Source organism: Flavobacterium sp. ov086 (assembly GCF_900187965.1).
In the GTDB taxonomy this organism is placed as follows: domain Bacteria; phylum Bacteroidota; class Bacteroidia; order Flavobacteriales; family Flavobacteriaceae; genus Flavobacterium.
The window spans coordinates 57,672-115,342 of sequence record NZ_FZNL01000018.1; the positions used below are offsets into that span (position 1 = coordinate 57,672).

Here is a 57,671-nt window from a genome sequence, read left to right on the forward strand (position 1 = left end):
CTTGTCAAAATTGATGTAACACAAAACTGGCTAATAATTTGCAACTTTACAAAACTATTAATTGCAAAAGAAAAGATCGTGAATGCGACCGAAATAAAAGGAAACTGGAATGAGTTAAAAGGAAAGTTGAAACAAAAATACGCAACTCTGACAGATGATGATTTGATGTTTGCTGAAGGAAAAGAGAACGAAATGTACGGAAGACTTCAGCAAAAGTTGGGAAAAACAAAAGAAGAATTTCATCAAATCCTATCAGATTTGTAAATCCTTATGACTTAATCCGGAATACCGTCTAATAAAACATATTAGACGGTATTTTTTTGAGAATTTTTTTTAATGTTTTTAATGTTTCTGCAACTCTGACAGGCATTAAAAGTCGTAACCAAAAATAATTTAATTATCTTTAACCAAATTTCTTTAAAATGAAACTATTTATAAAGTTCGACATAAATACCATTTGCTCTCTTTATTTAAAACAAAACCTGGAACAACAAAATATAAATTTTACGAGTTTAGGATTTGGTGAGATCGAGATTGCCGACAATCTTGATGCAGATGCGCTTGAAACTTTAAAAAATAATTTAAGTCCGTGTGGTTTTGAGATTGTTGAGAATCAAAAAAGTGTTTTGGTTCAGAAAATAAAAGACGCTATAATCGAGTTAGTTTTTATGGATGACAGCAACAATTACAAAAGTTCTGTTTTTCTGGCCGAGAAACTAAACCATAGTTATGGTTATTTATCAAATGTTTTTTCGGAGGTAACCTACTCTTCTATTGAAAATTTTATCATTTTACAGAAAATTGAAAGAGCGAAACAATTAATTATTATTAATGAAATGAGTTTGACCGAAATTGCTTTTCTACTGAACTATTCGAGTGTTGCACATTTGAGTACACAGTTTAAAAATACAACCGGAATAACGCCATCAGCTTTTCAGAGAATAATTAAGAAACGCAGAGAAAATTTAAAATAAAACCCAAATACCATACTAAAATGCAAAAAAACGCATTATACATTTTATTGGCTGATGATGATGAGGATGATCGTCTTTTTTTTAAGGATGCTTTTGAAGAAATCAAGATACAAACTAATGTAGATTTTGTACATGACGGGATGCAGTTAATGGATCATTTAATGGATCCTGATAATGAGTTGCCCGATATTTTGTTTCTGGATTTGAATATGCCTAAAAAAACAGGTAAAGAATGTTTAATTGAAATAAAAAAAACAGAACGCCTTAAAAATATTATCATTGCAATTTATTCGACTTCCTCATCTGAAGAAGATATTGAAGACACATTTATTCAGGGAGCCAATATTTATATCAAAAAGCCAAGCGATTTTAATACGCTTAAAAAAATAATTAATGAAGTCGTGACCGTAAACTGGCACTATCATACCTCTGGGTTAAATCGTGATAATTTCCTGCTCCGACTAAAATAATAGAATACCAATGAAATGGATACCAAATTTTAATTCTTCAAACTCATTGAGAGTTATTTTTGTAATCGCAGTTTTCATTTTGTTATTTCTATCTTCTATTGCTTACAAACACAACCAGGATTTAAACGAATCCAGTAAGTTAGTAATGCATACATATGAAATAAACATACAACTGGAACGATTAATGTCGGCGATTAAGGATGCCGAAACGGGTCAGCGTGGATATATAATTACACGTAATGCCCGCTTTTTAACGCCTTATATTTATTCGCGAGACAAGGTAAACACTTCATTTATTAACCTGAAAAAATTAACTGCTGATAATCCCGTTCAGCGTCAAAATCTTCAAAATTTATTCAAGCTGATTATTCAGCGTTTTGTTTCTTTTGAAAATTGCCTAAAATACAGCGATCCCAAAACATATGATAAACGAAAACTAGACAATCATATGTTTGGCGGCCGAATCCTGATGGAAAATATTCGTTTTAAAGTAGACGAAATGAACGACATCGAAAAAAGCTATCTGTCTAAAAGATTAAAAATCTACGATGCCGAAATTTCTTTAAGCCCGCTTTTCTCAATCTCCTTATTTCTGGTTGCATTATGTTTCATTTTACTCGCTTACAGACAAATTAGCCGTGATTTTGAACGCCTTAAAGTCTTCAATAAAAAGCTTCTTATCTCAAGCGGACTTATTGCTGAGTCTGAAGCAATTGGTAAATTCAGCACCTGGCAATGGGATTTAGACAGTAATAAAATAGACTACTCAGACAATCAATACCGTTTATTGGGCTTTGAGCCAAATACTTTTGTTCCGGAAAAAGAAACTTTTCTGGATTTTGTGCATCCTGATGATAAAGAAACCGTTTCGAACTCTATGCAAGGAATTTTAAACAATAAACAATTGCCTTTTGTTTATTATAAAATTATACTTCCAAGTCATGAAATAAGATATTTTAAAACTACCGGAAAATTAGTAACCGATCAACAGGGAAGTAAAATTCTCCTCGGAATTAATTTTGATATTACCGATGAACATTTGCTGAATATCGAACTTCAGGAACGAAACAGAGAGCTTGAAAAAAGCAATAAAGAATTAGCTTCGTTTAACCATGTTGCGAGCCACGATTTACAGGAACCCCTTAGAAAAATCCAGACTTTTATCTCAAGAGTTTCAGATGCTGATAAAGCGGTTATGTCGCAAAGTGCACGAGATTATATTGCAAAAATTGAAGTTTCGGCCAAAAGAATGCGTGTTTTAATTGATGATTTACTTTTGTTTTCGAGAACTAATACAACCAAAAAAGAGTTTATAAAATCAAACTTAAATGAATTACTAGAAAATGCTGAAGCCGAATTAACAGAAGTAATTGAAGAAAAAAAAGCCGTTATTACAGCATCAAAATTACCAAAACTGAATGTTATTCCGTATCAGATCGAGCAGCTTTTCATCAACTTGATTGGAAATTCTTTAAAATACAGTAATCCCAATATTGCTCCCGAAATTCGAATTGAAAGCGAAAAAGTACTTTCGGCCGATTATCCGGATTTATTGGAACAAGATGTGAAGAAATTCCATAAAATAACTTTTACAGACAACGGAATGGGTTTTGACCCTCAGTTTAAAGAAACCATCTTTGTATTATTCCAACGTTTACATTCAAAAACAGATTATCCCGGAACCGGAATTGGTCTTGCGATTTGTAAGAAAATCGTAGACAACCACAAAGGTCATATTATTGCTGACAGTACTCTTAATGAAGGTTCGGTTTTTACTGTTTTTCTACCAGATTAAACTCCTTTAAGGGTTACATTATAAGCGTTATATAAATCCATTATGGGAATTATATAACGTTTCTTTTTTATGCTGTAAAGTAAAATCATGGTTTCATTGCCATCTTTGTAATGTAATACTTTATGAAGTAATAATGAAAGCAATTCCTCCCTTAAAAGCAGCATTTTTCAGAGCCGTTTTTTTATTGATAGTTACAGTTTGTATAACGTCATGCAAAAAAAGCAATCCAATAGAAAACAATCTTAAAAATGAAACTTTTACAAAAAATGAAAAAGAAGAAATTGAAGCCTTTTTTTTTATTGCAACAGCAAATGTGAGTAAAACTATTATTTCGAAAAGTCAAATTGCACAGCAAAAAAGTTCAGAAATTAAAATACAGGAATTAAGCAAAAAGATTGAATTAAATCAAAGCGATTTATTAGAGGAAGTAAACAAAATAGCCAATAAAAAACTAATTATTATTACCGAAATAAATGCAACTCACAAAAGAGATTTATATGATTTGATAGATGTTACAGAAGTCGGTTTCAAAAAAGCATACTTAAACTCCATGTCTCAATCTTTAAACGAACAAATAAATTTGTTTGAATCGATATCTAAGGAAACAAATGATAAAACAATTCTAAAGTTAGTATTACAGTATTTACCCGGACAATATGAACTCTTGCGAGAAACAGAGCGCATCAACAAAGAATATATATAAACGCCTATACACTAATTATTAACTAAATTATTTAACTATGAAAATTCACTCCAATTTTTTATGCGCCTTAACCCTTTTTTTAACAGCTTCGTTTGGAATGCTGCACGCTCAGGACAATAATGTAAACACCGAATTTGGTGTAAAAGGGGGATTCAATATGTCTAACCTATATCAAAGTAAAGCTGATGACAATAATGTATTATACGGATTCAATGCCGGAGTTTATGCCACCTTGCCAATTTCAGATTTTATAGCCATTCAGCCAGAGATTTTGTTTACCACAAAAGGTGCCGAACTGGATTATAACAATGGTATTGCAAGCGGAAACACTAAATTCAGATTAAACTATATTGAGGTTCCTTTATTAGTAAGAGTAAATATTACTAAAAACTTCAACATTCATGCCGGTGGTTACGCTTCTTACTTAGTAAGCTCCAAAGTTACAGGTGATGGAGATATCATCTTCGATCAGAAAATTGATACTGACAATCTAAACAAATTTGATGCTGGTTTATCAGCCGGTGTCGGAGTAGATTTTAACCCAATAAGTATTGGTTTACGTTACAATCACGGATTAACAACCGTTGGAAAAGAAAGAACAACTCTTGCCGGAACAACCTATACTTTTCCGGATGCAAAAAACAATAATTTGACTTTATACCTTTCGTATAAATTAAATTAAGAAATAAGAATTAATTAATAACCATAACCTATATATGCCATGTCAAATTTATTATATACAATCGCCGTCATACTTGTTATACTTTGGGCTTTGGGATTCTTTGTTTACAGCCTTGGCAGTATCATTCACATTCTGTTAGTCATTGCTATAATTGCAATATTGCTTCGACTTATTAAAGGTCGCGAAATTTAAAAATCAACAAACTATTAATTTATATTAATCTATTAAAATCAAATATTATGAAAACGAGCAACACAATTTTAGGAATTTTAGGAGCTGCAGCAGCAGGAGCATTTTTAGGAGTATTATTTGCACCGGATAAAGGTTCGAATACCAGAAAAAAAATCTCAGATAAATCAAAAGATTATGGAGATAAAGTAAAAACCAAATTTGACGGAATTGTAAGCACGATTTCTTCAAACGGTAAAGATATTCTTGAAGAAGGCAAAGCAAAATTTAATCAGGCAAAAGAGGACTTCAATACTATTAAAGATGAAGCAAAGACTGTAAAAACGAACTATTAAAAGTGGACTTTTTAAACCATAAATACCCTCTACCATGGAATCAAATGCAACAACAAACGAGAACTTAAATCTTTATGAGAAAGCAGAGAATTATACCAAAACAAGTTTAGAATTAATTAAACTTAAAACGGTATCAACATCAGCCGATGTTTTATCGACATTGACATCAAAGATCGCAGTTGGCGCTGTTGTTGCATTTTTTACCCTGTTCCTGAATATTGGTATTAGTTTATGGCTTGGAAAAGTACTTGGAGAGTATTATTACGGTTTTTTTATCATGGCATTATTTTACTTAATTGTTGCCATTGTGATGCACAAAACGCAGCACAAACTGATTAAAACCCCTATTGGAAATATGATTATTACCAGTATTTTAAAGGAAACTAAAAAAGATGTCCAAAACTGATTTCAATAAATTAATAACTAAAAAAGACTGTTATGGAAACTATTTACACTATTGATTCATTAAATCAGATGATTGAACAACTGGAAATTCGACAGGACGCCGAATGGTGCGCTATTAAAGACGAAATCGATGAAATCAAAGAGAATTTGAAACCTCTTAACCTCATCAGAAATACGGTCGAAGAAATCAACGAAACTGTAGGTTTTAAAAGCAATCTGGCTCAATCTGCCATTAGCATCGGAATTGGTTATCTCGCAAAAAGATTTGTGGTTGGAAAGAGCAATTCGACTTTCAAGAATATCTTCGGATCACTTTTGCAGCTTGTCGTAACCAACTTAGTTTCAAAACCGCATGAATCCTCAAAAGAGGCATCATAACAACAAGAACTATCAAAAGAGTAATTGTCTAACTAAAATTTATGTATTATGGAAAAGTTAAGCGAAATAGTATTAAAAAATGGTGTGTACATGTACTCTAATCTATATAAATGTTTTGAATTTACAAGAGTATTTCTAGGTATCTAACTTGCTTTATACGTTTTTTTGTAGACAAACGGTTAAACAGTTAATATCCTTCAATATATTTTTTAAAGGTCCTGAGTTACTAAGTCTCTGAGTTGCTTAGGTTTCTTTGCAAGCTTATTATAAGACTTAATTCCGAACCCAAAAAGAGACTGTTTCATATATGAAACAGTCTCTTTTTCTTTTTATAACACTGTGCTAATAAGAAAAAAAGAGCTCTTTATATATTATTTTAACATAGCCCAAGGTTTCAACCTTGGGCTATATAAATACAATAAAATTCCAGAGGTATAAGGATGATTTAATAAAAAAAGGCTGTTTCACTTTGTGAAACAGCCTTTTTTCTTTAATCTTAAAACCTCTCATTAAGATACACAGCTGTGCATCTCTACAGAAATCCTTTGAACCTTTGTCCCTCTAAGCCTTTGAACCTTTAAGAAACCTATTCTTCGTCGTATTCACGAATCAAAACGTCCGGATTTGATACATCAATTTTGTGCAAGACTTTAATAAGTAACCCATCAGCAGAATATTCATAAGAATTTTCAGGAAAACCAGAAACCGTTCCGTCTTCATGAGTAATACTTGTTGTAGTAATATCTAAGTAATAAAACGGGTCCAAAATCTCATCTTGTGATATTAAATAAGGCTTACGATCGCTGTTATAAACAGATATTTCGGTATCATAAAATGACTCTTTATCATCTGTATAAATTGTCGTCATTTTGTTTTTCTCATAAATATGGTGTCGGATCATATCAAAAATTGTCCCGGAACTATCTCCATAATGTATAGTAATGACCCTGCCTTGTGTATCATATTCATAGGTATCAATCGCTGTTACATTTCCAGCAGCATTTGTAGTTGTAGCCTTTGTAATTAAGTTGTTTGTATATTCATACGCAACCTTTTTTAGTATCGAACCTTCTCCGTTGCTAATTGTTTTGCTGGCTATTTTCCCTGCATTATACACATAATCAGAAACCTGAACCGCAGCAACTCCTGTTTTTGAATCGAAATAATTACGTACCGATTTTACCAAAAGTGTATCAGCATATGTGTATTGTATCGTAAAATTTCTCTTGCTGTTTGCTGCCGAAGTATTGGTTTGTTTTGACAACAATTTTGCAATTTTCATTTTCTCAGAATTCGTCACATCAAATTGGTACGATCCACCGGCAAAATATACCGTAACAGTAGCTGGCGAAATAAACGTTTTCTCTGTGATTTTGCAGGTATATACAGTTTCACCTATTTTAAAACTATAAATAACCGATATACCTTTATTTACAACAATTCCCGTTACCTTATACTCTACCCTGGTATTTTCAAATATATTAGAAAATGAAATGGTTTGAGTAAGCGGATAATAAATCACCGAAACAGGTTTAACAATATCCGGAATAGGTTGTGGAGTTGGATCTGCATTGTTAGGACGCCCTGTACTTTTAATCTTTACAATTCTTTCACCATAAAAAGCTTTGTATTTTGCTTGTGTTGGTTTTACATCTGCATAGACAATTTCAGGTTTAGTATTTCCGTCTTGTGAATCATTCGTACATGACGCCATTCCTAAAATTAGTAATAACAATAACATTCCTTTTTTGAACTCCATAAATATATTTTCTTTAAGCCGACCCGTTTATCATGTCAGGTCATTACATGTTAATACAAACGCAATAATTTTCTCATTAAAAAAGCCGAAATTACACTTTTATCTTAATATTTTAAAAAAAATATAACAGAAATCTAAATTTAACACAAACCACGTATATCCAACAATTCACACCAACAAAAAAGCCGAACTACAAGTAGTTCGGCCCTATTATAATAACATCCAAGATAAAACCTGAATCCCTAAGTACCTCAGAACCTCAGAACCTCTTTTAGAATACCTCAGAAGCTTCTTTTAATTTCTCCATATTGTTAACCAATTGTAACTCGGCAACAATTTTTTGGATATCACCATTCATGATATTTCCTAAATCGTAAAGTGTCAAACCAACTCTGTGATCTGTTACACGACCTTGTGCGTAGTTGTAAGTACGAATCTTAGCAGATCTGTCACCGGAACTCACCTGAGAAGTACGTTTTGTAGCATCTTCAGCTTCTTTCTTAGCCAATTCTTGTTCGTACAAACGAGAACGTAAAACGTTCAACGCTTTATCTTTATTTTTATGCTGTGATTTCTGATCCTGACATTGCGCCACTAATCCCGTTGGAATGTGCGTTAAACGTACAGCAGATTTCGTCGTATTTACAGATTGTCCTCCAGGTCCAGAAGAACAGAAGAAATCAACACGAACATCGTTCATATCAATTTGTACATCAAACTCCTCAGCTTCCGGTAAAACCATAACTGTAGCAGCCGATGTATGCACACGACCTTGAGTTTCAGTCTGAGGAACACGTTGTACACGGTGAACACCAGCTTCAAACTTCAAAGTTCCGTAAACATCTTCTCCCGAAACCTCAAAAATAACCTCTTTGAAACCTCCTGAAGTTCCTTCGTTCATATCTACAACCGAAGTTCTCCAACCTTGGTTCTCACAATATTTAGTATACATTCTAAACAAATCTCCTGCAAAAATACTCGCTTCATCTCCACCCGTTCCGGCACGAATCTCGACCATCACGTTTTTAGCATCTTCAGGATCTTTAGGGATCAACATAAACTTGATTTCTTCCTCAAGTTCCGGCAATCTTTCTTTTGCTTCATCAAGTTGCATTTTGGCCATTTCGGTCATATCTGCATCACTTCCGTCAGCAATAATTTCGTTTGCCTCATCTATATTAGCCATCAAAAGCACATATTCATCACGCTTTTCAGCCAATGCTTTCAAGTTTTTGTACTCTTGATTCAATTGCACATAACGTTTCTGATCAGAAATAACATCCGGCTGGATAATCAAATCCGAAATCTCGTCAAAACGTTGTTTTACTATTTGAAGTCTATCTAACATTTTCTAATTCCTTTTATTGGAGTGCAAATTTACGAAATTTTTGTTTAAAATTCTATCATTAACTTTTTGTGTTTTTTAGGTAGAAATTTTAGTGGAAATATGATGGTTTTTTGGAGCTGTTTCCTGCTATTCGCTATATCTTTTTAGGCAGAAGATTTATCGTAAAACAAGAAAAATTCGTTTGCCTAAAAAGGATGCCGCTTCTATCAGGGCTATGGGTTTCAGTTTTAATTATATCTTTTTTCTCAAATTTACACCAAAGTCAGATCACTTAATTCGTCGGCTAATTTGTGTAATCCTTTAGAGATCTGCAACATCTTGTCACTTGACAAAGTTGCTAAACCTTTCGTGTATTGCCGGAATAAGCTTTGATTTATTCCTGCATAATGCTCTGCAAAAGCCGATTTATTGATTACACTAAAATAATCAAATACCTGCTCTAAATCAATCTGATAACTAATATCGAAATCAGTTATTGTAACCTTTTCTCCTTTTTCCTGTAGATATTCTACATGATATTGAAGAACCTCATTAAAATTTGCTTTTATTTCGGATATATTATTACCAACTGTAGCCAATCCATCAATTTCTTTTGCATAAGCTGAAAAACCTGTAGCAGTTTTTTCAATAACAACCGAGATTATCCTTTTTTGTGTATTCATATTCGTCTGAATTTTACATTTAAAATAAGCTGTAGAACTATTTAAGTCCTGCTGCTTTCAAAATACTATTTAAAGTGCCATTTGCTATTTCTTTACTACCATGTCTGGGAATAGTAAGTTGATTCTGTTTTGTTGCGTGCCGATACAAATCATGGTTCGCACCATTTTTATAAAGAAACCAACCATCCTCTTTGAGAAGTTTCAACAACTCATTTACTGAAGCCATCTGCTTTAATTTAAATTACCACAATTGTATTTTTTTCATATTTGTGGTATTTAAATATTATTAGATTTCTTGCTTTTAGAGCATGTAAATATATAACATTTTTGCTATATAACAAAAATGTTATACATTGAATTAATTGAGGTATTTATGGATTTCCGTAAAATCATTCAATTAAAGATATTTACTTTTAGCAAAAACTATTTTAATTAAAAATCAGGTGTTTTTACTTGGTGGTAAATTTGAAATAAAAACGATGTTTGTTTTTTTTATTTAAATGCGGTTTTACATAAAAGGATGTTACCGCTATCACGTCTAATAATTTAGATTAAGAGTTTACGGATTTCCATAAAATTCGTGAATTAAAAGGAGCTATGTTTATGAAAAATATTTTCAATCAATTCTTTTGGTATTAGATCTTAAAAAACAAAACTCGGTATAAGACCAATTTTAAAATAGATTTGTGAAACTTTGTTCGTATATAATAAATATACAGGCTATTTATAATACATATTTAAGCATAAGAAAATAAATTAAATTGAAATAAATCTTTAAAATTATTTGAATGAATAAATACATTAAAAAAGGAACAATAATTGTTGTTCCGCTTGTCGTAGGATACATTTTTGGACAGATTTTTCCAATTGATATCTTAAAACCAAATTTTCCAGAAAACGAAGTTTTAAATAAATCTGAATATTATAAATTTATTGTTTCTGTTATTGCAGCATTTATAACTTTCTGTGCAGTTGTTGTTGCATTATTTAAAGATGATTTGAGAGAATATTGGAAAAGACCAATTTTAGATTTTTCAGAACCATCACAAATGACGATTGAAGAATTTAATAATAATTCTGAATCAGGCTCATCAACCGATAACTTAATTGCTAAAATATATATATCCCGAATTGAAATTAAAAACAATGGCAATTTACCATCAATTAATACCGAAATATTTATTGAAAAATTAGAATTTAAAGAAAAAGATACTAATATTATTCAGCAAATTGAATGCTATGGTAAACCATTATTATGGAATGGAACAGAATCTACATCAATGATTTTACCTGCAGGAGCTAAAAAACTTATTGATATAACAAAAATTACTGCTCCAGAAAAAATTTCAACTCCAGATTCTCAAACAACAAAATATCCTTCTAAAGTTATAATTGGTGGAATTGAAAATCATAAAGAACAAATAAAAGGAACTTGGTATGCGACTTTTGGTTTGTATGCACAAAATCACAATTCAATATCTTTTAAAATTGAAATGGAGTGGACTGGAATTTGGAAACCACGATTAACAGAATTCAAAACTCAATATCAAATAAAAAAAGTTTAATAAATGAAAAAGTTATATATAATAAAATATGACGTCTCCGATAGCCAAATATTTGATAATAGAGTTAAAGGTCTTGGAGATTGGGTAAAATATTTTTCAGATAATTGGATAGTTTCTAGCGAATTATCCGCAAAAGAGATTTATGAAAAAATTACAGAAGAATATGAAAATAAAAGCATTTTCATTGTAGAGTTAAATCCAACAAATTATTACGGAAGAATGAATACTAAAGTTTGGGAATTCTTAAAAGCTAATAAACAAAAATAATAGTAAAAATCCCCCGCTGGTATGATCGTCGCGCTTATGAACTCACTTATTTTCAAAGAAAAAATTCAATCTTTATGGCGCAGATTGCAAATATGCGCTATGAGGTTTTAACATATTATCTAATTAATAAACTATGAGTAATCTAAAACAATTCAGAAAAGATTTGAATGCACATCTTCAAAATGAATTCAATGCATCGAATGAAACTGATAGTATTAAAAAATTAGCCGAAGCAGAAAATACAGTGCATGACTTTGTAGATAATTATATTGAAAAATTCGGACTGAATAGAAGCGATTTAAATATCATTTCTAGCGATTTAATAACTGAATTTGCAAAAATAAAAATCAAATACATAGAATAACGACACGGATATTTCTTTACGTTCAATAGCGCGGATTTATTCCCATTAGCGCAAGCCTTCCATTCGTAAGCGCAATCAAAATAACGTAATAATAAAAAGAAAAAAACAATCTGTTTGTGTACGAGTAGGGCAAATTCCAAAATATGGCTAAATCTAATCTCAGACCTACTGTTAGACCTACTGTAGAAGCAGAACGTTAACAATAAGTTTAATACTAATTATAATTTAAGAAGCTATGGTTATCGACAAGATACAAATCATTAAAGACACTATAAACAATTACAAAGTAATTTCAGTTCCATTAAAAAATGCTTCATATAAAATTATAATCAATCAATTTCCTTCTGAAACATCTATTGGAGAAAAAATTCTAGAAAATTCATTAACAATAATAATCGCTTTAATTGCTGGATTAGTAGCACTATACCAAGTTAAATCAAATATAGTTTCAACCGCCAGAATAAAATGGATAGAAACACTAAAGGAAGATATTAGTAACCTATACAACTATGCATTGAGTGCAGTATTTTTTTATTCAGAATATATTAATGAAACCGATAACGATATATATCTTAAATATTTAGAAGCACATTCTAAATTTTATGTTCTTTCAAATAGGATAAAAATGCAGCTCAACATTAAAGAAACAAAACATAATGATTTAAATACAATATTAGACGAGATTGATTCAATGTTAGACAGTAGCAATAAACAACTCAAAAATATTACTCAAGAGAATGTAGAAGAAAAACTAAGAGAAATTGTAATTATATCACGAGATATTTTCAAAATTGAGTGGGAAAAATCTAAAAAAATTTTTAAGATCTAAATTGCACACTTTCCCCCGCTCTCCGAAGTGTTCTTTACGAAGCGCTACGCAAATGTCTCTGACTTTGCGTAATTTTTATGTTCTTAAAAACTATAAATTTGATAAAAGTCTCTGACTTTTTATGAATCTTTGTAATAGGATAATAATAATAATAATAATAGATTCAATAGAACCAAAATAAACAGATTCTAAGTTATACTATTGAAACAAAGTTTTAAACCTAACATAAAATAAAAAATGCAAAAGAAACAAAGACATGGATGTTTAACGGCTTGGTTAATTTATTTAATAATTGCTTATTCATTTGGTACAATTCTTTATTTCTTTAAAAGTGATGAAATGTCTAAGATTGCTAAATATCAAATTTCAGAAAATATGATGTTAATCCATGGTTCACTTGCATTATTAGGAATCGTGTTCTCAATAATGCTTTTTAAATGGGTAAAATTAGGATTTTGGGGTATTTTCAGTATTAGCATGATATTATTTGTATTACAAATATTAAACAGTAATCGAATTATGTCGCCATTTTTTATTGTGATTTGCGTGATAATCCTTTTTGGATTATTACAATTAAAAAAAGACAATAAAAGTGGTTGGAATAATTTAGAATAAAATCCCTCCACATTCTATCATAAAAAACAAATTACAACCTAAAGTTAAAAAGTTCAAATAAATGAATAATTACTTAATAGACATAATTGACAGAATGTTGGACAGGAGCGACCATAATATGGAAACTGGTTATGATAGCTCCAAAACAATTTCATGGAAAGCTTATAGAGAAGCCGAAAATGTTGAAAATGCAGAATACATTCCGCAATTAATTGCATTTATTGACAATGAAAAAGATAAAAAGAAGCGAGATCGTGCGTATTTTCTTCTTGGTCATATTACAAAGCACACAAATGATTTAAAAGCCTTAGACCATTTAATTTCCCGCGTTAATAAAGAAACCGATAAATATATAATTTCATCTCTATTAGACAGAATTGCAAATATCAAAAAACCAATCGGGACAGATTTACAACCTTTAATTCAAGCAACAAAAAGTGACAAATGGTTAATTCGGTACAGCGCTATACAATCCTTAAAAAACTCATTTGATAGCATTGCCGAAAACACATTAATTGATATTCTTGATAATTCTGATGATGTATATAACATAATTTATACAAATGCTACTCTAAATAAAATAGGAACATTAAAAGCGATACCTTTTTTAGAAAAACATTTAAAAAGTAGAAAAAGAGATGTAAAGCATTCTGCAAAATATGCTATTGAAGAAATAAAAAAAAGATATGAATAACAATTAACCTGAACATTCCAATAGAAATATAATCGAAATAATAATCTGTACAAAATCGAAAGACTTCAGAAAGTATCTGAATTAAATAAACATGAAAAAAACATTAGCTTTAGTAATTATTAGCTTTTCGTCACTTTTTGTTAGTTGCCAAACAAAACCTGGATTTACTAACACTTTACAAATAAAATATACTCACGGCGATGAAAGTCACAGCAGTGAAGAAATGAGTTTTGAAATTCATGATAATAAAGTTTATGGTAAAATAACTCGACCTAATGCCGATAAATTATTGTCTTCAGAAATTATATTGACAAGCGCTGATATTAAAACTTTGAATTCATTTCTAGAATTAAGCGAAAAATTTAAAAATAAATGCGATGAAATAAATTCAAGCTCAGATGTGCAGTATTATTCTATTTTTGTGGATAATAAAGTTGTAAAAATATATGAATGTGATTGGAAAGTTTATTCATTTTTTGATGTTAAACAACAAATCTTTGGTAATTATCTACAAGATCTTGAAAAGAAAAAGCAGATTTTAAATAATGAAATCTCTAATTTATTAATAGGAAATTGGAAAGCTAACGTATTACTAAATGATGTAAATAATAAATCTGAATACATTGTCGAAAAACTAACTACAAATCCATCTTCTGAATATATTGAATTCATTAAAGACGAAAAAGTGATACTTCATAAAAATGGAAAAAGTATTTATTATGACTATAGAATTGATGTTCTTGATGGAAATAAATTTTTAATAATGAATGGCGACGATAATAAAAACGGAGAAGAATTCATTTATGGTCATAGATTCCTGATTGATAGTTTAAGCCAAAATAAAATAATTCTAACACGATCCTTTTAACGGCATTACCTTCCCTTACGCAAGCCATTACAAGATTTATTTAGCATTCGACAAATAAATCTCATGCAAATCATCCAATACTTCCATTTCATCTTCTGGTAAAAGTTGTAAAGCAATTTCAAGCAAAGTCATTACATTATTATCCGCTTCATTAAATGAAAAAGTTGCCTGACTTCGGGCATCGTCATTAAGCAAAATAATACTTGCTTTTAGAAGACTTGAAACCATTAAATTTAATTCGTTATAACCGGATACTTTTAGGTTTACACTAAACGAATTGTCACTATTATTTTCTGATTTTAGTTTATTGAATTTATTGATTCTTTTCATTGATTCCAGAAATTCTGTGACCTTTTCTTTATATTGTATTTCCATTATTTTCTATTTTTTTCTTCAAAACGAAATTACAAGTAATAGATGACTTTTAAGTGATTGTATACAATCGGTTGTATGCAACTGAATGCATCAAAAAATAATTACAATTCAAATTTTTAACTTTATATTCGTCATAATTAAATATTCCAAAATCGCTCAATCTTTAAAAATAAATCCGGGCGATTTAATTAAAGATTTATAATACTTGCAAAATTTTCATTTTCGCAAGTGAGAAAAAATTGAATCAGACTTATAACAATTAAAATATTCTTTGCATTAAATGAAAATACATTCGAAATTTAGAACTCTTTATTTAATTAGAATTAACATGTTTTATATCATATTTGATTTCTTTTGTTTTTATAGTTTTTTTAATAGTTTTCGAACTGAAGATTTTATAGTAGGCTTAGGATCAATTATTTTTTTAGCATTGAGTATATTTTTTCACATTCAGAAACTTCGTGCAGTCACTGAAATTATTGTTTTAGAAAAAGGCATACAAAAAATAAGTTTAGCTTCACATAAAACAGAATTTATTCCTTTTTCGTCTATGGCAAATATTCAAACAGAACGCATTCAAGGATCTTATAGTGATGCAGGACAAATAACTACTGGTTATTTTGAAAGTACGATACTTCTGGAAAATGGCGAAGAATTACTAATTAGCCCTGATCAATATGATAATTATAAAGAAATTGTTGTCGCAATAAGGGATAAAATTTAAAAAATGAAGAAATATTTTGTAAAATCATTCTATGAAAAACTGGAAACAAGTATTTAAATATCTTCCTATTCTATTTTTAATATGGTTTATGGCACACACCATATTTATCACAATTGATGGTTTGAATGATAACGGAAAAAGTGCAGATGTTGCTGTTATTCTTGGCAACAAAGTAAACGAAGACGGAACCTTATCCGAACGTCTTGAAAAGCGTTTAGAATGTGGGCTAAATTTATATCGAAATAAGCGCGTAAAAAGAATAATTGTAAGTGGCGGTTTTGGCAAGGAAGGTTTTTATGAAGGAGACAAAATGAAAGAATTTTTAGTTGCCAATAAAGTTCCTGATACTGCAATAATTGTCGACAATTTAGGAAACAATACTCGTGCAACGGCAGATAATGTAACTAAATTACGAGATAGTTTACACTTTGAAAGCATAATCGTAGTATCGCAATATTTTCATATCACGAGAACAAAAATGCTATTCAAAAAACATGGTTTTCAAGATGTTAATGGCGTGAGTCCAAATTACTTCGAATTCAAAGATCTATATTCTTTATTAAGGGAATTTGTGGGTTACTACACGCAATAAAAACGATATATTTTAATGCTTAAAATAAAATTTCCATATGATATTTGAAAACCAAATATTAAACTATTTTGGTCCTAATTTAATAAAAAGAGACATTAATTTTATTATCAACGAGACATTAACCCAAGAAGAAATTGTAATTATTACAGAGATTGGTTTACCCAATACCATTTTGGATTTTAATTTTACAACTAATATTTCTTTATTATCTCCATCAGAAATTGTAATTGGAAAAGTCCATTCTGAAAACAGTATTATTCTTAATTTAGAATCGCGAAATATTACAAAAAATAATCTTAATTGCTTCTTAGCAAAATCACTTAAACATCTGGTTTTGCAATTGTACACTTACGATCATTTGTGGAAAAATGTCATTCCTAATAAACATTTTGGCAATTATAGGGAGAATTCTAATTTTAAAAAGTACGCTAAGTTTTTAGAAGCACAATTGTTAGAAATTGATCCGGATTTATTAAAAAATGATAACGCCTATTTTTGGGGTTCATTAATCGAGGACATAGAATTTGGCATCATTGGATAATACGAAAAAACACACAATAAAGCAGTATTTTACAAATTAATTCATATCTTGAAAGCCGTAAATCATTGACAGAAACTACATTGACAGAAAATATAAAAATTAAATTATCTTTAGATTAGGAATCAGCTCTTCGAAGTCTTCCCTTCGAAAAATTAGACGAATTAATATAAAAACATCTATAAATATTTAAACTATGTCAAACCACAATAAAAAAGTAGACGAGTATATTTTTAAAATGGCTGATTTTGCAAAACCTATACTCACTCATCTTCGACAAATTATATTTGAGACTTGTCCTGATGTTGAAGAAGATATTAAATGGGGAATTCCTCATTATGCTTACAAAGGTGATCACTTGGTGATGATGGCTGGATTTAAACAACATTGTTCTTTTAGCTTATACAAAGCTGAGCTAATGAAAGATAAAATGATCCAGGAAAGTGTAAAAGCAGGAAAAAAATTCGGATATATGGATAAGGTAAAAGATTTGTCTGAGTTACCTGATAAAAAAATTCTCGCAGCATACTTTAAAGAAGCTATGGAACTAAACTCTAGTGGAATATCAAAGCCAAAAGTAGTAAAAGAAAAAGTAGAAGTCGCTGCTCCAAAAGAATTTATTGAAGCATTAGAACAAGACAAAATTGCTTTTTCAATTTATGAAAGCAAGTCTCCTTCTTTTCGTAAAAATTATATAATCTGGATTGCTGATGCAAAAACAGACGAAACAAGACAAAAAAGAATTACGCAATCATTAGAATGGATAAGAGAAGGGAAAGACAGATTTTGGCAATCAAAAAAATAAAGACTCCGTTCTCCAAAGTGTTTCTATTATCGTAGTTATTATGTGACCTGACTTGATACAAGTTCTAACGAAAAAATACTAAACAAACAATAAGATTAAAAATTGTTAAAACAAAACACATACAGTAAATCAGCACTTTATGAATTAATTTATACATTTGATAAATTCCAAAAATCTATTCTTTGATTATTTTCTAACACTGCTATTAATGAAAGAACTTATTAAAATTGGCCGGCTATTTTATGGTATCGGTATCATTACTTTGGGAATTCATCAACTTGTTATCAAAAAATTTCGTTCAGAAATTTTATCTCCATCTCCTTTCTGGGCTCATAACAATATTATCTTCCCTATTGTTACCGGAATAGCTTTAATATTTGCAGGAATTATTATTTCGGGAGTATTTAAAATTAAATTTATAGACACAAAAAAAGTCTGTCTTTATTTAGGCTTTTGTTTTCTTGTGGCGATCCTCACTTCTCACCTACCTTATATTATAATGCTTAGTGCGGATAAAACCCCAGATTTTCAAGTTTGGATAGATGCTCTCGAAGAATTGACTTATAGCGGTGGTGCATTTGTAATGGCAGGATCATTTACAGAAAACACTTCGGCTAAAACCGAAAATAATTTCACATCAGTATTAGAAAAACTTATCTCATGTGGACGCGTTTTTTATTCGATTCTTATGATATTATTTGGATTGAGTCATTTTGCTTTTGCCCAATTTCTTGTTACAATGGTTCCAAAATGGTTACCAGCACCAATGTTTTGGACTTATTTTTTTGGTGTTGCCCTTGTCATTTCCGGAGTATCAATTATTTTCAAAATACTAATAAAACCAATTGCGCTTCTTTTAGCACTTACGCTTTTACTGTTTTTTCTATTCTTTCATATTCCTGATGCCATTGCAAATCCATCTGTAGGTGGTGGAAATGAAATTGTTCGTGCATTTATTGCGTTGCTTTTCTGTGGTATTGCAATAGTAATTGCCTTAACAAATGATCGTAAAAACAGCTTAGTTGAAATAATATAAAATGTTATTTTACTGAAATCAGACAACAGCACATTCCATATTTTTTTGTTCGATGATCTGCATATCAATTATTTTTTGAGCGATAGTTCCTCTTTCAAATAAGCGAATGAATTTAAAAACGGCGCTAACAAAATATCCGGGGTTTGAAACTAATCGGGCGATTTCTGTTATTCTATCGTCTCTTAGTTTTGTACAGGCTTCTCTCTCGTTTTCAGGAACTGCCACAAATTCATTGGCAAATTTCCAAGCGCCGTCTCTGGCAGTTTGCATACTAAAATCAATAAAAAAAGTGTCCATTTTGCCTGTCCATTTTAGGATCATCGTGAGCGTTGGCCAAATTTTGATTAAGCATTTTTCGACACCTCCAACCAGATTACTAAGAATGGCGTTTATTTGGTCAAAATCGTGTTTTAAACTCTCAATATCTTCTACTGTACTTACTTGGGCTGAGGCGATTCCTAAATCAAGATTTACATGCGCGTTGATTCCCAGTAATAAATGCTGCACAACTATTGGCCAGAATTTCTCTGCTTGTTCAAAGGCAAATCCCCAACATTCTGATGGTTTTTCTTTAGCTCTATATTGGTAATAGGCTTTTAAATACCGATTAGCAAAAATGACATCCAGTTTTTCCATTCGTTCCCCATTTTGAAAAGAACCATCCTGAATACCTTCTTTTACTTTTACAGTAACTTCGCGATATAACGTAGCAAACAAACCAAGATTGCTTTGTTCTACTTTTGATCTTTCTATTATTTCATCCAAAAACTGAATTACTTCGTCTATAGTAGTTGCTTGTTTCATAATTGGTTAGGATTATTTTTTTGGTAGAACGAATATAATTCTTTTAATCTTTGAAGAGTATTTTTTGAAGCAATTATCTTATTATTTTTTTATTCAGGAAAAACTTCTTCTGAAAAAACTATAAGTTTAATAAAGCTCACTATTTTATAAAATCGTTATAAAATTTAACAAATCTTTACACTTTCACTTACGGCTTCCCGTAAGGTTTGTGAATTAAAAGTCACTAAGTTTGAAACATCTTAAAATCATTTTAAAGAATTAACAACCAAACCAATGAAACTAATACTTGCCGCATTACTTTTTATTTTCAACTTAGCATTATCTGCACAAACCAACAATTTTGCTGGTGAATACTCACGCTCACTTGGTGAAGAAGGAAAACATATTATTGAATATAAATTGACCTTAAATCAAGACGGAACATTTATGTTTCATTACTACACAAAGATACAGGGCGGAATTCCGCCCGAAGTAAACAAATACGGAAAAGGAAAATGGAGCGCAAAAAATAATATGATTACTTTTTCGACGAATAAACAAGAAGACATTGACCAAAAATATACTTTAGATTTTAATAATTCTACAGCAAGATTTGTGACCAAAAATCCCAGAGACAAAACAGATCAAATAGTAAAAACAAGACTTACGTTTTTGGAATCCGGAATCCCGTGGATGCAAAAAATTGATATTTTCAAGATATAAAAAAACAAGCCTTTAGAAAAATGTGCAAAAGTCAAAAAGACATTTGCACATTTTTTTTATACGAAACTTTCCTGAAAAATATGTTTCCCTTTCTAATAATTTTCTGAATACTCGATCTTCTTTTCAACCTTGAATAAACACTAATAAAGTTCAGTCCTTTTTATCCAAAGCATTTTTGCTAATAAAGAGCAATTACGGATTTCCGTAAAATTTACGAATCATAAGACGGTAGTTTTGAAGTAATATTTATCACAAATAGTTATTTTATAATGGTTTGTCTCGACTTTTTTGTTTCTATAAATGAATCAAATAAATTCTTTTCGAACCGAAAAAAACTAATTAAAACCAATTATTAATTCTAAAATTTAATTGCAATGAGTAAAAAACCAATTCAAGCAACCGATCTCTTTTTGGCAATACTTGCCTTTTTATTAATTAGCGTAAGTTTTTACCAAACCTGGCTTGGACTAGACCAGATTTTTGGTCCTGCATCCTTTATAATTGCCTTAGTACTTTCCCTTTTATTATTGTTTTTAGTCTGGATGCTAAGAGTTGCCAAAACCGAAGGGCGTTCGACTTCAAGTCTAGTCGGTATTTATATTTTTATCGCTTCTTTTTGTTTTATGGCAAATTTTAATGCTCTGTACACAAGATTTATGCGAACCGATATTTACACAACCGAATTAAGGGATATAAATGAGCGTTTTAATAATCTGGAATCAGATGTTCAATCTAAATTAAGTTATAAATATAACGGCGCAACTGCTCAAAATATTGAAATTAAGAAAAAGCAGATGATGGAGCAGATAAAAGATCCGGGGAATAAAGGAATAGGAACCAGAGCACAGTCTTTGATAAGAGATATAGAACAATTAACGGGTCAAAAAGTAGATTTTCTTACTCCTGTCCGTAACGATTATGATGACCTGGCCGAACGAATGGGACGCCAAATAGATAATATGATTTCTGACCTTTCTCCGGAAGAAAAAGCTTTAAAAACTGACATCAATAATGCGGTCTTAAAATGGAATAAAAAGATTCAGGATTTATTACTGCTTTCTAAAAAAGAAAAAGACGATATCTCTCAGGGCTTAATTGACGAATCACTAACCGAATACAACAAGTTAGGCAATCGTGCTCATACCGTTTTAGGCGAAGATAAATTTAAATTCACTCCCGAAATTTCAAAAACACAAGACGTTGGAAAAATTGGGTTTGCTTTTGACCACGCTATTAAAAACTTCGGAATGTACCAATTTGTTGTACTAATGGGTTGTATTTTATTAGATTTTGTTATTGTCATAATTGTATTATTAGTCACTACAAACAATGCAAATAATAATAGTACAAGTGTATTTGGCGGAAACAAAAGAAATGGTAAAGTATTAATTGCAAAAAACTAAAATTATATAAAAATGGTTAACGATAGCAACAATTTAAAGCCTTTGATTTTTGATGATGAAAGAATAAAACCAATTTCATTTGAAACAAAAAATGAAATAAAAACTGATTTTGTTCCTTTGGCAAATGCAAGTACCAATGAGATTAAAAACAAAGACAGTAATTTTGTTTTCTTTTTTGGTGTTGGCGAATCCGGAAAATCAGTTATTCTTTCTTCGATGCTCTATTACTTAAGTTCACAAGCCGGAGTTTTACGCCCCAAATTAGGAACTCCAAATTCAAAAGAAGCACAAGTTCTATTGGCTGATTTTTTTGAAAATATCAGACAAGGCATTCTCCCAAACAGAACAACGCGCGATCAGGTGACACGATTAGATTTAATATTTGAGCCTAATAATAAGTCAAAAAGGGTTCCTCCCATTAACTTAACTTTTCTGGAAACTTCTGGCGAAAATCATAAAGATATTAGCAGAGGCGGAACTTATCACAGTAGTATTGAAGCTTATTTAAATGCCAATATACCTTTGACTTTTATAATTGTTACCAGTTTTGACATGGCACATTTAGAAGATACATTAATAAATGAATTTCTGGATGAACTGGAAAGAAAAGGGAAAAATTTAAAATCTATAAATGTGATTTTAGTGGTTTCTAAATGGGATAAATCCGGTAGAACAGATGTTTCAAATGAAGATGAATTAGAAAACTTCATTAACGAACGATTACCCAGAACTAATACCAGAATAAACTCGTATGAATTAAATAAAACTTATTTTACAATTGGCAGCATTGAAAACAATGGAAACGGGGAGAGAATTACACTTTTAAATCTGGCTCCTGCCCAAATTTTATCTAATTGGCTTTATGAAAGCATTGTTGGTTATCCGTTAGATTATGAAGGTACTTTTTGGGAACGATTAAAATTTAACTTTTAAATGGAACAAAATATATATTTATTAGCATTTGGAACATTTGGAAATCCCTATGGTTTTAGACAAACTTTTTTTAGGGTTGGGAATCAAAATGTGGCAAAATCAATCAAAACATTCGATTTAAACACTAACGCAATAAAACTATTTGAAGACAGTACCATATATTCTATTCGTAAAGAAACAGCAAATGGCTTAAATTCAATTGCATACTCAAAATACTCCTTTGCAAAAGAACAAAATTCTGATCGAGGAGGAACTTTTATTGGGGCAAGCATTTTTTTTACAAATGAAATTGCCGAAGATCATCTTACGATTACTAAACTAAACGAATTTCATAAAATATTAGCTGCTAAAAACGTTGAGGATAAAACGATAATGGTGAATCATTCAGACAACTTTTCTGTTGATCTGCCTCAGGATTTCGACAAACTTAGCTTTAATCTAAAAAGTTTTGATGAACCGTCAAACTTCAATACATCAAATGCCTGTTTAGTAGTTTATTCTTCGATAGAAACCAATAAACTACAGCAAAATTTAAAAAAAGCATTAGAGTTATTAAATAATTTCGATACTGTTTTTTTTACCGATAATGAAGAAATTGCAAAATTTACTCATAGCAAAGGCCTTTATAAAACCGTAACCGAAGAAGGATTTAATACTGAAATACAAGCTTTAAGAGAAGAGAAAAAGAAACGATTACAGGTAATGGTAAATGATTTCGAAAAAGAAATAACAGAGCTTGAAGAAAACAAAAGAGTAACTGTTAAGGCACTTAAAGACAGTATTGAAGAAAATTCAAGATTGCATCAGGAAAACGGCAGAAAAATTGAAGAATCGAGAAAACAGATTCAAATTGTTGAAAATAAATATCATGAGTTCTCAAAAAAAATAAGAGAAGCTATAAATTATGTAAATTCAAATAAAAAAATTGAAGACATAAAGTTGTTTCATTCTGAAAATAAACGTGAGTTCATAAACTTTGTGAATCAAAATACCAAGCCACAATATTTGAATACTCTAAACAATATTCAACCGAAGACTAATCTAACCACCCAACATCAATTAAATCACGATTGGTTACAACCCAACAGCAAATTCCAAAATAAAGGACAAACCAAAACAAAAGATTCTTCTAAAGTTTTTATTGTATTATCCATTCTGTTTTTTGTTTTATGGGTGTTAACAGTGTTTTATTTTCTGTTTTTTAATAGCAATGAGAATTCTTTTAATTTTATAAATGCATAACATGAATTACAGTTTTATATCAACTATCAAAGTCTTTACGAGATTAAAAAACATTCTATATAAAAACTTTGCGCCCTAGCGCCTTCGTGGCAAAAGCCAAACAAAAATTTCAATACCAATTTCTAAATCCCTAATTTCGCCTATTAAATAACGAAGGAGAAAAAATGAAGGTCTGTATTGCCGAAAAACCAAGTGTAGCACGTGAAATCGCATCCGTTTTGGGAGCTAATACCAAACACGACGGATATTATGAAGGCAACGGATACGCCGTGACCTATACCTTTGGACATTTATGTACCTTAAAAGAACCTAACGATTACAAACCACACTGGAAAAGCTGGGATTTAAACAATCTGCCCATGCTTCCAGAAAAATTCGAAACCAAAGTCGTTGAGAATTCAGGAATTCAAAAGCAATTTAAAATTGTAAAAAGTCTTTTCGACAAAGCCGAAGTGGTTATAAACTGCGGGGATGCCGGACAAGAAGGAGAATTGATTCAGCGTTGGGTAATGAATGAAGCACATTACAAAGGCGAAGTACAGCGTTTATGGATTTCATCCCTTACCACAGAAGCCATAAAAGAAGGTTTTGAAAATTTAAAACCCTCTGCCAATTACGATAATTTATTTTACGCCGGATTTTCAAGAGCCATTGGTGACTGGTTATTAGGTATGAATGCCACACGTTTGTACACTGTAAAACATGGCGGTTACAAACAAGTATTGTCTATTGGGCGCGTGCAAACGCCAACATTAGCAATGGTGGTCGATCGTTGGAAAGAAATCGAAAATTTTAAACCTCAACCCTATTGGGAATTGCAGACTTTATACAGAGAAACACTTTTTAGTTATGAAGAAGGTCGTTTTCTGAAAAAGGAAGATGGAGAACTTTTGGCTAATAAAGTCAAAGAAAGCGAATTCGAAATTGTATCTGTCGAAAAAAAGAACGGAAACGAATACGCTCCAAAACTCTTTGATTTAACAGGTTTACAGGTTTATTGCAATACAAAATTTGGATTCTCGGCAGATGAAACGCTTAAAATTGTACAAACGCTGTACGAGCAAAAAGTAGTTACATATCCCAGAGTTGATACCACTTTTTTACCAAATGATATTTACCCGAAAGTACCTGGGATTTTGCAAAAATTAACGCATTATGCTGAGTTAACACAACCGCTTTTAGGTAAAAAGATCAAAAAATCACCTAAGGTTTTCAACGATAAAAAAGTAACGGATCACCACGCTATTATTCCAACCGGAATAGAAGCTAATTTGCAGTATAATCAGCAACAAGTTTACGATATTATTACAAGACGTTTTATTGCGGTTTTTTATGATGATTGTTTGGTTGCCAATACTACAGTAATTGGAAAAGCTGCCGAAGTTATGTTCAAGACTACCGGAAAAGAAATCCTCAAAAAAGGATTCCGTGTTGTATTTGAAGATCCGAATGCTAAAGAAAAAGAAGCTGATATATTACCTAGTTTTGTTGTGGGAGAAAAAGGTCCTCATGAACCCTCTTTTCTTGAAAAAGAAACTAAGCCACCCAATCAGTTTACAGAAGCGACTTTACTTCGTGCAATGGAAACTGCTGGAAAACAAGTAGACGACGAAGATTTGCGCGAATTGATGAAAGAAAACGGTATTGGTCGTCCGTCAACTCGGGCGAATATTATTGAAACACTTTTTAAACGTCAATACATTGTTCGAAATAAAAAGCAAGTTTTACCAACGCCAACAGGAATTCAGCTTATTGATACGATTCAGAACGAATTAATAAAATCAGCTGAACTTACGGGTTCTTGGGAAAAGCAATTGAAAGATATTGAAAAAGGTACATTTACCGCTGCTGCATTTATCAGAAACATGAAGCGCATGGTTGAAGCTTTGGTATTTGAAGTACGAAGCGAAACCAGACACGCCAATATTTCGCATGCAGCAACCGTTCAAAAAGAAGTTGTAAAAGTAGAGAAAAAGAAAGCTGCCGGAATTTTGGCCGAAACCTGTCCGAAATGTAAAAAAGCAACGCTTATAAAAGGAAAATCCGCTTACGGATGCGGTAATTATAAAGCAGGCTGCGATTTTGTACTGCCATATACTTTTGCGGAGAAAAAAATAACAGAAAGTCAATATTTAAGATTAGTTCAAAAAGGTTCTACAGTCAATATAAAAGGCTTTAAAACCGAAGCAGGAACAGTCGAAGGATTGATTCGCTTTGAAGAAAATTACAAGCTTAAATTAGAGCCTAAAAAAACGGCTTCAAAACCAAAACCTGAAACAAAATCAGATGCATTAACATGTCCAAAATGTAAAAAAGGAACAATCTTAAAAGGGAATACCGCTTATGGATGCAGCGATTATAAATCAGGTTGTGATTTTAAAGTGACTTTTGATGATGTTAGAGCCAGATTAAAAGATCAAAAACCAACTAAAGAATTGGTTTATTCAATTTTGAGTGAAAGTGTATAGTTTTTTTTCGCCACGAATTCCACAAATTTTCGCGAATTATTCTTTTTTACTTTGGCTTAAATCATTTTAGTCTGTACCCGTTTTCTTGTATTAAATATTCGCCATTTCAAACAATTAATTCGCTAAAATTTGTGAAATTCGTTGCTAACTTTTTTTTAATAACTTAGCTTTTTAATTTAAAACCAAATATCAAAATATATGTTTCAGAAAATTACTCTTTTAGTGCTTTTAGTAGCGGTTGTTTCTTGTCAAAAAAAGGAATCTGTTGAGAAAGATAAAATCAAAATAGCAGATTGGCTTATCGGAAACTGGGAAAATACTTCACCAGACGGAGTACTTACTGAAAACTGGATCAAACTAAACGACAGCACTTTTAGCGCTGCATCATACTTCATAAAAGGAAAAGACACTTTGCATTTAGAAAACATTATTTTGGCTCAAAAAGGTGAAACTCTAACTTATTTTGCCACCGTAAAAGGTCAAAATGATGATAAACCTGTTGCCTTTCCTTCAACTTCTGAATCTGACAAACAGTTGGTTTTTGAAAATCCAAAGCACGATTATCCTCAAAAAATCACTTATACAAAGGGAGCTAATAATACTTTGACAGCTGAAATTTCAGGAAATTTACAAGGGAAAGTTAGTTCTGAGAAGTTTGTTATGACTAAGAAATAACTTAATCGCAGATCTAATTAATTTATAGCATCTTTCTTTTAAATACATTATTCCTTATTCATGAAATACATACTTCTTTTTACATCTCTACTTTTTTTTAATATAAACGTAGCTCAAACTACCATATCAAACATAGAAGGGAATTGGATAAACTTTAAAACTGAAATGAAAGATGGAAGCAGGCTTTACACTGGATTTCCAATAGATTCAATTAATACAAGATTTGTTATTGGTACAAATAAGTTTTGCATGAATATGAGTTTATTCAGTCAACTTGATTACAAAGAAAATTTATCAAAATGCCTTCTGGATTATAAACTAATAGACAATGTAATTCAAACATCTCAATATTCAGGATATATAGTAGAACGTTTTACTGCTGACTCGCTAACTTTATGCGAAAAAATTAATGATACTCCTGATGAAAAATTAAAAAGATTATATCTTGTAAGGGAAGAAACCATGATTGCTGACTATAAAGAAAAATACAAAAATCAAACTCATATAGTAGCTTCATCAAACTTTACTCCTAAAATCAAAGAGTCTTTTATGAAACTGCTGAATGAAGATTTTAATAAGCATAGTTCTTATTACAATCTTCGTTTAAGTGGAAGGATTATCATTTTTCCAAAAGAGAAAAAAGTAAAAACAGAAATCACTAATTCTACAAGAAAGGACTCAATACAACTAAAAAGAATAAGCAACTATTTCAATAATTCTTTTGAAGACTGGGATTTAAAAGATTTTATGGCATATGAATCTGTTGAATTACCGTTTGTTTTTGAAGTAAAAAAAAATTGGCCGAGCAACTAATATACTTTTCTTTACAAATGATGTAAATAGATTTGATAATAAGTACGGAATAACACTTCCTAAAATGGCAGAAGGTTCAAACTATTTCAAAAAAGCAATTCAATTATTTCAAGAAAAGAAGTTTTTAAGCGCTGCTGATTTCTTTGAAAAATCATTTGAAGCAGATCCTAGAAATATCGATGCACTTTACAATAAGGCAGCCTCATATGCTGGATTAGGAGATAAAGAAAATACTTGCAAAGTATGGAAACAAATTTCGGATTTAGGTCAAGTTAATGGAAAAGAACTTTATTTGAATAATTGCCAGTAAAAATAAAAATTTTTCAAAGATTTTTTTTAAAACATCCTTGGATTTAGATACTAAAAATAGAAAACAAAGGAATTCTAAAACCAACATAAAAGAACCAGAGGTTCGGAAAATATTGTAGGGCTGGACTTTAGTCCAGTTCAAAACAAAAAAAAGTTCACGAGCGAGACGCTCGCATCAGCGTTAAAAAAGAAAAAACCTTAGAACCTCAGCAACTCAGAATCTTAGAAACTTCAAAGATCTACTCCTTCTCCCCTATTTTATTCACCATAAAAATCATCAGAATACCTAAAAGCGCCATTACAAAAAATGCCCATTTCATGCTTAAATATTCAGAGATAAAGCCAACCATTGGCGGAACAAGTAAAAAGCCAAGATAACCAATTGTAGATATAGAGGTTAATGCAGAACCGCTACTTAATTTTGAAGATCTTCCGGCGATACTAAACACTAACGGAACCACGCAGGAAACTCCAAATCCAATTAAAACGTAACCAAAAATAGTTGGATAAGCATATGGCATTACAAAACAAATACCAAATCCTAAAGTGATCAAAATACCACTGTAAAGCAAAATTCGTTTTGTTCCAAATTTCATTACGCCATAATCTCCAAACAAACGTCCTAAAGTTACCGCAGTTGCAAAAAACACAAATGCTGCACTGGTTAGTTTGGGAGAAGCTTTCAATATATTCTTAAAATAAATACCACTCCAATCGTACATGGTGTTTTCGCAAGCCATAGAAACGAAACAGATCAAAGCAAACTTTATCAAATTTTTTTCAGGCATCGAAAAGAACTTTTTCTTAACCGGTACAGGCTCATTATGAATACTTACAGGATAAAAACAAGCTGTAAGTCCCATTAGAAAAATACTTACTCCTAGCAAATGATAAGTAGGCGTAATATTCTGTGTAACCATTATGTATCCAAAACCCGCTCCGGAAAAAACTGCAATACTCCAAACTGCATGAAAACGCGTTATGATTGATTTGGGATATAATTTTTGGACCTCCAGAGATTGTGCATTAATAGATAAATTAAAAATATTGCGGGACGCTCCAAACATTAAAAGTATAATAACTAACTGCCATACAAATGCAGCCAAACCAGGTAACGACAAAGCAATATTAAACATGATTGCTCCTAATAACATAATATAACGGCTGCTATATTTATTTAATAACATTCCTGTAAAAGGCATTGTCAACATCAGACCTATTGGAAAGGCAAATAAAACAGCACCAAATTCAGCTTCAGACAAATGCAATTGCGCTTGGATATGTGGAATTCTGGATACCCAGGAAGAATACCCAAATCCGGAGATGAAAAAAAATACAGTATTGGCTAAACGGAATCCCTTTGGCGAATTCTGTATTTTTTTCAAAAAAGGTAAAATCATGGGGAGAGTTTCGTTTTAAAAGCACAAAATTAAGGCTTTTGAAGTATAACTTCTACCCTTTTCCTGTTTTTTAATAAAAGTCAGAAATTTAAGCCAATTACTTCTTTTCCTGCAAGTTTTTAAAAAAAGTTCACCAAAAGATAACAAAAAGTACACTAAATCAAGTCAAATAATATTTGTTAAGGAAATATTAATTTCTACATTTGCACTGTTTTTATTAATTCTAAATAAAAATAAATCTTAACCAAATTTAATTTAAAATGAAATATTCTTCTGCGAAAACGTATCGTCTTCTATTTACAATCGGCCTTCTATTCTCTATTTTTTGTTCTTTTGCGCAACAAAACTTCGGAAAAATAAAAGGAACAATAACAACCTCTGACGGCGATGCAGCTGCTGGTGTAAATGTGATCCTTAAAGCTTCAAAATATGGCACTACTACAAATGATGACGGTAGTTTTGAATTGAACAGAGTTCGAGCAAATACATATACTTTACAGATATCTTTAACGGGTTATGATACAACAGAACAAGAAGTTATCGTAGCCGAAGGTGAAACCACAACTGTAAACTTACAATTGAAGGTTTCAAACAAAGAGTTACACGAAGTTGTTGTAAATGGCAAAAAAAGCATCTTATCTAAAAAAACAGATTACGTTGCGAGAATGCCCCTTAAAAATCTGGAAAATCCACAAGTTTATAGTGTGATTCAAAAAGAACTTTTACAAGAACAAGTTTCCATAGACATTAGAAGCGCAGTTGTAAATGCACCTGGTGTAACTACAAAAATTTATCCTTCGGGAGGACTTGAAATTTCTTTTAGAGGATTTAGTACTGGCGTTAATGCCCGAAACGGAATGGAAAACATGACTGGACGCAGCTCTATTTCTATCGATAATGCAGAGCGTATTGAGGTTCTTAAAGGGCCATCAGGAACTTTGTTTGGATCGTCTGTATCTTCTTTTGGAGGTGTTGTAAACCTTGTTACCAAAAAACCTTTTGAAGGCAAAAAAACAGAAGTATCTTATACCGGAGGAAGTTTTGGATTGAACCGAATTGCTCTTGATATCAATACTCCATTAACACCGGATAATAAAGTATTGTTTAGATTAAACACTTCTCTAAATACTGAAAAAAGTTTTTTAGACTATGGTTTTAATAAAACATTCCTGATTGCGCCAAGTCTTATTTATAAAGCAACTGACAAACTAACCTTAAGTATTGACACTGAAATCTATAATGTAAACAACACACGCCCTACTTACGGACGTTCCTATGCTCCCGGAATTACAAACCCAACGGATCTAAAAATAGACTACAGAAAAAGTTTGTTTCATGATGATCTCGATGCTAAAACCTCATCAGCAAAAGTTTTTGTTCAGGCAGAATATCAATTGGCAGATCATTGGAAATCTACGACGCTTTTCTCTTTCATAGATGAAAATGTAGATCGTAGTTATCAATATTACACACAATGGAGTTCACCAACAGAAGTACAAAGAAGTGTATCTCGTTTTGGACCAATATTCAATCAGTTTACAAATATACAAGAAAATATTAATGGTGAATTTTCTACCGGAAGCATCAAACATAAACTATTATTGGGTGTAAATTACCGATTTTCAAAAAGCACCTTCAATTATGGTGCAACACCAGTTATAGACACTATTGATGTGACAAAACCTTTTGATCCTATTAGAAAAAAACAAGTTGATGCAGCACTATCTCAACTTACATGGCCAGTTCCGGACGAACAAATATTTAGTGTTTATGCCTCAGATGTAATCAGTTTTACAGATCGTTTATCAGCAATGTTGAGTCTTCGTTTGGACAACTTCGTTCAGAAAAAACTTGTAGATGTCGATGGATATAACCAAACTGCTTTGTCTCCTAAATTAGGTTTGGTTTATGAAGTTGTTAAAGATCAAGTTTCTTTGTTTGGAAATTATATGAATGGTTTTCAAAATTCAGGTCCAGTAAATCAGCCGGACGGAAGCTTGTTAATCCTGAAACCAGTTTACGCCAACCAATACGAAGGTGGTGTAAAAGTAGAAGTTTTCAATAAAAAACTAAGTACTACATTAAGTTACTACAACATTACTATTGATAATGCGACAAGAACAACTCCTGATGGTTTTAGTATTCAGGATGGTAAACAGGTAAGTAAAGGTTTAGATTTTGAATTTATTGCAAATCCAATTGAAGGTTTAAACGCTGTGGTAGGTTATGCTTATAATGATAATCGTATCGTAAAATCATCAGATCCTTCTATTGAAGGAAATAAAGCAAGCAGTGCGCCAGAGAATGTAGTTAACTTTTGGCTTTCTTATAAATTTCAAAACAAACTAAAAGATTTAGGTGTTGGTTTTGGAGGTAACTATGTAGACAAACAATATAAATTTGAAGACGAAAGTTTCTACGCTCCATCTTATTCGGTTTATAATGCAACTGTTTTCTACGATCAGCCAACATGGAGAATTGGTGTTAAATTCAACAACATCAACAACAAAAAATATTGGGATTCTTATGGAATGGCACAAACTCCATCAAATGTCTTGGTAAACTTAACCCTGAAATTTTAAGCAAAATCTTTATCAAAAACACCTCAACTCCAGAGGTGTTTTTTAATAAATCATCTTTTCCTTTTTATAAATAAACGTTTAATGACCTTTAAAAAAATCATACTTAAAATTCATTTATGGCTCGGTTTAGGCTCGGGTCTAATTATCGTTATTCTGGGTATTACAGGCTGTATTTACGTCTTTGATGAAGAATTAAGACCTATAGTGTATCACGATAGCTATTTTGCAAATGAAACTAAAAACGTGCAAAAACCGCTATCAGAATTGGTCAAAATAGTGCAGGATTCTATTGGAACTGACAAACCCATAAATTCCATAAATATCCGAAACGAAAAAGATGCAACCATACTATTACAAACCAGTAAAACTTTCGAAAACAAAAATGCCATTTGGTATTGGGACACAACAGAATATAGTTATAACATTTACATTAATTCTTTTACAGGAAAAATTCAGAAAATAGAAGATGCTACAACGGAATTTTTTGAGGTTATTTTCTCTCTACATTGGAGTTTATTATTGACAAATGACATTGGTCAGCCAATTGTAGGTATTGCCGTTATCATATTCATTATCTCATTGATTACCGGACTAATACTTTGGTGGCCAAAAAATAAAGCAGCAGCAAAACAACGTTATTGGTTTCGCTGGAAAAACACCACACAATGGAAACGTAAAAACTACGACTTGCATAATATTCTGGGATTTTATGTACTGATTTTTGCTTTGATTATTGCCTTAACAGGTTTAGTTTGGTCATTTGAATGGGTTGATAATGGTGTAAAATGGATTGCCAATGGCGGTCAGACTATCGAAAGAAAACAAGAGGAAATAAAATCAGATATTTCAAAAAAAGACAATCAAAATCCGTTGGATAAAATCTATGCTGCATTAAAACAGGATTATCCAAATGCCAAAAACTACATTGTTTCAATTCCTTCGGACTCTTTACAATCGCAATTTGTATTTATTGAAAATGGAGGAAGTTTTGATAGAGTCTTTCTACAATTTGATCAGTATACCGGCAAAATATTAGAAAAGAAAACCTTCGCAGATCGCAACAACGGAGACAAACTTCGTTCGTTAAACTACCCCATTCATTCCGGAGGCATATTGGGATTACCCGGAAAAATATTGGCCTTTTTTGCCAGTTTTATTTGCGCCAGTCTTCCGGTAACGGGATTTTATATTTGGTGGGGACGAAATAATAAAAAGAAAAAAGCTAAATAATAATACTTAAACCAATCATCACAAGTAATAACTAAAACCTTTATCAAAATGAACTATTTAAATTCTAAAACAACAAAATTTCTATATGTCATTGGTCTGTCTTTTATTGTAACAGCCACGGCATTCGCACAACAAAACTTCGGAAAAATTAAAGGAACCATTACCACTTCAGACAGTGAGCTTGCCGTTGGTGTAAACATCATTCTTAAAAATTCCAAATACGGAACAATTACCAATGAAGATGGTGCTTTTGAGTTTAACCGAGTAAAAGCAAACACCTACACTTTGCAGGTTTCTCTAACAGGTTATGAAACTTTAGAACAAGAAGTGATCGTTTCTGGCAATGAAACTACAATGCTAAATTTGCAATTGAAGGTTTCAAACAAACAATTAAAAGAAGTAATTATTACCGGAAATCGAGGAAAAGCCTTCCCGAAACAAAGTACTTATGTTTCTAAAATGCCGTTGAAAAACATCGAAAATCCTCAGGTTTACAATATTGTTTCATCGGAATTAATCAAAGAACAAGCCATTACAAATTATGAAGATGCTTTGAAAAATGTTCCCGGAATTCAAAAATTATGGGAATCTACCGGTCGTGGCGGTGATGGTGGATCGTATTATACTTTGCGCGGTTTTGAAGTTCAGGCAAATATTGTAAACGGATTACCAGGCTTGACAAACGGTAGTTTAGATCCTGCAAACGTAGAACGTATCGAAGTGATCAAAGGTCCATCTGGAACTTTGTTTGGAAGTAGTTTGGTAAGTTACGGCGGACTTATTAATACGGTTACAAAAAAGCCTTATAGCGGTTTTGGCGGTGAAATATCGTATTTAACGGGAAGTTTCGGCTTAAACCGAGTAACTGCCGATGTTAACACACCACTTGACGACGCTGATAATGTGGCTTTTAGAATTAATGCAGCGTATCAAACCGAAAATAGTTTTCAGGATGCAGGATATCGTACTTCTATATTTGTAGCACCTTCCCTTTCGTATAAAGTAAACGACAAACTTTCTTTCCTGATCAATACAGAGTTTATGCAGGAAGAAAAAACTACGCCATCGATGTTGTTTTTAGGAAGAGATAAACCATTGCAATACGCGAACTTAGACGAATTAAACTATAACACAAACCTATCTTTTTATAGTAATGATTTACCAATGAAAAATCCAAGATTTAGTTTGCAGGGTCAAATGACTTATAAAATTTCTGATCAATGGACTTCGCAAACCGTATTATCAAGAAGTTCTTCTAAATCAAGAGGATATTACTCTTATATCTACGATAATGAAGATGGTAATAAAGATTTTGGCTTATGGATAACCAAAGAACAATCACAAACTGTTACGACTGATATTCAGCAAAATTTTATTGGCGATTTCAAAATCGGATCAATGCGTAACCGTCTTGTTGTAGGTTTGGATTATTTTGAAAGAAATGTCATGTATGGAGGTTCCGGTTATGGTAAATTGTACAATGTTACCGCACAAGGCGAAGTGAGACAATTAGATCCTCAGAATCCTTATTATCTGACACAGACTTCTGTTGATAAACTTCTTGCCAATGAAGCTGCAGGAAATTTTAATCCGCAAGATGCAACTTATAGCGCTTATGCATCTGATGTATTGAATATTACGTCAAAATTATTGGCAATGGCAAGTTTAAGAGTTGATTATTTTGATACCGAAGGCGATATTAACAACGACGACGACGATTATACACAAACTTCTTTATCACCAAAATTCGGATTATTGTATCAGCCTATCGAAGACAAATTGGCTGTATTCGCCAATTATATGAATGGTTTTAGAAATGTTGCTCCGGCATTGAATTATGATCCTGACGGAAATTTACTTGGATCAAAAACTTTTGAACCGGAACATGCCAATCAATTAGAATTTGGAGTAAAAGCAAATCTTTTTGCTGATAAATTGAATGCTACTGTAAGTTATTATGATATTAATGTTGCCAATTTGGTAACCAGTAATGCTACATATTCCGTGCAAGGTGGCGAAGCGAGAAGCAAAGGTTTTGAATTTGATTTGAATGCTGCTCCAATAAAAGGATTGAGTATTATTGCCGGGTACAGCTATAATGACAGTAAAATTACAAAAGGAGACGTAGGAAATGTTTGGTTGGAACAAGGAAAAAGACCTTTCTGGTCCGGACCAAAAAACTTAGTAAACCTTTGGGCTACTTACAAATTTGACGAAGGTTTCCTAGAAAATTTCGGTCTTGGTTTTGGAGGGAATTATGCCAGTGAAAATGCTATTTTAGACAGTTCTGTAACCGGAAAATTTGTTTTGCCGGCTTATACCGTTATCAATGGTTCCGCATTTTATAATTCGAATAAATTTCGCATAGCATTAAACATTAATAATATCGCTAATAAAGATTATTTTAATGGAGGCTGGTCTACATTAAATCCACAGAAACCTAGAAATGTAGTAGCGAGTTTTACTTATAAATTCTAAGCTAGACAATTGTTTATAACATAAAGATTGTCAGGCTGAGCATCCCGATCCCGAAGCTTCGGGACGGGAGAAGCCATTTCAACACTAAAAACCAAAATGGTATTAATTTCAAGCTAATTAATCCCATTTATTTTTTCTTATTCAATTAAAAACTAAAACATTACAAATTTAAAACAGTCTTTTTATTGGTTTTATTTTTAATTATTCTAAATAAGACTTAAGTTTGTAACAATAATAATTTTTACTAAAATTTAAACTTCATTTTATGAAATCTAAAACTTTAAAATCAATAACATTTTCACTTTTTATGTTAGTTGCCAGTCCTGCCCTATTTGCTCACGCTCTTTGGATTGAAACTAAAGCAACCGGTACTAAAGGTAAAGCACAGGAAATCTCTGTTTTCTTTGGAGAATTTTCAGATAACGACATTACTGCTTCTGCTAAATGGTTCTCTGATTTAAAAGACTTTTCATTAGTAGTAATCAGTCCTTCAAACAAAGAAACGAAACTTTCTGCAACAGCTTTAGAAAATAAATATCAGGCTTTTTTCACACCAGATGAAGACGGTGTTTATACAGTAGTAATGCACCATACGGTAAAAGATGTTTACGGAACAATGAAATTGGACTATAACTCAAGTGCTACCGTTACGGTTGGTAATCCTGCAAAAGGAAACGAAGCATCAGTAAATTCAAATGTTATCAGCTTATTTTCTAAAGATGCTGCAACTGCCAAACAAAAAGCGGTTATAAATGTAAATGCCTTGTACGAAGCTAAAGCTGCCAAAAAACAAAAAATGAAAGTAATTGCCCCAAACGGTTGGGAAAAAGAATTATGGAGTAATGAAAACGGAGAAATTTCGTTTACACCAATCTGGCCAGGAAACTATATGGTAGAATTTGCTTATACCGAAAAAGCTGCCGGAGAACATAATGGTAAAAAATACGATGAAATCTGGAAAATGGCTACTTATTTAATTACAGTCAAATAAATTATTTTCTGCCTTTTTTAACAAACCTTGCTTTTTTACAGCAAGGTTTTTTTATTTTTTTACTTTAAAAAGGCACGTTTCAACCATAAAGAAAACTGTCTTACATGTTACTTTTCCTTCAAATTTATTTCACAAATAATTAACATATAAACAGTTACAATGTTAACCATAATTAATCTAAATAAACTTTGCAGGAGAAGATCTACCTATTTATATTTGCAAAAATTATTTTTACTTATTCTTAATAAACAACATGAAATATATTTTACTCTTCGGATTTTCATTTTTAAGTTTAGCCTCTTATAGTCAAAACTATGCAAGTTCAGAAAGCGGTTCGGCTGTAAACGACACTGTAAGAAACAAAAAAGGAGAAATTCTTAATGAAGTGATTGTTACTAAAAGCAAAGAACCAAAACCAGTAACAGCAGTTCGTTCAGGATTAAAACCAATGGATAATCCACAAACCATACAAGTTATTGGTGCTGAAATTATTGAGCAACAACAAGCAATCAGATTAAGCGAAGTAGTAAAAAATGCAAATGGTGTTTACGTAAGTTCAGCCCGTGGTGGTGCTCAGGAATCTTTTTTCTCAAGAGGATATGACATGTCTGCCAATAATATGTTTAAAAACGGATTTCGCTATAATGCTGGTTCTATCCCTGATGTTTCTGGTTTAGAGAAAGTAGAATTCCTAAAAGGAGGATCAGCCTTATTATTTGGAAATGTTGCACCAGGTGGAATTTTAAATCTTGTAACCAAAACACCATCATTTAAAAAAGGCGGTGAAATATCAATGCAAATGGGTAGTTATGCTTTTTATAAGCCATCTATCGATTTTTATGGTCCTTTAACTAAATCTATTGCTTTTAGAATTAATGGATCATATGAAAACTCTGAAAGCTTTAGAGATGTAGTAAAAAACGAACGTTTATACATAAACCCATCTTTACTTTTTGATGTAAGCAAAAAAACACAAATTACTCTTCAGGGAGATTATTTAACAGCAGACTGGACTCCGGATTTTGGAACTGGAATTATAGGAAAACAAATTTTAGACTTGCCACGTAATGCTTTTTACGGTTCTCTTTGGTCTAATGGTAATACAAAATCTGCCAGCGCATCCGCATTATTAAATCATGACTTCAATAAAAACTGGAAACTTAATTTTAATAGTTCATTCCAGACTTACAACAGAACCCAAAAATCAACAGCTCAATTGTCTAATTTAGATGATACTAAAATATACCCAACACCTGGTTACTGGAATAGAGGATTAACTCAAGGGAAAAACTTAGAGCAAATTCTTGGAGACCAATTAAGCCTGCAAGGAAACTTTAGTACCGGATCTGTAAAACATCAGATATATACAGGTGTAGATTGGGAAAATTCATTTGTAACCGCTTATACTTATGCTTTTAGCGAACAAAAAGTTAAGGTAAATGGTAAATATGATCCGAATCTTTATGATACTATCTATCTTTTTGATTTCGATCCTTCGACACAAAGAAATGATATTCCGAATGCAAGAGCTACTCAAATCGCAAAAACGGAAACCAATCGTTTTGGCGCCTATTTTCAAGACTTGATTTCTATTACAGATAAATTCAAAGTTTTAGCTGGTGTTCGTTGGTCTTGGCAAGAAGCTGAAGTAACAACTTACAAAGAAACACTTACTGTAAGCCCTGAAAAAGCAACACCCGTTATTGGTAGTAAAAAACTAGATAATGCTTTTTCTCCAAAATTTGGATTAATTTACCAACCAACAAAAGAAATCTCCTTGTTTGGTAGCTACTCAAGTTCATTTACACCAAATACAGGAACAACTGCAGATTTAAAACCAATTGCTCCATCGATTATTGATCAATATGAAGCAGGAATTAAAACAGATTTCTTACACGGACTTTTTAGTGCAAACTTTACGGTTTATCAAATTACGAACAGTAATTTAGCACAAACAGCCGAATTTAAAGCAGACGGAACAACTCCAAATATTGATACTAACGTAAAAGTCTTAAGCGGGGAAACTAAAAGTAAAGGTATTGAAATTGATATTACAGCAAGACCAACTGAAGGTTTAAATATTATTGCAGGTTACAGTTATAATGATATGCGCTATACACAAACATCTGGATTAAACGGAAGTTTTATAGAAGGTGATCGTTTAGCAAGAACTCCCGCAAACACAGCAAATTTAAGTTTCTTCTACACGCTGCAAGATGGTTTCTTTAAAGGAGTTTCTGTTGGAGCAATCGGGAATTATATTGGAAAAAGAACTGGAGGTTGGAACAATCAATACGATTCTACTAAACCAAACGGAATATGGGATAGAGAAATCCCTTTAGAAGGTTACACAACAATAGACGTGTCAGCTGGTTATACTTGGAAAAAAATCTCAATCTTATGTAGATTATCAAATATTACAAATGAATTGAACTATACAGTTCACGAAAATTACAGTGTGAATCCAATTGCACCTCGTCAGATTATGACAAGCTTAAGATACAAATTCTAAAAATTTGAATTAGATTTTAATCCACCAAAGCTTCTTTCTGCTTTTCAAAAGGAAAAGCTCTGACCCTTAAATAAAGAAAACCTCATTTATCACTAAATGAGGTTTTTTGTTTTGACTAAAAAGAAGTAAAAACAGAATTACTAATGACATAGGGTTGTCACTAGATGTAATTTACTTTGTAATCTAAACATCCAAAAAATGAATAAATTAGATTTAACAAAGACAGATAAGATATATTATACTGCCAAAGCTAAGCCTCAAATAATACATATCGAAAAAGCACATTATTTATCAATTGTGGGCAAAGGTGATCCCTCAGGTGAAGCATTTGCAGATAATATTCAGGCGTTGTATCCAACAGCTTATGCGATAAAATTTATGTGCAAAACATTAAATAATGATTTTGTTGTTCCTAAACTTGAAGCTTTATGGAGTTTTGATGAAGAAAAATACAATAATATATCTATTGATGAAGCACCATTAAAAATTCCAAGAAGTGAATGGAATTACAGAATCATGATTAGAATGCCAGATTTTGTTACCAAAGAACAAGTTGAAACTGCTATTGATATTGCCATCAAAAAACAAATAAAACAAGCAGAAACAATTGAATTTTATGAAATGACAGAAGGCAAAGTAATACAAATTCTTCATATTGGACCTTTTGCCAATGAGCCCGAAACACTTAAACAAATTCAGGAGTTTTCTAAAAACAATAATTTGCAGAAAAACGGAATGCATCATGAAATCTATTTATCTGATTTCCGAAAAACGCCTCCCGAAAAATTGAAAACAATACTAAGAGAACCCGTCAAATAAAGCTTAATTAAATGCAAAAATCCCAATACTAAAAGTAGTATTGGGATTTTTTATTTTTAAAAGTAAATCTGATTCTTATTTCAAACCAGCAATACTTTGCTCGATTGTAGCAATTTTTGCTAATGCATCAGCTTCTTTTTGTTTTTCGTTAGCCAAGACTTTTTCTGGCGCTCCGGCAACAAATTTCTCGTTAGACAATTTTGCCTGAACTGATTTTAAGAAACCTTGCGTGTAAACTAATTCCGCAGTCAGTTTTGAGATTTCGGCTTCAACATCAATATTTCCTCCTGAAATCGGAATGAAATATTCATTTGATTTTACACGGAAAGATAACGCTCCATCAACTTTAGCCGAAACATATTCGAAAGCTGAAATGTTTCCTAATTTCGTTACGATTGTATCAAAATATGTCGAAATGTTCTCGCTGTTGATTGCTTTCAATTCGATTGCATCTTTAAACGGAATATTTTTATCTTTTCTAATGGTTCTAATTCCTGAAATTACTTCAATTGTATTTTCAAAATCAGTAATCAAACTTGCGTTGAATGGTTTCAATTCTGGCCAAGTCGAAACAATTAAAGCTTCTTCCGGAGTTCTGTCAGCAATTAAATGCCAAATTTCCTCAGTTAAGAAAGGCATAAACGGATGTAACAATTTCAAGTTACTTTCTAACATTTCGATTGCTTTATCAAACGTTGCTTTATCAATTGGTTGTTGATATGCCGGTTTGATCATTTCTAAAAACCAAGAACAAAAATCATCCCAAACCAATTTATAAATTGCCATTAACGAATCTGAAATCCTGTATTTCTCAAAATTATCTTCAATGTCAACTAAAGTTTGTTGCAACTTCGCTTCGTACCATTCGATCGCTACTTTTGATGATTCCGGCTGTGGAATAGTATCTGAAACTTCCCAACCTTTAATCAATTTAAACGCATTCCAGATTTTGTTTGAAAACGCTTTTCCTTGGTTACATAATTCTTCATCAAACATAATGTCGTTTCCTGCAGAAGCACTTAAAAGTAATCCTACACGAACTCCATCTGCACCAAATTTCTCGATCAAGTCTAAAGGATCAGGAGAATTCCCTAATGATTTAGACATTTTACGACGTTGTTTATCACGTACTAAACCAGTTAAATATACATTTGTAAATGGTTTTTCACCAGCATATTCGTAACCTGCAATAATCATTCTCGCAACCCAGAAAAACAAAATATCCGGACCTGTTACCAAGTCATTTGTTGGATAATAATATTTGTAATCTGCACTTTCCGGATCCATTATTCCACCAAAAACTGACATCGGCCACAGCCAAGAAGAAAACCAAGTGTCTAAGGCATCAACATCCTGTTTTAAGTCAGATGTTGTAAGTGAATTGTTAGATGTTCTTTCTTGTGCTAATTTTAATGCATCTTCGATGTTTTCTGCAACTACGAAATCTTCTTTTCCATCACCATAATAATAAGCCGGAATTTGTTGTCCCCACCATAACTGACGAGAGATATTCCAATCACGGATATTGTTTAACCAATGTGCGTAAGTGTTCTCGAAACGTTTTGGGTGTAATTTAATATCTCCATCAACCAAAACAGATTGGATTGCAGGTTTTACTAAATCTTCCATTTTCAAGAACCATTGATCTGATAATCTTGGTTCGATCACCGCTTTGGTTCTTTCAGATGTTCCAACTTTATTTAAATGGATCTCGGTTTTTGCCAAAGCTCCAATTTCTTCTAATTCTTTTGCAATTTCGGTACGAACCACAAAACGATCTTTCCCTTGATAATGCAATCCGAAACTATTTAGCGTAGCATCTTCATTAAAAATATCAACGATTTCAAGATTGTGCTTCTCTCCTAGCGTTTTGTCATTCATATCGTGCGCCGGAGTTACTTTTAAACATCCAGTTCCGAATTCTACATCTACATACTCATCTTCGATAATCGGAATTACACGACCACAAATAGGAACGATTGCTTTTTTACCTTTTAAATGAGTAAAACGCTCATCGTTTGGATTAATACAGATTGCAGTATCTCCAAAAATAGTTTCAGGACGAGTTGTGGCAATGGTCAAAAATTCCTCAGTTCCCTCAATTTTATATTTTAAGAAAAATAATTTCCCTTGTTGTTCTTCATAAATAACTTCTTCATCAGATAAAGTTGTTTTTGCTTCAGGATCCCAGTTTACCATTCGGTAACCTCTATAGATTAATCCTTTATTATATAAATCAACAAATGACTTAATTACAGAAGCCGACATATCAGGATCCATCGTAAATTTGGTTCTTTCCCAATCGCAAGAAGCCCCTAATTTTTTAAGCTGATCCAGGATTACTCCACCATACTTATCCGTCCATTCCCAAGCGTGCGCTAAAAATTCTTCGCGAGTTAAATCGTTTTTATTGATTCCCTCTGCTTTTAATTTAGCTACAACTTTTGCTTCGGTCGCAATCGATGCGTGATCCGTTCCCGGTACCCAACAGGCATTGAAGCCTTTAAGACGTGCTCTACGAATTAAAACATCCTGAATTGTATTATTCAACATATGCCCCATGTGCAAGACTCCTGTCACGTTTGGTGGCGGAATTACAATTGTATAAGGTGTTCTATGATCTGGCTCTGAATGAAAATAGTTGTTTTTCATCCAGTAATCATACCATTTATTCTCGATCGTTTTAGCGTCAAATTGTGCTGGAATTGTCATTTTATCGTGGATATGTTTAATTGTTGGTTTAACCGTTTAATTGTTAATTTGTTTAATCGTTGATTTGTTATGTTTTTAAACCAATTAAACGATTAAACAGTAAAACAAATTAACAGTAAAAAAAACTGGTTCAATTTTTGTAATTATAACTGACAGCAAAAGTAAATAATTAAAGACACTATAAAAAGCGAAATAAAAATTTGTGTATTAATTAAAACAAAGTATATTTACTTACAACTTAAAATAATTTCAAATGAAAAATGTTGCCACTTTTATTGTAATCGCATTGTTTTGTACAATTGGTTATGCTCAAAACGGCCCAAAAATTGAATTTGCAGCCCCAGACAACACAATCGATTATGGAAAAATTTCTAAGGGTGATAATGGGGTTCGCTCTTTTGAATTTACTAACACTGGAGATGCGCCACTATTAATTACCGGTGCCGAATCTACCGTAAGCTCAATTATCGTTACAAAACCTGCCGCAGCTATTTTGCCAGGTAAAAAAGGGAAAATTGATGTAAAATACAATATGGTTTCCGGTCCTATCCGTAAAACAATTACTGTTGAAACCAATGCTGTAAACTATCCTGACGGTAGAGTTGCCTTAAAAATTAAAGGAGAAGTTTTGTAAAAACAATAGAATCTAAAAAATAGTAAAAGCCGTTTCGTTAATTAGAAACGGCTTTTTTATTTTCAAATCTTTGTCAAATTTTAAAACTTTGACAAAGATTATTATAAGTAATAAGGTTTACTTTTCAGTACATTCAACTGTTGCAAATTTATATTTTACGTTTACAAAATCAATTGGTTTATCTTTTACTAAATAAGTAACACCCATTGTAGTTTGCATGGTTCCGTTTCCTAGAATAAGTTGTTTGTCACGTTTTAAGAGTGCCATTGGGTTTTTGAACTTTGTATCTTTATTGGCAGTATCAACAAAAGTATAATCTATAAATAAAGTATCACCTTTAAATTCTCCTGCTACTTCACCGGTTCTTATTGGCGCTTTAGCAACTTTCATTATCATATCTCCGGATATCTTTCCGTTTTTTAATGTATTTACTTTTAAATCAATTGTATCTTTTTCATAAATCGCTTTATAACACTGAACACTTACAACTTTTTCTCCTTCAGCTTTTACGGCTTCAATTTCTTTCTTTTTTTCATCGTTTTTACAACTTTGGAATCCAATGCAAGCTATAAGCAAGCAAAATATAACTGGTTTTTTCATAATTAAATATTTTAAGTTCATTGTTATTTTATAAAATTAAATAAAAAAGAAGCCAAAAAAAAGGCTTCTTTTTAAAATTATATTTTTTATTAATTCTGACAGGTTTAAATAAGCTTATTTATAGTTTCTTAATAACAAATTCACTTCTTCTGTTTAATTCGTGCTCTTCTTCTGAACAGGAATCATCTGTTTTACATTTTATAATTGGCACAGATTCTCCGTAACCTTTGGCGGTAACTCTGCTTACATTTATCCCCGATTGAATAATAAATTCTCTGGTTGAGTTTGCTCTTTTTTGAGACAAGTCTTCATTGAATTTAGCATTTCCGCGCGAATCTGTATGCGAACCTATTTCGATAACCATTCCTGGGTATTTATTCATCAATGCTACCACTCTTCCTAAAACTACTTTAGATTCTTTACGGATATACCACATGTTGTAATCAAAATAAATAGGATCAGTTTTAATAATTAATCTGTCTTTATCATCTTTTACAACATCTTTTTCTTGTTTTAAAATCTCAGCAACTTTTTCTTTTTTCTTGGCTTCTGTTGCTTCCGCTAAAGCAATAGCTGCCAAAGCTTCTTTTTTCTTATTTTCTTCTTCTATAATAATCTCTTGTTTTCTTTTGTTTTCGGCATTTTGCTTTTCTTCCAATTTAATTGCTTCTAAAGATTTAAGCGCCAATGAACCATCGTTTGTTTGGTATCTGGTTTTTCCTATCTCTAAAGTTTTCGATTCGTTTGTGTATTTTTCCTTAAAAGCCACAATTGTATAAGAGCTTTCGCAAGCAACTGTAAAATTAAATTTTCCGTCTGAAGTTGTCGTAAAAGTGTTTAATGTCTTTTTATCCGAATCTTGCAAGATTACGGTCGCATTTTCAAGAACCAGATTGGTATCGACATCAGTAATTATTCCTGCGATGAATTGTTTACAATCTTCTACAATTAAATCTTTTGTTTCTTTGAACGAATAAATATCGTCGTTTCCTTTTCCGCCTTCTCTATTGGATGCAAAATATCCTTCTTTGGTATCTGAATCAATATTAAAAGCAAAATCATCCAGATTAGAATTCAAGGGCAAACCAATATTAACTGCTTTTGTATGTTCATTTCCTTTAATTTCTGAAACAAAAACATCAAGCGATCCATAGCCTAAATGTCCATCTGAGGAAAAATAAAGTTTATTATCTGCCGAAACAAATGGAAACTGCTCTCTTTTATCTGTATTTACTTCCGTACCTAAATTTCGTGGTGTATCAAACGCTCCTTTATTTACGTTTACAGAATAAATATCAAACGATCCTAAACTTCCTGGCATATCAGACGCAAAATACAATACTTTTTCATCAGGACTTAAAGCGGGATGCTCCACAGAATAATTTGGGCTATTGAAAGGTAATGAAACTATATTTTTCCATTTTCCATCTACCAATTCAGCTTTAAATATTTGAAGATTAGATATTTTCTGATCGTTCTTTTTCTTTTTGCCATTCTTAGAATTATTGCGTGTAAAATAGATCGTTTTTCCGTCTTTTGTAAAAACAGCATTCGATTCATGCATTCCGGTTTTTAATTCATCAGCAAAATAACTAATATCTGCATCGCTTGAATTAATACTCTGAAGTGGCACTTTTACAATGTTTAAATAGGTTTCATTATCCCATTTAAATTTTTTATCAAATATTCCCGGTTTTAATTTGACTCCTGCAAAAACGAGATTATCTTTATACTTTACTGCTCCAAACTCAGAATTTGGTGTGTTTATAGCCAGATTTTGAATCTCGAATCGTTTACCAATTGCTGATACATTTTCTAAGATTTTAATCTCATTTTCGAAATTAGCAAGATCTTCACTATTTCCGGATTTGGAATAGTATTCTCTTAAAACTGTATTTGCATCGTCATAACTATTAGTTGCTTTTAGCGCCTGAGCATATCTAAAATAATAGTCTTTGTTTAAATCGTTGTTGTAATTTTTAACTAAAAGCCTGTAATAACGTTGTGCTTTTATCAGATCGTTGGTATAATAATAAGAATCTGCCAGATTTTTTATAACTTCCTGAGAAGGCTTTTCTTCGGCTAGCTTTTCATATAATATAATGGCTTCTGCATAATATGTTTTATCAAAGAATCGCTTGGCTCTAGCCAAATCCTGATCCTGAGCATTTATAAACTGTATTGAAAATACGAATATAATAACGAGTAGTTTTTTCATATTTTTCATTTTAAAAGAATCTTGGCGATTTATCATATCCTTTTCCTAATAAATCTAAATCGAAGAGCAGCATAATTTCATGCGTTCCCGAATTAAACTGTCCTAAATTCGAAAGTGTGTAGTCATAAGCATAACCAACTCTCAAAGATGGCGTAACATTGATATTTACTAAGGCACTCACAGCATCATTTATTCTATAAGCGGCACCAAGTTCAAACTTATTATTATATAGAACATTAGCCGTTAAATCTACCGAAACTGGCGCTCCTTTTACAAATTTTGCCATGAATGCAGGTTTTACTTTCCACATATCATTGACCTGAAAAACATATCCCGCAGTTAAGAAAGTATGAATTGCATCTTCTCCAAAAGCATTAACTCCTGATTTTTCTTCGATGTATTTTGATTTCAATAAATTTGGCGCTGATATTCCCGCATAAAAATTATCTCTAAAATAATAGGCTCCAACTCCAATATTTGGTTTGGTAGCATTAATATCCTGAGCAAAAGCAACATCTGTAGCTGCATTTCCGGATTGTAACTGAAATCCGTTAAAATTACTCTGCATCGACGAGAATCCGGCTTTTACCCCTAAAGACAATCTATTTTTACCTCCTAAATTTAAAACATAGGCAAAATCAGCATAAACGTTATTTTCTTTTTTAGCACCATCACCAATATCATCTGATACAAATGACAAACCAACTTCAATCTTATCAGATAAGGCTGTGTGTCCAAAAAAGGTAAAAGTCTTTGGCGCTCCATATGCTCCAACCCATTGCGTTCTGTATAATCCTCCAAAATTCATCATTAACGGAGTCCCTGTTGCGTACGCCGGATTTACCACACTCATGTTATACATATAATGGGTATATTCAGGATCCTGCTGCGCTGAAGCGGGTATTATATAGAGAAGAAAAAGTATATAAAGTATTATTTTTTTCATTTGAAAATTATATTAAATAATGTAAAAAAGAATTATCGATTTAAATAAAGTCGCCCTTGCTGAGGAGGTTTATTGTCTTTATTAAAATGAATAACATAAAAATAAACTCCATTTGGTGCTATTCCACCATTAAGCCCTTTGTTCTCATAGTTTATTCCGTCCCAACCCGGTTTATCTTTTCCTCCTTTATACATTCCGTTTCCGTATCTGTTAAAAATCTCGATAGTATAATTCGGATATAAAAATTCAATATTTGTAATTTCAAACAAATCATTTACGCCATCTCCATTAGGCGAAAACCCATCAGGAATAAAGAAAGGATATTGAGGAGAATCACATTCTTTCAGCGAAACCGTTGCCGGAGTACTTTGCTCAGAATAACAGTTTGTTGTTGTCGAAAAATCGAACCCGTAATATGTTTTTTTATCAACCAAAAGTGTAGAAGACGGTAATAAATTTCCATTATTTGGCGCATCGTACCAAACCACTGTTGAAGGTGAATCTGTTTTAGTTGATAAATCTGCAATTGTAGGATTATCTAATCCGCAGAATTCAGGATCATTACTCAATACAGGTGCGGGAGTATCATTTATTGTGACTGTAATCATTGTTGGATCTGATATACATTTTAATGTCGTTTGTCTTAAATAATAGCTTTCTGCTTTTAACACATATGTACTCGCGAGGGGAGTTGTTGCTGTTGCAGAATCATACCAGGAATATTGTGCTCCTTTTGGATCTAAGTTTGCAATTGTAGCTTTATCAACTTTACAAAATTCCTGATTATTTGCAGCTGGTGCAACAGGAATTGGGTTTAGAGAGAAAACATCTGCGGCACCACTTACATCAGCACTACAAGTCGTTATATTATTGGTTAATTTTGTAATAGAAATTGTTGTCGCTCCGGGATTAATAAGTAAACTGGCAGGAATTATAAAACTGGTACTCCCGGTTGAAGTGGTTAATGCAACTGTTTGCACTGTTGCTGTGTTACTTCCCGAAAGTAAATATGATAGCGTAACATCTGTTAAAGTTCCTAAACCTGAAACTGCAACTGTAACATCGCTACCAAAACAAACATCGACAACTTGTATTCTTAAACTTGTAGCATTTGGCAACGGATTTACTAAAATATCCCCTTTTAAATTTGCGCTATTTACACATTGTGAAATTACATGTGTAATTGCAGTAATTGTCACAGTTGAAGTTCCGCTTTTTTGATTGAAAATTCCCGGAACAATAAAATTGTTTGAAACACCTCCAACAAAAGTTAATCTTGCAATTTGCGATGAAGCACTGTTGGCTCCGGTAAGATTATAAACAACATCGTAATCGCCATCTGCCAGTTTTGCTGCATCAGTGATTTGAATGGTCGCATCATCATTTTGACAAACAGTTGCCGGAGTTATTTTAGCTCCTGTTAAATCCGGAATTGCATAAACAATCAACTCATCTGATAAATCATCAACAATATTTACACATTTTTTTAAACTATTTACGGCAACCACATTTACAATATCAACTCTAAAACGACCAACTGTCTGAAAGTAATTTGAATTAATTGGAAATATAAGAACTCCATTTGTAAAGTTTGCAATTACTGTTTCTCTTCGCGCTCTTGGTCCCGAAACATCAAACGTAACTTCGTAAAGGCCATTCGGAATTGGAGTTCTTCCTCTTGTAATAGTTACTGAATATTGCGCTGTCAAAAGTTCCGTTTCACAGATATCTGAATTTACTTCGACTGTCGCTCCAGTAAAATCAAGCCTTTCTTCAATTCTAATTACTACATTTGCAATGTCAGCCGGACAAATTGGATTATCAGATGGGACTCTATAAGTAAACACATAAGTACCAGGTCCAAAAGTGTTATATATTTGCTCAATATCTATATTATGATCACCTACAAAACTTAACTCTCCAGTGTTAACAACATTACCATCTTTCCATGTTCCTCCCGCGTCCTGTCCGGAAATCGAATTGAATAAATCATAATCAGAATAAGCCGACAGGCCATCATTTGCGCAGAAAAGTAAACTTCCAGCAATTCCAGCTTCAGGCGCCCTAACTACAGAAACTATTGCCGTTGACGACATCGCCGGACAACTACCAATAGCTGGCATTGTATAAGTAAACTGGAAATCTCCTTCTGAATGTTCAACATAGAAACCAGCTCCCATAAATTCACCAGTAGTATCATTATGCCATTGCCCGTTTGACTGGGGCCCTAAAACAAGTCCGCTAAAAGCATTAAAAAGATTGTAACTTATATCTGCACTACATACAGTAACATTTGGAGAAGTTTGTCCTGAATATCCTCCAATTATAACTTCAACAGTAGCCGAATTATCTGTACATCCAGCACTACCGGTAACGGTATAAGTATAATGAAAAACACCACTTACATGGATAAGTTGCGCATTTAAAATTCCTGTACCTTTATTTAATCCTCCAGAATCATCATCATCTGTCCAAACTCCACCAGCAACCGGAGTACCATTTAATTTTGTAAATAAATTTATTGTCCTATTAGCATTATTTGGTAAATCACAAATTGTAAATGAACTATCATCACCTGCACATTGTGCATAAATTGCAGAAGGAAAAATTGAGAAAAAAATAAAAAACAAAAATATACGTAGGAAATTATTGTAGTTTTTGATCATAAATTATTTTTTTTGCATAAACTTAATAAAATATTAACGCTCGTTGACCAAAAAAAATATTTTAACAGTTAATTTTTCACAAAACTCACACATACTACAAAATCATTACTGATAATCATCATTTTAATTTAAAAAACTGAATATATTTTAATTGATTTTTCTACAATTCATCTTCTAATCTAAATCTGAATTTAAGCACCAGACTATTCCTTTCGACTTCTAAATTAATCCAGATATCATCTTCAGATTTCAATAAATTATTAATCTGCTGCAAAGTATATTTATACGGTTTAACACCATTTATACTTATAACAATATCGCCTTTTTGCAGTCCACATTTTTCGGCTGGAGATTGTTTCCGAATATTTACTATCTCATAAACTGGTTTTAATAAAAATTTATAAATAAAATCTCCATTTTTCTTTTCGTTTCCCTCCATCTCACGTGTTGAAGTAACAACTTGTATAGTCTCCATATGAACCGTTTCCTGAACCCATTGCAAACCATTATGCTGAAGCACAATACCACTTTTATTGTATGTAAAAGCCTCGGTAAATTTAGCATTCTTCTTAAGATAGACTTTCTTATCAGCATAATCCAGAACAATTCTAAAACGTTTTAAAACCTCACCGCCTACTGAACCAATACGATCCGGAACCATTTTAACATTTCGGATAGATGCCGAATCCGGAAAAGAAACAATTGGTTTTTTAAATTTAAATTCATCAATAGAGAACTCATCTATTTTTGCCCGATGTCCTTCAATATCTCCACTAAAACCTTTTCCTAAAAAGTCAGGAAAGTTCTTTTTGGGCAATTTAATCTTGTTGTTTTCAAATATCCAAAAAGCATCACTATTTCCAATATCAATTAGAAGTTTTGCCGGAATCTGCACATTATTAACAGTCGCTGTTGTATAAAGATAAGGCTTAGACCTCTCAATAGTTATTGGTATTACTTTAAATTTTTTCTCTAATTTTTTCTTAAATTCTTCACTATTCAAATGAACAGTAATCTTCTTTTTTTGATAATTGATTTCTATCAAATTATTTTTAAAAAATTTATATCCAATAATTCCATTTACAGGAATCCCAATATGTGAAGACAGATTGAAACTCTGATCCAGAATAATGAATACCATATGATTATTAGACCTTAAACCATGTGTTTCAAAAGTATTATTTGTCGATTTTAAACCTTCAATTTCCTGTTCGCTTCCTAATCCTCTCAATTTTATTTTTTCGACATTATTAAAACTTACTTCTTGTTTCTCTTCCATACTAAACAAGATCGTTTCCTCGACTCCGGAATCCAATAAGAAATTCAATTCGACTCCGTTTACTTTTATTGGAATAAAAATGAGATTATTAATCAAATTAAAAGGAATAGTAACCTGTTTACTTTTCCCCTGAATTGAAAAGTCACCTTGAGCATTTACTAATAAAGATGCTAAAAGCCCAAAAAACAACATAACTTTTTTTCTCATTGATAGTTTTTTATTATAAAATTAGTAAATATATTGATAATTGTTACATTTTCACAAGTGCCTTTAATGTTTACATTAAATTCGAAAAAAAAATGCAAATTTGCACTTCAATAATAAAGCTCATGCCAACAATTTCACTCAAAGGCAGAAACATGCCCGAATCACCGATACGTAAACTTGCTCCTTATGCAGATCTTGCAAAACAAAAAGGACATAAAGTGTATCATTTAAACATTGGTCAACCAGATATCAAGACACCCGAAGTGGCCATCGAGGCGGTAAAAAATATTGATTTAACTATTATAGAATACAGTCCGTCTGCCGGATATGAAAGTTATAGAAAAAAATTAGCAAAATTTTACCAACGCCAAAACGTAAATGTAAACCCAGAAGACATCATTGTTACTACAGGTGGTTCTGAAGCCTTATTATTTGCACTAGCCACAATTACAGATCCAGGAGATGAAATCATTATTCCTGAGCCTTTTTACGCCAATTATCATGCATTTGCGTCATCAACCAGTGCAACGGTAATTCCTGTAATTTCGACAATCGAAAGTGCTTTTGCATTGCCAAGCATTGAAACTGTAGAAAAACTAATTACACCAAAAACTAAAGCTATTTTAATTTGTAATCCTGGTAATCCAACAGGTTATTTATACTCTGAATCAGAAATTAAACAACTCGCAAGCTTAATCAAAAAGCATGATTTGTATTTAATTGCTGACGAAGTTTATCGTGAATTTTTGTACGATGGAGATGATGTTCATTATTCTGTAATGAATCTTGAAGATGTACAGCAAAACGTAATCATGGTAGATTCAGTTTCAAAACGTTACAGTATGTGTGGCGCAAGAATTGGATGTTTGGTCACTAAAAACAAAGATGTTTTGGCAACTGTAATGAAATTTGCCCAAGCACGTTTGAGCCCGCCAACAATCGAACAAATTGCATGCGAAGCTGCAATAGATACTCCGCAAAGTTATTTTGACGAAGTAATTTCAGAATATAAAGAACGTCGCGATACTTTAATTACCGAATTAAACAAAATTGAAGGCGTAATTGTAACTAAACCAAAAGGTGCTTTTTATTGTATTGCACAATTGCCAATTGACAATTCAGAAGATTTTGCACAATGGCTTTTAGAAAGTTATGATCTTAATGGAGAAACTGTAATGGTTGCTCCTGCTGCCGGTTTTTACTCGACTCCGGGAATGGGACTTAATCAGGTAAGAATTGCTTATGTCTTGAATAAGAAAGATTTAATTACTGCTGTAAACATTTTAAAAGAAGCTCTTTTGGTTTACAACAGAAAATAAGAACAATAATAAAAGCATTCAAAAGACAATAACTCCTTATGTTATTGTCTTTTGTGTTTAAAAAAAACAGCAAATTAGTTTTAATTTAAATTATATCCAAAAAGGAGTAATTAAATAGTAAAAACGATAGAAAAGGTTTGCTTTTTATTAATTATCTTTACCGCCTTAAAAAGAAATACCCATACTAATAGTAGTTTTTAATGACAAATAACGAAGATTTTTTAGACGAAATAGGAGACAATCATTTTAGTAGTAATGCGAAAAACCCTTTAAGACAGGATGCTTTTGACTTAACTGATGATGAAAAAATAGAAAAAATAAAAAAAGATGTTGAAAACATTCTGCAAACACTTGGAATGGATTTGACTGATGACAGCATAAAAGGTACTCCAAACCGAGTAGCTAAAATGTTTGTAAAGGAGATTTTTGGTGGTTTAAACCCTTCAAGACAGCCAAAAGCTTCAACTTTTGAAAATAACTACAAATACGGTGAAATGCTTGTAGAGAAAAACATTACTGTTTATTCTACTTGCGAACACCATTTACTGCCAATTATCGGTAGAGCACACGTAGCTTATATTTCTAACGGAAGAGTTATTGGTTTATCTAAAATGAACCGAATTGTAGAATATTATGCCAAAAGACCTCAGGTTCAAGAGCGTTTGACAATGCAGATTGTTCAGGAACTACAAAAAGCTTTAGGTACTGAAGATGTTGCCTGCGTTATTGATGCAAAACATCTGTGCGTTAACTCAAGAGGAATCAAAGATATCGAAAGCAGCACTGTAACTTCTGAATTTGGTGGTAAATTTAAAGATCCTCAAACAAAACGAGAACTATTAGATTACATTAAATTAGATACTCAGTTTTAGTTTAATCGGGAAATCGTTAATTTGTTTAATCGCTTCATAGCAAATCTTCTATTTTCGATTAAACAAATCAACAATTAAACAACAAAACATGTATACTTTTTCGTTTGAAAAGTTAGAAGTTTGGCAAAACTCAAGAATGTTTATTTTGGATATTTATAAATTAACTAGTAAATTTCCATCAAATGAATTGTTCGGAATAACTTCTCAAATAAAAAGAAGCTCCTCCTCAATTGCGACAAACATTGCAGAAGGAACTTCGAGAAATACGAATAAAGACAAAGCTCATTTTTTGACAATATCTTATTCATCAGCAATGGAAACTTTAAATAATTTGATTATTTCTAAAGATTTAAAACATCTATCTGAGAATGAATAAATCGAGTCTCGTGAGAAAATTGAAAAAATTTGCACTCAGATAAATAGTTTAAAAAAATACTATCTTTCTAAAGAATAATAAAGCTGATAAAACACCATTAAACGTTTGCACGATTAAACAGTAAAAGAAAATATGCCACTATATACAAGTCAACATCTAAAAATATACAATTCACTTTCGGGTGAAAAAGAAAATTTCAACCCAATTCATGAAGGAAATGTTGGAATGTATGTTTGTGGACCTACAGTTTACAGCAATGTACACTTAGGAAATGTGAGAACATTTATGTCTTTTGACGTGATATTCAGGTATTTTTTACATCTTGATTATAAGGTTCGTTATGTGCGAAACATTACTGATGTTGGACATATTGTTGACGATGTGGATGAAGGAGAGGATAAAATTGCCAAAAAAGCCCGTTTAGAGCAACTGGAACCTATGGAAGTTGTGCAGCGCTATACGGTAGATTTTCATGACATTTTGAAGTCATTTAATTTTTTACCACCAAGTATTGAACCAACCGCTACTGGACACATTATTGAGCAAATTGAAATCATCAAAAAAATTATCGATACCGGAATTGGCTATGTAGCCAACGGATCGGTATATTTTGATGTCGTAAAATATAACGAAACCAACAATTACGGAGTTTTAAGTGGCCGAAACATCGAAGATATGCTAGCCAATACCCGTGATCTTGATGGACAATCAGACAAAAGAAATCCGCAGGATTTTGCACTTTGGAAAAAAGCAGAACCGGAACATATCATGAGATGGCCTTCGCCTTGGAGTGATGGGTTCCCAGGCTGGCATCTTGAATGTACTGCTATGAGCACCAAATATCTTGGGAATCATTTTGATATTCACGGTGGTGGAATGGATTTGAAATTCCCTCATCACGAATGTGAAATCGCACAAAATGAAGCTTGTACTGGTCAATCTCCGGTAAATTATTGGATGCACGCCAACATGCTTACTTTGAACGGTAAAAAAATGGCGAAATCTACTGGAAATAACATTTTACCAGGTGAGATTTTAAGCGGAAATAACAATATTTTAAGCAAAGCTTTTTCTGCATCTGTAACACGTTTTTTCATGTTGCAGGCACATTACAGAAGCATTTTAGATTTTTCTGATGATGCAATTGTTGCTGCCGAAAAAGGTTATAAAAGATTAATGGAAGCTGTTGATGCTTTACCAACTATTACCGCAAGCGCAACAAGCTCGATAGACATCAATTCCTGGAAACAATTGTGCTACGATGCCATGAACGACGATTTTAATACTCCTATTTTAATCGCGCAATTATTCGAGGCCGTTCGCTATATCAATTTATTGAAAGAAGGAAAAGAAACGATTTCTGCAGAAGATCTAAAAACACTTACAGAAGCAATTAAAGCTTTTGTTTTTGACGTTTTAGGCTTAAGCGATGAAAAAGCAGCAGACGCTAATAACGATAAATTAGAAGGTGTTGTTAATATGCTTATCGGAATGAGAAACCAAGCCAGAGCTGATAAAAACTTTGCACTTTCTGACCAAATTCGTGATCAGTTGATTGCTTTAGGTATTCAGTTGAAAGACGGGAAAGAAGGCACAAGCTTCTCTATATAATCAATTCATTTTCTAATAAATCATGAAAGTAATTACTCCATTTGTTTTATTAGTGCGCTTCTATCAAACTGCAATTTCACCTTTTACACCGGCGTCTTGCAGATTCGAGCCAACATGCTCGAGTTACATGATTGAAGCACTTCAAAAACATGGATTATTTTACGGAGGCTACTTGGGTATGAAACGTATTTTAAGTTGTCATCCTTGGGGAAGAACAGGCTATGATCCCGTTCCGGAGAAGAAATGTTCACACAAACATTAACTTTTTATAATGAGGAACTCTACTTTAAATATTTATTTTTACAACCAATAAAAAAATACAATACTACATGACACACGCCTTAAACATCGTTTGGAACCCTTCAGAAGGAATCGATTTAGGATTTTTTATGATTCGTTATTACAGCTTAATGTTTGTAATTGCTTTTGGTTTAGGATGGTTCCTAATGAAAAAAATCTTTGAACGCGAAAACGAATCATTAGAAAAATTAGACTCTTTATTTGTTTGGACCGTTCTGGCAACTTTAATAGGTGCACGTTTAGGACATGTTTTCTTTTACGATTGGGAATATTTCAGAAATCATTTATTAGAAATCTTTTTACCATTTAGATTCGAGCCAAAATTTGAGTTTACAGGTTTTCAAGGTTTAGCAAGTCATGGTGCTGCAATCGCAATCATTGTTGCAATGTACTATTATAGTAAAAAGATCTTAAAACGTCCTTTATTATGGATTTTAGACCGTGTGGTTATTCCAGTAGCAAGCGGTGCCATTTTTGTACGTTTAGGAAACTTTTTCAATTCTGAAATCATCGGACACGAAACTACATCGCCATTTGGGATTCGTTTTTTACACGATCAATTCAGTAAAGCCGAAGCTGTAGAAAAAACACAAATTGCCAATCCTAAAGATGCTTATACTGCAATTGCAACAGATCCTAAATTTGCTAATCTATTAGCAGAGGTTCCGGCAAAACATCCAACACAGTTATATGAAGGATTTTGCTATATTTTTGTCTTTGCGATTTTATATTTCCTATACTGGAAAACAAATGCAAGACTTAAATCAGGATATCTTTTCGGATTGTTTTTAGTTCTTTTATTCGCAGTACGTTTTGTTGTAGAATTTGTAAAAGAGAGCCAAGGCGGAATCGAAGAAGAATTAGGTCTTTTCTCAACTGGACAATGGTTAAGTATTCCGTTTATTATTATTGGTCTTTTCTTTATCATTAGAGCACAAAGAAATCCTTTAGCAGCGTCTTAAAATAACATTTCGAGATACAAAACGCCCAATTATCGTTGAGATATTGGGCGTTTTTTTTTATAAGCAATACGAAACACCTATTTCAATATTTTTGGTATTATAACCCTCATTTTCGCTATTTATTCCCGCATTTGAAACATGCCGAACACTTGGACGTATATCAAACCTAAACTGATTCACATTTGCCGAAACTCCAAGTGCTAAAACATCTGCAAAAGCAAACCCATTAGACATTCGCTCCGTTTCTTTATCTGTAATCATTGGTCCAATACTTCCTAAAACATATATTGAAAACACTTCACCAATTGGCCTTCTTATTAAAAATCCAAGATTTAAAACATACTCATGAATATCCTTCAATTGTGTATATTCTTCTCTTTTATGAATATAGTCAGGTGTTTCAGGCTTTACAAAGTACAGATTAAGCAATTGATGTGTACCAAAGTTAACTTCAGGCTGAACCAGAATTTCATATTGAAAATGTTTCGTTTCTTTTACTTTATAATACAGTTGAACTTTATAAAAATGATTTGTAAAAGTATAGTTCCCATTATTAAACTCACTCCCAAAACCATAATCAAATCCTATTGCAATTTTACTGTTTTTATCCTGCGCAAAAATTGCATTTGCACCTAA

57 protein-coding genes (1 of these 57 only partly in view) are annotated in these 57,671 nt (G+C 32.1%); 43 read left to right on the top strand and 14 right to left on the bottom strand.

Translation table 11 applies throughout. The annotated features are described in order from the left end of the window. Positions 1–78: 78 nt before the first annotated feature. The 10 genes from CHB81_RS18390 (at position 79) to CHB81_RS18430 (ending at position 5,931) form a co-directional block, all read left to right on the top strand. The gene (locus CHB81_RS18390) at positions 79–264 is read left to right on the top strand and encodes a CsbD family protein (RefSeq protein ID WP_089353371.1); all 186 of its coding nucleotides are present in this window, start codon (positions 79–81) and stop codon (positions 262–264) included. A gap of 158 nt (positions 265–422) precedes the next feature. Further along, positions 423–974 carry an AraC family transcriptional regulator gene (locus tag CHB81_RS18395; RefSeq protein WP_089353301.1) on the top strand — a complete coding sequence of 184 codons (552 nt, stop codon included), beginning with the start codon at positions 423–425 and terminating at the stop codon, positions 972–974. A gap of 20 nt (positions 975–994) precedes the next feature. Next, positions 995–1,444 carry a response regulator gene (locus tag CHB81_RS18400; protein ID WP_089353302.1) on the top strand — a complete coding sequence of 150 codons (450 nt, stop codon included), beginning with the start codon at positions 995–997 and terminating at the stop codon, positions 1,442–1,444. Positions 1,445–1,454: 10 nt separating this feature from the next. Continuing rightward, complete coding sequence (locus CHB81_RS18405; protein ID WP_089353303.1) at positions 1,455–3,239, top strand: CHASE3 domain-containing protein; 1,785 nt, start codon at positions 1,455–1,457, stop codon at positions 3,237–3,239. Between the two features lie 133 nt (positions 3,240–3,372). Next, on the top strand, positions 3,373–3,942 hold the full coding sequence (locus CHB81_RS18410; RefSeq protein WP_089353304.1) for a DUF4142 domain-containing protein: 570 nt from the start codon (positions 3,373–3,375) through the stop codon (positions 3,940–3,942). Positions 3,943–3,979: 37 nt separating this feature from the next. Then, positions 3,980–4,624, top strand: coding sequence for a porin family protein (locus CHB81_RS18415; protein ID WP_089353305.1), 645 nt, complete (start codon positions 3,980–3,982; stop codon positions 4,622–4,624). 39 nt (positions 4,625–4,663) lie between these two features. Then, positions 4,664–4,816 (top strand): lmo0937 family membrane protein, encoded by a 153-nt coding sequence (locus CHB81_RS26720; RefSeq protein ID WP_110835997.1) that lies wholly within the window; start codon positions 4,664–4,666, stop codon positions 4,814–4,816. Between the two features lie 47 nt (positions 4,817–4,863). Then, entirely contained in the window at positions 4,864–5,148 is a 285-nt protein-coding gene (locus tag CHB81_RS18420) for a YtxH domain-containing protein (protein WP_089353306.1), read from the top strand. A 34-nt stretch (positions 5,149–5,182) separates the two neighbouring features. After that, positions 5,183–5,554, top strand: coding sequence for a hypothetical protein (locus CHB81_RS18425; protein WP_089353307.1), 372 nt, complete (start codon positions 5,183–5,185; stop codon positions 5,552–5,554). 32 nt (positions 5,555–5,586) lie between these two features. Further along, the gene (locus CHB81_RS18430; RefSeq protein ID WP_089353308.1) at positions 5,587–5,931 is read left to right on the top strand and encodes a hypothetical protein; all 345 of its coding nucleotides are present in this window, start codon (positions 5,587–5,589) and stop codon (positions 5,929–5,931) included. A gap of 586 nt (positions 5,932–6,517) precedes the next feature. On the opposite strand, the gene CHB81_RS18435 is transcribed toward CHB81_RS18430, so the two are convergent. The 4 genes from CHB81_RS18435 to CHB81_RS18450 form a co-directional block, all read right to left on the bottom strand. Further along, the gene (locus tag CHB81_RS18435; RefSeq protein WP_089353309.1) at positions 6,518–7,690 is read right to left on the bottom strand and encodes a hypothetical protein; all 1,173 of its coding nucleotides are present in this window, start codon (positions 7,688–7,690) and stop codon (positions 6,518–6,520) included. 271 nt (positions 7,691–7,961) lie between these two features. After that, positions 7,962–9,038 (bottom strand): peptide chain release factor 1, encoded by a 1,077-nt coding sequence (prfA, locus tag CHB81_RS18440; protein ID WP_026981929.1) that lies wholly within the window; start codon positions 9,036–9,038, stop codon positions 7,962–7,964. A gap of 251 nt (positions 9,039–9,289) precedes the next feature. Next, positions 9,290–9,700 (bottom strand): type II toxin-antitoxin system HicB family antitoxin, encoded by a 411-nt coding sequence (locus tag CHB81_RS18445; RefSeq protein WP_089353310.1) that lies wholly within the window; start codon positions 9,698–9,700, stop codon positions 9,290–9,292. 37 nt (positions 9,701–9,737) lie between these two features. Then, positions 9,738–9,926, bottom strand: a complete 189-nt coding sequence (locus CHB81_RS18450) for a type II toxin-antitoxin system HicA family toxin (protein ID WP_089353311.1) — start codon at positions 9,924–9,926, stop codon at positions 9,738–9,740. 562 nt (positions 9,927–10,488) lie between these two features. On the opposite strand from CHB81_RS18450, the gene CHB81_RS18455 reads away from it, so the two are divergent. From CHB81_RS18455 to CHB81_RS18485, 7 genes are all read left to right on the top strand, one after another. Next, complete coding sequence (locus CHB81_RS18455; protein WP_089353312.1) at positions 10,489–11,265, top strand: hypothetical protein; 777 nt, start codon at positions 10,489–10,491, stop codon at positions 11,263–11,265. A 3-nt stretch (positions 11,266–11,268) separates the two neighbouring features. After that, on the top strand, positions 11,269–11,532 hold the full coding sequence (locus CHB81_RS18460) for a DUF3884 family protein (protein ID WP_089353313.1): 264 nt from the start codon (positions 11,269–11,271) through the stop codon (positions 11,530–11,532). Between the two features lie 133 nt (positions 11,533–11,665). After that, complete coding sequence (locus CHB81_RS18465) at positions 11,666–11,896, top strand: hypothetical protein (RefSeq protein WP_089353314.1); 231 nt, start codon at positions 11,666–11,668, stop codon at positions 11,894–11,896. 235 nt (positions 11,897–12,131) lie between these two features. Beyond that, positions 12,132–12,725, top strand: coding sequence for a hypothetical protein (locus tag CHB81_RS18470; protein ID WP_089353315.1), 594 nt, complete (start codon positions 12,132–12,134; stop codon positions 12,723–12,725). A gap of 237 nt (positions 12,726–12,962) precedes the next feature. After that, positions 12,963–13,340 carry a hypothetical protein gene (locus tag CHB81_RS18475; protein ID WP_089353316.1) on the top strand — a complete coding sequence of 126 codons (378 nt, stop codon included), beginning with the start codon at positions 12,963–12,965 and terminating at the stop codon, positions 13,338–13,340. Between the two features lie 61 nt (positions 13,341–13,401). Further along, a complete protein-coding gene (locus CHB81_RS18480; RefSeq protein ID WP_141130420.1) occupies positions 13,402–14,034 on the top strand; it encodes a HEAT repeat domain-containing protein in 633 nt (210 codons plus the stop codon). 91 nt (positions 14,035–14,125) lie between these two features. Next, entirely contained in the window at positions 14,126–14,902 is a 777-nt protein-coding gene (locus CHB81_RS18485; protein ID WP_089353318.1) for a hypothetical protein, read from the top strand. Between the two features lie 36 nt (positions 14,903–14,938). On the opposite strand, the gene CHB81_RS18490 is transcribed toward CHB81_RS18485, so the two are convergent. Next, entirely contained in the window at positions 14,939–15,277 is a 339-nt protein-coding gene (locus CHB81_RS18490) for a hypothetical protein (RefSeq protein WP_089353319.1), read from the bottom strand. A gap of 430 nt (positions 15,278–15,707) precedes the next feature. Here CHB81_RS18490 and CHB81_RS18495 point away from each other — a divergent pair, with 430 nt between their 5' ends. The 5 genes from CHB81_RS18495 to CHB81_RS18515 all read left to right on the top strand — a co-directional run bounded on the left by CHB81_RS18495 (position 15,708) and on the right by CHB81_RS18515 (position 18,972). Next, complete coding sequence (locus CHB81_RS18495) at positions 15,708–16,001, top strand: hypothetical protein (RefSeq protein WP_132022420.1); 294 nt, start codon at positions 15,708–15,710, stop codon at positions 15,999–16,001. 31 nt (positions 16,002–16,032) lie between these two features. Further along, positions 16,033–16,593 carry a YdcF family protein gene (locus CHB81_RS18500; RefSeq protein ID WP_089353321.1) on the top strand — a complete coding sequence of 187 codons (561 nt, stop codon included), beginning with the start codon at positions 16,033–16,035 and terminating at the stop codon, positions 16,591–16,593. Between the two features lie 37 nt (positions 16,594–16,630). After that, entirely contained in the window at positions 16,631–17,134 is a 504-nt protein-coding gene (locus tag CHB81_RS18505; protein WP_089353322.1) for a hypothetical protein, read from the top strand. Between the two features lie 193 nt (positions 17,135–17,327). Then, on the top strand, positions 17,328–17,936 hold the full coding sequence (locus tag CHB81_RS18510; protein ID WP_089353323.1) for a YdeI family protein: 609 nt from the start codon (positions 17,328–17,330) through the stop codon (positions 17,934–17,936). 208 nt (positions 17,937–18,144) lie between these two features. Then, positions 18,145–18,972 (top strand): DoxX family membrane protein, encoded by an 828-nt coding sequence (locus CHB81_RS18515; protein ID WP_089353324.1) that lies wholly within the window; start codon positions 18,145–18,147, stop codon positions 18,970–18,972. A gap of 18 nt (positions 18,973–18,990) precedes the next feature. On the opposite strand, the gene CHB81_RS18520 is transcribed toward CHB81_RS18515, so the two are convergent. Next, on the bottom strand, positions 18,991–19,776 hold the full coding sequence (locus tag CHB81_RS18520; RefSeq protein ID WP_089353325.1) for a DUF5995 family protein: 786 nt from the start codon (positions 19,774–19,776) through the stop codon (positions 18,991–18,993). Positions 19,777–20,049: 273 nt separating this feature from the next. Between CHB81_RS18520 and CHB81_RS18525 the strand changes: the two genes are divergently transcribed. The 8 genes from CHB81_RS18525 to CHB81_RS18560 all read left to right on the top strand — a co-directional run bounded on the left by CHB81_RS18525 (position 20,050) and on the right by CHB81_RS18560 (position 28,322). Then, a complete protein-coding gene (locus tag CHB81_RS18525) occupies positions 20,050–20,478 on the top strand; it encodes a hypothetical protein (RefSeq protein WP_089353326.1) in 429 nt (142 codons plus the stop codon). A gap of 374 nt (positions 20,479–20,852) precedes the next feature. Next, positions 20,853–21,881, top strand: a complete 1,029-nt coding sequence (locus tag CHB81_RS18530; RefSeq protein WP_089353327.1) for a hypothetical protein — start codon at positions 20,853–20,855, stop codon at positions 21,879–21,881. Positions 21,882–21,893: 12 nt separating this feature from the next. Then, positions 21,894–22,814, top strand: coding sequence for a hypothetical protein (locus tag CHB81_RS18535; RefSeq protein ID WP_089353328.1), 921 nt, complete (start codon positions 21,894–21,896; stop codon positions 22,812–22,814). After that, a complete protein-coding gene (locus tag CHB81_RS18540; RefSeq protein ID WP_089353329.1) occupies positions 22,815–24,056 on the top strand; it encodes a hypothetical protein in 1,242 nt (413 codons plus the stop codon). It abuts the gene before it with no gap. Positions 24,057–24,220: 164 nt separating this feature from the next. Then, positions 24,221–26,524 (top strand): type IA DNA topoisomerase, encoded by a 2,304-nt coding sequence (locus CHB81_RS18545; RefSeq protein ID WP_089353330.1) that lies wholly within the window; start codon positions 24,221–24,223, stop codon positions 26,522–26,524. 198 nt (positions 26,525–26,722) lie between these two features. After that, positions 26,723–27,199, top strand: coding sequence for a DUF6265 family protein (locus tag CHB81_RS18550; protein WP_089353331.1), 477 nt, complete (start codon positions 26,723–26,725; stop codon positions 27,197–27,199). 60 nt (positions 27,200–27,259) lie between these two features. Beyond that, positions 27,260–28,012, top strand: a complete 753-nt coding sequence (locus CHB81_RS18555; protein ID WP_089353332.1) for a hypothetical protein — start codon at positions 27,260–27,262, stop codon at positions 28,010–28,012. A 64-nt stretch (positions 28,013–28,076) separates the two neighbouring features. Further along, positions 28,077–28,322: a tetratricopeptide repeat protein gene (locus CHB81_RS18560; protein ID WP_089353333.1), complete on the top strand. Its 246-nt coding sequence runs from the start codon at positions 28,077–28,079 to the stop codon at positions 28,320–28,322. 238 nt (positions 28,323–28,560) lie between these two features. Here CHB81_RS18560 and CHB81_RS18565 read toward each other — a convergent pair whose 3' ends face one another. Next, positions 28,561–29,721 (bottom strand): MFS transporter, encoded by a 1,161-nt coding sequence (locus CHB81_RS18565; protein ID WP_089353334.1) that lies wholly within the window; start codon positions 29,719–29,721, stop codon positions 28,561–28,563. A gap of 260 nt (positions 29,722–29,981) precedes the next feature. Between CHB81_RS18565 and CHB81_RS18570 the strand changes: the two genes are divergently transcribed. The 6 genes from CHB81_RS18570 (at position 29,982) to CHB81_RS18595 (ending at position 40,333) form a co-directional block, all read left to right on the top strand. Then, positions 29,982–32,303, top strand: coding sequence for a TonB-dependent receptor (locus tag CHB81_RS18570; RefSeq protein ID WP_089353335.1), 2,322 nt, complete (start codon positions 29,982–29,984; stop codon positions 32,301–32,303). Positions 32,304–32,384: 81 nt separating this feature from the next. Beyond that, positions 32,385–33,533 carry a PepSY domain-containing protein gene (locus tag CHB81_RS18575; RefSeq protein WP_089353336.1) on the top strand — a complete coding sequence of 383 codons (1,149 nt, stop codon included), beginning with the start codon at positions 32,385–32,387 and terminating at the stop codon, positions 33,531–33,533. Positions 33,534–33,581: 48 nt separating this feature from the next. Beyond that, on the top strand, positions 33,582–36,011 hold the full coding sequence (locus CHB81_RS18580; RefSeq protein ID WP_089353337.1) for a TonB-dependent receptor: 2,430 nt from the start codon (positions 33,582–33,584) through the stop codon (positions 36,009–36,011). Positions 36,012–36,276: 265 nt separating this feature from the next. Beyond that, on the top strand, positions 36,277–37,002 hold the full coding sequence (locus CHB81_RS18585) for a hypothetical protein (RefSeq protein ID WP_089353338.1): 726 nt from the start codon (positions 36,277–36,279) through the stop codon (positions 37,000–37,002). A gap of 253 nt (positions 37,003–37,255) precedes the next feature. Continuing rightward, positions 37,256–39,514: a TonB-dependent siderophore receptor gene (locus tag CHB81_RS18590; RefSeq protein ID WP_089353339.1), complete on the top strand. Its 2,259-nt coding sequence runs from the start codon at positions 37,256–37,258 to the stop codon at positions 39,512–39,514. Between the two features lie 198 nt (positions 39,515–39,712). Next, the gene (locus CHB81_RS18595; protein ID WP_089353340.1) at positions 39,713–40,333 is read left to right on the top strand and encodes a GyrI-like domain-containing protein; all 621 of its coding nucleotides are present in this window, start codon (positions 39,713–39,715) and stop codon (positions 40,331–40,333) included. Between the two features lie 75 nt (positions 40,334–40,408). Here CHB81_RS18595 and CHB81_RS18600 read toward each other — a convergent pair whose 3' ends face one another. Continuing rightward, positions 40,409–43,045, bottom strand: a complete 2,637-nt coding sequence (locus CHB81_RS18600; protein ID WP_089353341.1) for a valine--tRNA ligase — start codon at positions 43,043–43,045, stop codon at positions 40,409–40,411. A 253-nt stretch (positions 43,046–43,298) separates the two neighbouring features. On the opposite strand from CHB81_RS18600, the gene CHB81_RS18605 reads away from it, so the two are divergent. After that, positions 43,299–43,679 (top strand): DUF1573 domain-containing protein, encoded by a 381-nt coding sequence (locus CHB81_RS18605; protein WP_089353342.1) that lies wholly within the window; start codon positions 43,299–43,301, stop codon positions 43,677–43,679. Between the two features lie 117 nt (positions 43,680–43,796). Here the strand turns inward: CHB81_RS18605 and CHB81_RS18610 are convergent, their stop codons facing one another. The 5 genes from CHB81_RS18610 to CHB81_RS18630 form a co-directional block, all read right to left on the bottom strand. After that, complete coding sequence (locus tag CHB81_RS18610; protein WP_089353372.1) at positions 43,797–44,279, bottom strand: hypothetical protein; 483 nt, start codon at positions 44,277–44,279, stop codon at positions 43,797–43,799. Between the two features lie 118 nt (positions 44,280–44,397). Beyond that, the gene (locus tag CHB81_RS18615; protein WP_089353373.1) at positions 44,398–46,497 is read right to left on the bottom strand and encodes an OmpA family protein; all 2,100 of its coding nucleotides are present in this window, start codon (positions 46,495–46,497) and stop codon (positions 44,398–44,400) included. Between the two features lie 10 nt (positions 46,498–46,507). Then, positions 46,508–47,443, bottom strand: a complete 936-nt coding sequence (locus CHB81_RS18620) for a type IX secretion system membrane protein PorP/SprF (RefSeq protein ID WP_089353343.1) — start codon at positions 47,441–47,443, stop codon at positions 46,508–46,510. A 32-nt stretch (positions 47,444–47,475) separates the two neighbouring features. After that, positions 47,476–50,109, bottom strand: coding sequence for a gliding motility-associated C-terminal domain-containing protein (locus tag CHB81_RS18625; RefSeq protein WP_089353344.1), 2,634 nt, complete (start codon positions 50,107–50,109; stop codon positions 47,476–47,478). 160 nt (positions 50,110–50,269) lie between these two features. After that, on the bottom strand, positions 50,270–51,595 hold the full coding sequence (locus CHB81_RS18630; RefSeq protein ID WP_089353345.1) for a PDZ domain-containing protein: 1,326 nt from the start codon (positions 51,593–51,595) through the stop codon (positions 50,270–50,272). Positions 51,596–51,717: 122 nt separating this feature from the next. Here CHB81_RS18630 and CHB81_RS18635 point away from each other — a divergent pair, with 122 nt between their 5' ends. The 6 genes from CHB81_RS18635 (at position 51,718) to lgt (ending at position 57,035) form a co-directional block, all read left to right on the top strand. Continuing rightward, positions 51,718–52,914, top strand: a complete 1,197-nt coding sequence (locus CHB81_RS18635; RefSeq protein WP_089353346.1) for a pyridoxal phosphate-dependent aminotransferase — start codon at positions 51,718–51,720, stop codon at positions 52,912–52,914. A gap of 200 nt (positions 52,915–53,114) precedes the next feature. Beyond that, positions 53,115–53,786 carry a GTP cyclohydrolase I FolE gene (folE, locus tag CHB81_RS18640; RefSeq protein WP_089353347.1) on the top strand — a complete coding sequence of 224 codons (672 nt, stop codon included), beginning with the start codon at positions 53,115–53,117 and terminating at the stop codon, positions 53,784–53,786. An 88-nt stretch (positions 53,787–53,874) separates the two neighbouring features. After that, the gene (locus tag CHB81_RS18645; protein ID WP_089353348.1) at positions 53,875–54,162 is read left to right on the top strand and encodes a four helix bundle protein; all 288 of its coding nucleotides are present in this window, start codon (positions 53,875–53,877) and stop codon (positions 54,160–54,162) included. A gap of 132 nt (positions 54,163–54,294) precedes the next feature. Beyond that, the gene (gene cysS, locus CHB81_RS18650) at positions 54,295–55,773 is read left to right on the top strand and encodes a cysteine--tRNA ligase (RefSeq protein WP_089353349.1); all 1,479 of its coding nucleotides are present in this window, start codon (positions 54,295–54,297) and stop codon (positions 55,771–55,773) included. 22 nt (positions 55,774–55,795) lie between these two features. Beyond that, entirely contained in the window at positions 55,796–56,035 is a 240-nt protein-coding gene (gene yidD, locus CHB81_RS18655; protein WP_089353350.1) for a membrane protein insertion efficiency factor YidD, read from the top strand. Between the two features lie 67 nt (positions 56,036–56,102). After that, entirely contained in the window at positions 56,103–57,035 is a 933-nt protein-coding gene (lgt, locus tag CHB81_RS18660; protein WP_089353351.1) for a prolipoprotein diacylglyceryl transferase, read from the top strand. A gap of 57 nt (positions 57,036–57,092) precedes the next feature. Here lgt and CHB81_RS18665 read toward each other — a convergent pair whose 3' ends face one another. Continuing rightward, positions 57,093–57,671, bottom strand: the 3' portion of a protein-coding gene (locus tag CHB81_RS18665; protein WP_089353352.1) for an acyloxyacyl hydrolase. 36 nt of this gene lie beyond the right edge of the window; only the last 579 of its 615 coding nucleotides appear in the window; the start codon falls outside the window, past its right edge; it ends in the stop codon at positions 57,093–57,095.

Bases quoted from the DNA above. Each gene is read 5' to 3' on its own strand.
- CHB81_RS18395 (WP_089353301.1), top strand. From the start codon at position 423: ATGAAACTATTTATAAAGTTCGACATAAATACCATTTGCTCTCTTTAT.
- CHB81_RS18400 (WP_089353302.1), top strand. From the start codon at position 995: ATGCAAAAAAACGCATTATACATTTTATTGGCTGATGATGATGAGGAT.
- CHB81_RS18405 (WP_089353303.1), top strand. From the start codon at position 1,455: ATGAAATGGATACCAAATTTTAATTCTTCAAACTCATTGAGAGTTATT.
- CHB81_RS18410 (WP_089353304.1), top strand. From the start codon at position 3,373: ATGAAAGCAATTCCTCCCTTAAAAGCAGCATTTTTCAGAGCCGTTTTT.
- CHB81_RS18415 (WP_089353305.1), top strand. From the start codon at position 3,980: ATGAAAATTCACTCCAATTTTTTATGCGCCTTAACCCTTTTTTTAACA.
- CHB81_RS26720 (WP_110835997.1), top strand. From the start codon at position 4,664: ATGTCAAATTTATTATATACAATCGCCGTCATACTTGTTATACTTTGG.
- CHB81_RS18420 (WP_089353306.1), top strand. From the start codon at position 4,864: ATGAAAACGAGCAACACAATTTTAGGAATTTTAGGAGCTGCAGCAGCA.
- CHB81_RS18425 (WP_089353307.1), top strand. From the start codon at position 5,183: ATGGAATCAAATGCAACAACAAACGAGAACTTAAATCTTTATGAGAAA.
- CHB81_RS18430 (WP_089353308.1), top strand. From the start codon at position 5,587: ATGGAAACTATTTACACTATTGATTCATTAAATCAGATGATTGAACAA.
- CHB81_RS18435 (WP_089353309.1), bottom strand. From the start codon at position 7,690: ATGGAGTTCAAAAAAGGAATGTTATTGTTATTACTAATTTTAGGAATG.
- prfA (WP_026981929.1), bottom strand. From the start codon at position 9,038: ATGTTAGATAGACTTCAAATAGTAAAACAACGTTTTGACGAGATTTCG.
- CHB81_RS18445 (WP_089353310.1), bottom strand. From the start codon at position 9,700: ATGAATACACAAAAAAGGATAATCTCGGTTGTTATTGAAAAAACTGCT.
- CHB81_RS18450 (WP_089353311.1), bottom strand. From the start codon at position 9,926: ATGGCTTCAGTAAATGAGTTGTTGAAACTTCTCAAAGAGGATGGTTGG.
- CHB81_RS18455 (WP_089353312.1), top strand. From the start codon at position 10,489: ATGAATAAATACATTAAAAAAGGAACAATAATTGTTGTTCCGCTTGTC.
- CHB81_RS18460 (WP_089353313.1), top strand. From the start codon at position 11,269: ATGAAAAAGTTATATATAATAAAATATGACGTCTCCGATAGCCAAATA.
- CHB81_RS18465 (WP_089353314.1), top strand. From the start codon at position 11,666: ATGAGTAATCTAAAACAATTCAGAAAAGATTTGAATGCACATCTTCAA.
- CHB81_RS18470 (WP_089353315.1), top strand. From the start codon at position 12,132: ATGGTTATCGACAAGATACAAATCATTAAAGACACTATAAACAATTAC.
- CHB81_RS18475 (WP_089353316.1), top strand. From the start codon at position 12,963: ATGCAAAAGAAACAAAGACATGGATGTTTAACGGCTTGGTTAATTTAT.
- CHB81_RS18480 (WP_141130420.1), top strand. From the start codon at position 13,402: ATGAATAATTACTTAATAGACATAATTGACAGAATGTTGGACAGGAGC.
- CHB81_RS18485 (WP_089353318.1), top strand. From the start codon at position 14,126: ATGAAAAAAACATTAGCTTTAGTAATTATTAGCTTTTCGTCACTTTTT.
- CHB81_RS18490 (WP_089353319.1), bottom strand. From the start codon at position 15,277: ATGGAAATACAATATAAAGAAAAGGTCACAGAATTTCTGGAATCAATG.
- CHB81_RS18500 (WP_089353321.1), top strand. From the start codon at position 16,033: ATGAAAAACTGGAAACAAGTATTTAAATATCTTCCTATTCTATTTTTA.
- CHB81_RS18505 (WP_089353322.1), top strand. From the start codon at position 16,631: ATGATATTTGAAAACCAAATATTAAACTATTTTGGTCCTAATTTAATA.
- CHB81_RS18510 (WP_089353323.1), top strand. From the start codon at position 17,328: ATGTCAAACCACAATAAAAAAGTAGACGAGTATATTTTTAAAATGGCT.
- CHB81_RS18515 (WP_089353324.1), top strand. From the start codon at position 18,145: ATGAAAGAACTTATTAAAATTGGCCGGCTATTTTATGGTATCGGTATC.
- CHB81_RS18520 (WP_089353325.1), bottom strand. From the start codon at position 19,776: ATGAAACAAGCAACTACTATAGACGAAGTAATTCAGTTTTTGGATGAA.
- CHB81_RS18525 (WP_089353326.1), top strand. From the start codon at position 20,050: ATGAAACTAATACTTGCCGCATTACTTTTTATTTTCAACTTAGCATTA.
- CHB81_RS18530 (WP_089353327.1), top strand. From the start codon at position 20,853: ATGAGTAAAAAACCAATTCAAGCAACCGATCTCTTTTTGGCAATACTT.
- CHB81_RS18535 (WP_089353328.1), top strand. From the start codon at position 21,894: ATGGTTAACGATAGCAACAATTTAAAGCCTTTGATTTTTGATGATGAA.
- CHB81_RS18540 (WP_089353329.1), top strand. From the start codon at position 22,815: ATGGAACAAAATATATATTTATTAGCATTTGGAACATTTGGAAATCCC.
- CHB81_RS18545 (WP_089353330.1), top strand. From the start codon at position 24,221: ATGAAGGTCTGTATTGCCGAAAAACCAAGTGTAGCACGTGAAATCGCA.
- CHB81_RS18550 (WP_089353331.1), top strand. From the start codon at position 26,723: ATGTTTCAGAAAATTACTCTTTTAGTGCTTTTAGTAGCGGTTGTTTCT.
- CHB81_RS18555 (WP_089353332.1), top strand. From the start codon at position 27,260: ATGAAATACATACTTCTTTTTACATCTCTACTTTTTTTTAATATAAAC.
- CHB81_RS18560 (WP_089353333.1), top strand. From the start codon at position 28,077: ATGGCAGAAGGTTCAAACTATTTCAAAAAAGCAATTCAATTATTTCAA.
- CHB81_RS18565 (WP_089353334.1), bottom strand. From the start codon at position 29,721: ATGATTTTACCTTTTTTGAAAAAAATACAGAATTCGCCAAAGGGATTC.
- CHB81_RS18570 (WP_089353335.1), top strand. From the start codon at position 29,982: ATGAAATATTCTTCTGCGAAAACGTATCGTCTTCTATTTACAATCGGC.
- CHB81_RS18575 (WP_089353336.1), top strand. From the start codon at position 32,385: ATGACCTTTAAAAAAATCATACTTAAAATTCATTTATGGCTCGGTTTA.
- CHB81_RS18580 (WP_089353337.1), top strand. From the start codon at position 33,582: ATGAACTATTTAAATTCTAAAACAACAAAATTTCTATATGTCATTGGT.
- CHB81_RS18585 (WP_089353338.1), top strand. From the start codon at position 36,277: ATGAAATCTAAAACTTTAAAATCAATAACATTTTCACTTTTTATGTTA.
- CHB81_RS18590 (WP_089353339.1), top strand. From the start codon at position 37,256: ATGAAATATATTTTACTCTTCGGATTTTCATTTTTAAGTTTAGCCTCT.
- CHB81_RS18595 (WP_089353340.1), top strand. From the start codon at position 39,713: ATGAATAAATTAGATTTAACAAAGACAGATAAGATATATTATACTGCC.
- CHB81_RS18600 (WP_089353341.1), bottom strand. From the start codon at position 43,045: ATGACAATTCCAGCACAATTTGACGCTAAAACGATCGAGAATAAATGG.
- CHB81_RS18605 (WP_089353342.1), top strand. From the start codon at position 43,299: ATGAAAAATGTTGCCACTTTTATTGTAATCGCATTGTTTTGTACAATT.
- CHB81_RS18610 (WP_089353372.1), bottom strand. From the start codon at position 44,279: ATGAAAAAACCAGTTATATTTTGCTTGCTTATAGCTTGCATTGGATTC.
- CHB81_RS18615 (WP_089353373.1), bottom strand. From the start codon at position 46,497: ATGAAAAAACTACTCGTTATTATATTCGTATTTTCAATACAGTTTATA.
- CHB81_RS18620 (WP_089353343.1), bottom strand. From the start codon at position 47,443: ATGAAAAAAATAATACTTTATATACTTTTTCTTCTCTATATAATACCC.
- CHB81_RS18625 (WP_089353344.1), bottom strand. From the start codon at position 50,109: ATGATCAAAAACTACAATAATTTCCTACGTATATTTTTGTTTTTTATT.
- CHB81_RS18630 (WP_089353345.1), bottom strand. From the start codon at position 51,595: ATGAGAAAAAAAGTTATGTTGTTTTTTGGGCTTTTAGCATCTTTATTA.
- CHB81_RS18635 (WP_089353346.1), top strand. From the start codon at position 51,718: ATGCCAACAATTTCACTCAAAGGCAGAAACATGCCCGAATCACCGATA.
- folE (WP_089353347.1), top strand. From the start codon at position 53,115: ATGACAAATAACGAAGATTTTTTAGACGAAATAGGAGACAATCATTTT.
- CHB81_RS18645 (WP_089353348.1), top strand. From the start codon at position 53,875: ATGTATACTTTTTCGTTTGAAAAGTTAGAAGTTTGGCAAAACTCAAGA.
- cysS (WP_089353349.1), top strand. From the start codon at position 54,295: ATGCCACTATATACAAGTCAACATCTAAAAATATACAATTCACTTTCG.
- yidD (WP_089353350.1), top strand. From the start codon at position 55,796: ATGAAAGTAATTACTCCATTTGTTTTATTAGTGCGCTTCTATCAAACT.
- lgt (WP_089353351.1), top strand. From the start codon at position 56,103: ATGACACACGCCTTAAACATCGTTTGGAACCCTTCAGAAGGAATCGAT.